Annotated in this window: 49 protein-coding genes, 1 tRNA gene and 1 pseudogene (1 of these 51 running past the window's edge); 25 read left to right on the plus strand and 26 right to left on the minus strand. The window is 71.5% G+C overall.

Annotated elements, in window-relative coordinates:
• Nucleotides 1–370 precede the first annotated feature (370 nt).
• The 4 genes from ABZV77_RS16145 (at nt 371) to fxsT (ending at nt 6170) form a co-directional block, all read left to right on the plus strand.
• Complete coding sequence (locus ABZV77_RS16145; RefSeq protein WP_356256346.1) at nt 371–1771, plus strand: hypothetical protein; 1401 nt, start codon at nt 371–373, stop codon at nt 1769–1771.
• Nucleotides 1768–1962: a hypothetical protein gene (locus ABZV77_RS16150; protein ID WP_356256348.1), complete on the plus strand. Its 195-nt coding sequence runs from the start codon at nt 1768–1770 to the stop codon at nt 1960–1962. Before ABZV77_RS16145 ends, ABZV77_RS16150 begins: the two co-directional genes overlap by 4 nt.
• 86 nt (nt 1963–2048) lie before the next feature.
• The gene (locus ABZV77_RS16155) at nt 2049–3212 is read left to right on the plus strand and encodes an FxsB family cyclophane-forming radical SAM/SPASM peptide maturase (RefSeq protein WP_356257600.1); all 1164 of its coding nucleotides are present in this window, start codon (nt 2049–2051) and stop codon (nt 3210–3212) included.
• A gap of 81 nt (nt 3213–3293) precedes the next feature.
• Nucleotides 3294–6170 carry an FxSxx-COOH system tetratricopeptide repeat protein gene (gene fxsT / locus ABZV77_RS16160; RefSeq protein WP_356256351.1) on the plus strand — a complete coding sequence of 959 codons (2877 nt, stop codon included), beginning with the start codon at nt 3294–3296 and terminating at the stop codon, nt 6168–6170.
• A gap of 81 nt (nt 6171–6251) precedes the next feature.
• On the opposite strand, the gene ABZV77_RS16165 is transcribed toward fxsT, so the two are convergent.
• The 4 genes from ABZV77_RS16165 to ABZV77_RS16180 form a co-directional block, all read right to left on the minus strand.
• Nucleotides 6252–10058: a multifunctional oxoglutarate decarboxylase/oxoglutarate dehydrogenase thiamine pyrophosphate-binding subunit/dihydrolipoyllysine-residue succinyltransferase subunit gene (locus ABZV77_RS16165; protein WP_356256354.1), complete on the minus strand. Its 3807-nt coding sequence runs from the start codon at nt 10056–10058 to the stop codon at nt 6252–6254.
• 275 nt (nt 10059–10333) lie between these two features.
• Nucleotides 10334–11413, minus strand: coding sequence for a HAMP domain-containing sensor histidine kinase (locus ABZV77_RS16170; RefSeq protein WP_356257602.1), 1080 nt, complete (start codon nt 11411–11413; stop codon nt 10334–10336).
• Between the two features lie 19 nt (nt 11414–11432).
• Nucleotides 11433–12170 (minus strand): response regulator transcription factor, encoded by a 738-nt coding sequence (locus ABZV77_RS16175; RefSeq protein ID WP_055568825.1) that lies wholly within the window; start codon nt 12168–12170, stop codon nt 11433–11435.
• A gap of 65 nt (nt 12171–12235) precedes the next feature.
• Nucleotides 12236–12913 carry a spermidine synthase gene (locus ABZV77_RS16180; protein ID WP_356256357.1) on the minus strand — a complete coding sequence of 226 codons (678 nt, stop codon included), beginning with the start codon at nt 12911–12913 and terminating at the stop codon, nt 12236–12238.
• A 324-nt stretch (nt 12914–13237) separates the two neighbouring features.
• Here ABZV77_RS16180 and ABZV77_RS16185 point away from each other — a divergent pair, with 324 nt between their 5' ends.
• Nucleotides 13238–13885 (plus strand): rhomboid-like protein, encoded by a 648-nt coding sequence (locus tag ABZV77_RS16185; RefSeq protein ID WP_356257604.1) that lies wholly within the window; start codon nt 13238–13240, stop codon nt 13883–13885.
• Nucleotides 13886–14026: 141 nt separating this feature from the next.
• Entirely contained in the window at nt 14027–16447 is a 2421-nt protein-coding gene (gene lon / locus ABZV77_RS16190; protein WP_356256359.1) for an endopeptidase La, read from the plus strand.
• Nucleotides 16448–16503: 56 nt separating this feature from the next.
• Here lon and ABZV77_RS16195 read toward each other — a convergent pair whose 3' ends face one another.
• A complete protein-coding gene (locus ABZV77_RS16195) occupies nt 16504–17337 on the minus strand; it encodes a lysozyme (protein ID WP_356256361.1) in 834 nt (277 codons plus the stop codon).
• Nucleotides 17338–17595: 258 nt separating this feature from the next.
• Between ABZV77_RS16195 and ABZV77_RS16200 the strand changes: the two genes are divergently transcribed.
• A complete protein-coding gene (locus ABZV77_RS16200) occupies nt 17596–18135 on the plus strand; it encodes a MarR family transcriptional regulator (protein WP_356256363.1) in 540 nt (179 codons plus the stop codon).
• Between the two features lie 43 nt (nt 18136–18178).
• On the opposite strand, the gene ABZV77_RS16205 is transcribed toward ABZV77_RS16200, so the two are convergent.
• Nucleotides 18179–19546, minus strand: a complete 1368-nt coding sequence (locus ABZV77_RS16205) for a hypothetical protein (protein ID WP_356256365.1) — start codon at nt 19544–19546, stop codon at nt 18179–18181.
• 151 nt (nt 19547–19697) lie between these two features.
• The gene (locus tag ABZV77_RS16210; protein ID WP_356256367.1) at nt 19698–20543 is read right to left on the minus strand and encodes a protein phosphatase 2C domain-containing protein; all 846 of its coding nucleotides are present in this window, start codon (nt 20541–20543) and stop codon (nt 19698–19700) included.
• Between the two features lie 588 nt (nt 20544–21131).
• On the opposite strand from ABZV77_RS16210, the gene ABZV77_RS16215 reads away from it, so the two are divergent.
• From ABZV77_RS16215 to ABZV77_RS16235, 5 genes are read left to right on the plus strand one after another with little or no spacing between them, the layout of a single operon-like run.
• Nucleotides 21132–23768, plus strand: coding sequence for a nitrate- and nitrite sensing domain-containing protein (locus tag ABZV77_RS16215; protein ID WP_356256369.1), 2637 nt, complete (start codon nt 21132–21134; stop codon nt 23766–23768).
• 8 nt (nt 23769–23776) lie between these two features.
• Complete coding sequence (locus ABZV77_RS16220) at nt 23777–24274, plus strand: roadblock/LC7 domain-containing protein (RefSeq protein WP_356256371.1); 498 nt, start codon at nt 23777–23779, stop codon at nt 24272–24274.
• On the plus strand, nt 24271–24687 hold the full coding sequence (locus tag ABZV77_RS16225; protein ID WP_356256374.1) for a DUF742 domain-containing protein: 417 nt from the start codon (nt 24271–24273) through the stop codon (nt 24685–24687). Before ABZV77_RS16220 ends, ABZV77_RS16225 begins: the two co-directional genes overlap by 4 nt.
• Entirely contained in the window at nt 24668–25285 is a 618-nt protein-coding gene (locus tag ABZV77_RS16230; protein ID WP_356256376.1) for an ATP/GTP-binding protein, read from the plus strand. The genes ABZV77_RS16225 and ABZV77_RS16230 overlap by 20 nt, the downstream gene beginning before the upstream one ends.
• A 27-nt stretch (nt 25286–25312) precedes the next feature.
• Nucleotides 25313–26551, plus strand: coding sequence for a styrene monooxygenase/indole monooxygenase family protein (locus tag ABZV77_RS16235; protein WP_356256379.1), 1239 nt, complete (start codon nt 25313–25315; stop codon nt 26549–26551).
• Here ABZV77_RS16235 and ABZV77_RS16240 read toward each other — a convergent pair.
• The 4 genes from ABZV77_RS16240 to ABZV77_RS16255 all read right to left on the minus strand — a co-directional run bounded on the left by ABZV77_RS16240 (nt 26521) and on the right by ABZV77_RS16255 (nt 30085).
• The gene (locus ABZV77_RS16240; protein ID WP_356257607.1) at nt 26521–27627 is read right to left on the minus strand and encodes a C40 family peptidase; all 1107 of its coding nucleotides are present in this window, start codon (nt 27625–27627) and stop codon (nt 26521–26523) included. The two genes, ABZV77_RS16235 and ABZV77_RS16240, sit on opposite strands and share 31 nt — an antisense overlap.
• A gap of 374 nt (nt 27628–28001) precedes the next feature.
• Nucleotides 28002–28274 (minus strand): hypothetical protein, encoded by a 273-nt coding sequence (locus tag ABZV77_RS16245; RefSeq protein ID WP_356256382.1) that lies wholly within the window; start codon nt 28272–28274, stop codon nt 28002–28004.
• A gap of 38 nt (nt 28275–28312) precedes the next feature.
• Entirely contained in the window at nt 28313–29041 is a 729-nt protein-coding gene (locus ABZV77_RS16250; protein WP_356256385.1) for a TetR/AcrR family transcriptional regulator, read from the minus strand.
• Between the two features lie 105 nt (nt 29042–29146).
• Nucleotides 29147–30085: a diiron oxygenase gene (locus tag ABZV77_RS16255; protein WP_356256388.1), complete on the minus strand. Its 939-nt coding sequence runs from the start codon at nt 30083–30085 to the stop codon at nt 29147–29149.
• A 126-nt stretch (nt 30086–30211) separates the two neighbouring features.
• On the opposite strand from ABZV77_RS16255, the gene ABZV77_RS16260 reads away from it, so the two are divergent.
• Nucleotides 30212–31318, plus strand: a complete 1107-nt coding sequence (locus ABZV77_RS16260; protein WP_356256391.1) for a ferritin-like domain-containing protein — start codon at nt 30212–30214, stop codon at nt 31316–31318.
• Nucleotides 31319–31327: 9 nt separating this feature from the next.
• Here the strand turns inward: ABZV77_RS16260 and ABZV77_RS16265 are convergent, their stop codons facing one another.
• The 7 genes from ABZV77_RS16265 to ABZV77_RS16295 form a co-directional block, all read right to left on the minus strand.
• Nucleotides 31328–32788 carry a penicillin-binding transpeptidase domain-containing protein gene (locus tag ABZV77_RS16265; RefSeq protein WP_356256394.1) on the minus strand — a complete coding sequence of 487 codons (1461 nt, stop codon included), beginning with the start codon at nt 32786–32788 and terminating at the stop codon, nt 31328–31330.
• Nucleotides 32785–34149 (minus strand): FtsW/RodA/SpoVE family cell cycle protein, encoded by a 1365-nt coding sequence (locus ABZV77_RS16270; protein WP_356256397.1) that lies wholly within the window; start codon nt 34147–34149, stop codon nt 32785–32787. The genes ABZV77_RS16265 and ABZV77_RS16270 overlap by 4 nt, the downstream gene beginning before the upstream one ends.
• Before the next feature lie 75 nt (nt 34150–34224).
• Nucleotides 34225–34575: an SH3 domain-containing protein gene (locus ABZV77_RS16275; RefSeq protein WP_356256400.1), complete on the minus strand. Its 351-nt coding sequence runs from the start codon at nt 34573–34575 to the stop codon at nt 34225–34227.
• A 95-nt stretch (nt 34576–34670) separates the two neighbouring features.
• Complete coding sequence (locus tag ABZV77_RS16280) at nt 34671–35999, minus strand: HAMP domain-containing sensor histidine kinase (protein ID WP_356256403.1); 1329 nt, start codon at nt 35997–35999, stop codon at nt 34671–34673.
• Nucleotides 35996–36748: a hypothetical protein gene (locus ABZV77_RS16285; protein WP_356256406.1), complete on the minus strand. Its 753-nt coding sequence runs from the start codon at nt 36746–36748 to the stop codon at nt 35996–35998. Before ABZV77_RS16285 ends, ABZV77_RS16280 begins: the two co-directional genes overlap by 4 nt.
• Nucleotides 36749–36800: 52 nt before the next feature.
• Nucleotides 36801–37493, minus strand: coding sequence for a class F sortase (locus ABZV77_RS16290; RefSeq protein ID WP_356256409.1), 693 nt, complete (start codon nt 37491–37493; stop codon nt 36801–36803).
• Between the two features lie 51 nt (nt 37494–37544).
• Nucleotides 37545–38153: a hypothetical protein gene (locus tag ABZV77_RS16295; protein ID WP_356256412.1), complete on the minus strand. Its 609-nt coding sequence runs from the start codon at nt 38151–38153 to the stop codon at nt 37545–37547.
• A 264-nt stretch (nt 38154–38417) separates the two neighbouring features.
• Between ABZV77_RS16295 and ABZV77_RS16300 the strand changes: the two genes are divergently transcribed.
• The gene (locus tag ABZV77_RS16300; protein ID WP_356256415.1) at nt 38418–39227 is read left to right on the plus strand and encodes a nuclease-related domain-containing protein; all 810 of its coding nucleotides are present in this window, start codon (nt 38418–38420) and stop codon (nt 39225–39227) included.
• A 32-nt stretch (nt 39228–39259) separates the two neighbouring features.
• On the opposite strand, the gene ABZV77_RS16305 is transcribed toward ABZV77_RS16300, so the two are convergent.
• A complete protein-coding gene (locus tag ABZV77_RS16305) occupies nt 39260–39688 on the minus strand; it encodes a nuclear transport factor 2 family protein (RefSeq protein WP_356256418.1) in 429 nt (142 codons plus the stop codon).
• Between the two features lie 292 nt (nt 39689–39980).
• Between ABZV77_RS16305 and ABZV77_RS16310 the strand changes: the two genes are divergently transcribed.
• Nucleotides 39981–40715, plus strand: coding sequence for an alpha/beta hydrolase (locus ABZV77_RS16310; RefSeq protein WP_356256421.1), 735 nt, complete (start codon nt 39981–39983; stop codon nt 40713–40715).
• 85 nt (nt 40716–40800) lie between these two features.
• On the opposite strand, the gene ligD is transcribed toward ABZV77_RS16310, so the two are convergent.
• A complete protein-coding gene (gene ligD / locus ABZV77_RS16315) occupies nt 40801–41694 on the minus strand; it encodes a non-homologous end-joining DNA ligase (protein WP_356256424.1) in 894 nt (297 codons plus the stop codon).
• Nucleotides 41695–41843: 149 nt separating this feature from the next.
• On the opposite strand from ligD, the gene ABZV77_RS16320 reads away from it, so the two are divergent.
• Nucleotides 41844–42986 carry a Ku protein gene (locus tag ABZV77_RS16320; protein WP_356256427.1) on the plus strand — a complete coding sequence of 381 codons (1143 nt, stop codon included), beginning with the start codon at nt 41844–41846 and terminating at the stop codon, nt 42984–42986.
• Nucleotides 42987–42997: 11 nt separating this feature from the next.
• Here the strand turns inward: ABZV77_RS16320 and ABZV77_RS16325 are convergent, their stop codons facing one another.
• Nucleotides 42998–43777 carry an alpha/beta fold hydrolase gene (locus ABZV77_RS16325; RefSeq protein ID WP_356256430.1) on the minus strand — a complete coding sequence of 260 codons (780 nt, stop codon included), beginning with the start codon at nt 43775–43777 and terminating at the stop codon, nt 42998–43000.
• A gap of 290 nt (nt 43778–44067) precedes the next feature.
• On the opposite strand from ABZV77_RS16325, the gene ABZV77_RS16330 reads away from it, so the two are divergent.
• From ABZV77_RS16330 to tatA, 3 genes are all read left to right on the plus strand, one after another.
• Nucleotides 44068–44418, plus strand: coding sequence for a metalloregulator ArsR/SmtB family transcription factor (locus tag ABZV77_RS16330; RefSeq protein ID WP_356257610.1), 351 nt, complete (start codon nt 44068–44070; stop codon nt 44416–44418).
• Entirely contained in the window at nt 44411–47158 is a 2748-nt protein-coding gene (locus ABZV77_RS16335; RefSeq protein ID WP_356256433.1) for a cation-transporting P-type ATPase, read from the plus strand. Before ABZV77_RS16330 ends, ABZV77_RS16335 begins: the two co-directional genes overlap by 8 nt.
• Before the next feature lie 67 nt (nt 47159–47225).
• Nucleotides 47226–47408, plus strand: coding sequence for a Sec-independent protein translocase subunit TatA (tatA, locus tag ABZV77_RS16340; RefSeq protein WP_356256436.1), 183 nt, complete (start codon nt 47226–47228; stop codon nt 47406–47408).
• Here the strand turns inward: tatA and ABZV77_RS16345 are convergent.
• The 3 genes and pseudogenes from ABZV77_RS16345 to ABZV77_RS16355 form a co-directional block, all read right to left on the minus strand.
• The gene (locus tag ABZV77_RS16345; RefSeq protein ID WP_356256439.1) at nt 47405–48061 is read right to left on the minus strand and encodes a YceI family protein; all 657 of its coding nucleotides are present in this window, start codon (nt 48059–48061) and stop codon (nt 47405–47407) included. The two genes, tatA and ABZV77_RS16345, sit on opposite strands and share 4 nt — an antisense overlap.
• A 411-nt stretch (nt 48062–48472) precedes the next feature.
• Nucleotides 48473–49483 carry a helix-turn-helix domain-containing protein gene (locus tag ABZV77_RS16350; RefSeq protein ID WP_356256442.1) on the minus strand — a complete coding sequence of 337 codons (1011 nt, stop codon included), beginning with the start codon at nt 49481–49483 and terminating at the stop codon, nt 48473–48475.
• Between the two features lie 132 nt (nt 49484–49615).
• Nucleotides 49616–49921, minus strand: a pseudogene (locus tag ABZV77_RS16355) (DUF4232 domain-containing protein); the annotation flags it as partial.
• 288 nt (nt 49922–50209) lie between these two features.
• On the opposite strand from ABZV77_RS16355, the gene ABZV77_RS16360 reads away from it, so the two are divergent.
• Entirely contained in the window at nt 50210–50683 is a 474-nt protein-coding gene (locus ABZV77_RS16360; RefSeq protein WP_356256445.1) for an NUDIX domain-containing protein, read from the plus strand.
• 16 nt (nt 50684–50699) lie between these two features.
• Here ABZV77_RS16360 and ABZV77_RS16365 read toward each other — a convergent pair whose 3' ends face one another.
• Together ABZV77_RS16365 and ABZV77_RS16370 are read right to left on the minus strand one after the other, a co-directional pair.
• Nucleotides 50700–51176 (minus strand): hypothetical protein, encoded by a 477-nt coding sequence (locus ABZV77_RS16365; RefSeq protein WP_356256448.1) that lies wholly within the window; start codon nt 51174–51176, stop codon nt 50700–50702.
• A gap of 879 nt (nt 51177–52055) precedes the next feature.
• Nucleotides 52056–52127, minus strand: a tRNA-Arg gene (locus ABZV77_RS16370).
• A gap of 201 nt (nt 52128–52328) precedes the next feature.
• Between ABZV77_RS16370 and ABZV77_RS16375 the strand changes: the two genes are divergently transcribed.
• The 5 genes from ABZV77_RS16375 to thrC form a co-directional block, all read left to right on the plus strand.
• The gene (locus ABZV77_RS16375) at nt 52329–52853 is read left to right on the plus strand and encodes a response regulator (RefSeq protein WP_356256451.1); all 525 of its coding nucleotides are present in this window, start codon (nt 52329–52331) and stop codon (nt 52851–52853) included.
• A gap of 162 nt (nt 52854–53015) precedes the next feature.
• On the plus strand, nt 53016–54170 hold the full coding sequence (gene nrtL, locus ABZV77_RS16380; protein WP_356256454.1) for an ArgS-related anticodon-binding protein NrtL: 1155 nt from the start codon (nt 53016–53018) through the stop codon (nt 54168–54170).
• A gap of 45 nt (nt 54171–54215) precedes the next feature.
• Nucleotides 54216–55607 carry a diaminopimelate decarboxylase gene (gene lysA, locus ABZV77_RS16385; protein WP_356256457.1) on the plus strand — a complete coding sequence of 464 codons (1392 nt, stop codon included), beginning with the start codon at nt 54216–54218 and terminating at the stop codon, nt 55605–55607.
• Nucleotides 55608–55710: 103 nt separating this feature from the next.
• Nucleotides 55711–57003 (plus strand): homoserine dehydrogenase, encoded by a 1293-nt coding sequence (locus ABZV77_RS16390; protein WP_356256460.1) that lies wholly within the window; start codon nt 55711–55713, stop codon nt 57001–57003.
• A 6-nt stretch (nt 57004–57009) separates the two neighbouring features.
• A protein-coding gene (gene thrC / locus ABZV77_RS16395; RefSeq protein WP_356256463.1) for a threonine synthase crosses the window boundary here: on the plus strand, nt 57010–57671 show its 5' portion. Its footprint extends 397 nt past the window's final position; the window shows 662 of its 1059 coding nt (coding positions 1–662); it begins with the start codon at nt 57010–57012; its stop codon lies beyond the right edge, outside the window.

Here is a 57671-nt window from a genome sequence, read left to right on the forward strand (position 1 = left end):
GGATTCGGGTGGGCAGTCGGGGCCCGGTGCCGGTCAGGGCCGGAATCGTGGTTCGGGGTATGGGAGTGGTGCGGGGGCGGACTCGGGTGGGGAGTCGGGAGTCGGGCAGGGGGCGGATGCGGGGGCGGGCGGCTACCCGGGTTCGGAAACTGCTGCGGGCCGAAGCCCGGTCCGGGGGACGAGTCCGGGCGGCGGCACGGGCGGCGGTATGGGTGGCGGTACGGGTGGGGGCGTACCCGCACTGCCGCCGGGATCCGGGCTGCCACCCGAACCGGCACCGGAGCCTGCACCACCGCCCGAAGCAACGGGAGAGCCCGAGCAGCCCTCGGCCGGACCCCTGCCGAGGCCCGGGAGTGCGGGTTCCGGGGCCGTGCCCCGGTCCCGGCGCGGCTCGTCCGGCGGGCAGAGCGGCGGGGCCTTCGGGGGGCGCGTCGTGCAGGGCGGGCCCGGGCGGGGTGGGCTCGCGGACACCTTCGGGGGCGCGTCAGGCGGCGCGCCGCGCGTCGACTTCAGCGGCGGGGTGTTCCTCGGCCCGGTCACGAGCGGCGCCACGGGCACCCCGGCCCGCGCGGACCACCTCGACCTCGGCGACGCCGCCTTCTACGGCAGCACGCTGGGCGGGCCCCGCCACGGCGCGGGCGGCCCCCGCCCCCAGGACGTCTATGTCGACTTCATGCGCCGCGCCGTCGACACCACCGGCGTACTGACGATGGGCCCGGACCCGGCCGACGGACTCCTGCTCCGGGGGCGGCTGCGCAAGCGGCTCGCCCGGCACTGCACGGGGCGCGGCGAGATCGCCAGGGACGGCGTCGACCGGAGCGCGCCGGACGGCACCGCCATCGCCGCCGACGCCTGCGACGACCTCCAGGAGGCCCTCGCGCGGGGCATGTTCGCCGCCGACGAGCGCAGCCTCGCCTGGCTCGACCTCGCGGAGGCGCTGCAGCTCGCCTGGTGCCACGACGCCGACGAGGGCGGGCAGCTGCTGATCCGCACCGCCCTGGAGGAGGCGCTCGAAGCGGCCGACGGGGACCACGACCTGACCCTCGCCTGCCATGTGCGCGGCGCCGACGTGCACTGGGCGCGCCATCTGGCCACCGGCCTGCCCGACCACCGCCAACTGGCCATCGAGGGCTGGGAGAACGCGCTGCCCCTGACCTCGCGGGACGACCCGAGCCAGGTCGTGCTGATGTCGCGGCTCGGCGCCGCCCTGGCCCAGCGCGGTGTCACCACCGGATCCGCCGAGGACACCGACGCCGCCGTGCGTCATCTGCGCGAGGCGGTCGAGGCGACGCCCTCGCTCGACCCGGGCCGGGACGAGCGCCGGATGCACCTCGCCGCCGCGTACATCGCGCGGTTCCAGGTGCAGCAGGTGCTCGCCGACCTCCACGAGGCCGAGTGGCTCCTCGGCGCCGTCGCCCGCAGCGTCACCGACGGCGTGCTCGCCGCGTACTGCTGGCTGCGGCGCGGCGAGGTGGCCGCGCAGATCTACGCCCGCACCGACCTCCTGGTCCAGCTCCACTGGGCGGCCGAGTACTACCGCAGGTCGGCCGAGGCGGCCGTGGCCGCGGGCGAACCGTCGCTCGCCGCCGAGGCGTACCAGTCGCATGCCGAGGCGCTGGAGGAACTCGACGACCCCGAGCGGGCGTTGGCGGAGTACCGCAAGGCAGGGCAGCTGCTGCCCGAGTACGGCCCGGACGCGGCGGCGTACGTCAGGGCCGACGAGATCCGCGACGCCATCACCCGCCTAGAGACCCTGCTGGGCGGAGCGTGACCGCCCCCGCCGCGGACAGCGGCATACCCCTGTCCGACCGGCAGCCCCTGCCCGACCTCCCCCCGCTCGCCGCCCTCACGCCCCACGCGGACCACACCGGCCACCCCGTCTACGCCGCCCTGCTCGCCGACCTCGCGGAGCGCGCCGCCGCCGAAGGACCGGTCGTCGCCCGGTACGAGGACGCCCCGTGAACCGCCCGCCCGTACCCGCCCCCGCCGAGCCGCACCCCGCCCCCGCCTGGCCCCACGCCACCCTCGACACATCCGCCCACCACCCCGTGCCCTTCCACCAGTTCGTCCTGAAGGTCCACGGCCGCTGCAACCTGGACTGCGCGTACTGCTACATCTACCGCTCCCCGGACACCAGCTGGCGCGACCGCCCGGCCCGCGCGAGCGCCACCGTCATGCGCAGGACCGCCGCCCGCATCGCCGAGCACGTCACCCGGCACCGGCTGCCGCGGATCAGGGTGGAACTGCACGGCGGCGAACCGCTCCTGACGGGTCCGGACGCCGTCGTCTCGTACGTCCGGGAGGTACGTGACGCAGTCCCCGCCGCCTGCGAGGTGACCGCCACCGTCCAGACCAACGGCACCCTCCTCACCCGCCACACCCTCGACCGTCTGACTGCCGCCGGGGTCCGCGTCGGCCTCAGCCTCGACGGCGGGCGGGCCGACCTCAACGCCCGCAGGACCGACCACGCGGGCCGCCCCTCCTGGCCCGCGGCAGAGGCGGCTGCACGGCTCCTCGCCGCGCACCCGGCCCCGTACGCCGGAATCCTGTGCACCATCGACGTCACCGCCGACCCCCTGGACGTCTATGAGTCGCTGCTCGAACTGTGCCCGCCGGGCATCGACTTCCTGCTGCCGCACGCCCACTGGGGCGCGCCGCCGCCCGGCACCGCACGCGAGGAGCGGCCCGGCAGGCACCGGCCGCGCCCCACCCCCTACGGCGACTGGCTCGCCGCCGTCTTCGACGCCTGGTGGGACGCGGGACGGCTGCGCACCCGCGTCCGGCTCTTCCGGGAGATCGCGGCCCTGCTGCTCGGCCTGCCGAGCACCGCGGAGGCCGTCGGCCTCTCACCGCTCGCGGCGGTCGTCGTCGACACGGACGGCGCGATCGAACAGGTCGACTCGTTGAAGTCCGCCTACCCCGGCGCCCCCGCCACCGGCCTCGACGTCTTCCGGCACGGCTTCGACGAAGCCCTGCGCCACCCCGGCATCGCCGCCCGCCAACTCGGCCTGGAGGGACGGGCCGCGGAGTGCCGGAGCTGCCCCGTCGTCCGGGTCTGCGGCGGCGGCAACTACGTCCACCGCTACGCACCGGGCAGCGGATTCCTGCACCCCAGCGTCTACTGCGCCGACCTGGAACGCCTCGTCCGGCACATGGCGGACCGCCTTGCCACCGTCACATCCGGATCAGAGGCGTCAACTCGGCTACTCTGACGCCTCTTTGACGCACAATTGACTTCCCTGTGCACGCACGTGCCAGCTCCGCCACCATTCCACCGGTCAAGGAGGCCGCGCATGACCGGACCGCAGGACGCCGAGCGCCCCCACGTCACCGTGGTCTTCGCGGGCCAGAGCGAGTCCTGGGCCAAGTGGATCGAGCACCAGATCCGCGCCGCGGGCCGCGGCACCACCCTGGTGCGCTGGAACCCGCTGCAGCGCCCGCCCACCGCCGACGCCCTCACCGACCTCCTCGAAGCGCCCGGCCGCATCCTGCTGCTCATCGACGACTGGTACGAGAAGCTCGGCACCGGACGCTTCGAGGCCTGGGCCGCCGCCCTGCGCCAGGTGCTGCCCGCGCACCGCGAGCGGATCGCCGCCGTCAGCATCACCGCCAAGGCGCTGCCCGACGCGGTCATTGCGCTGGCCCCCGTCGAACTGCGCGGCCTGCGCCCCGAGGCCGCCCGCAGCCGCGTCCTGGAGTGCGCGGGCATCGCCGCCCCGATGACCCTCGTCGCCCTCGCGCCGGGCCCCCGCTTCCCCGACGACCTGCCCGAGGTGTGGAACGCCCAGCGCCGCAACCGCCGCTTCACGGGCCGCACCCGGCTCCTGGAGACGGTCCACGACACGTTCGCGGCGGCCGGCACCGACGGCTGCTCGCTCGCCCTGCACGGGCCCGGCGGCATGGGCAAGACCCAGCTCGCCCTGGAGTACGTCCACCGGTTCGCGGGCGACTACGACATCGTGTGGTGGGTCACCGCGGCGGGCCGCATCACCCCCCGTGAGCAGTTCGCGGCCCTCGCGCCCCGGCTCGGCATCGAGGTGTCCGGGCAGCTCGACACGGTCATCGACGCCGTGCGGCGCGAGCTGACCCGCACGGCTCGCCCCTGGCTGCTCGTCCTGGACGGCGCGGAGGCACCCGACAAGGTGCGCGACCTCATCCCGGAGGGGCGCGGCCACGTCCTGGTCACCACGCTCAGCGCCGACTGGGCCGCGCACACCGAGGCGGCCGTGCCGATCCCGCCCTTCGAGCGCACCGAGAGCGTCGCCTTCGTCGGCCGCAGGGCCGCCCGGCTCGCCGAGGAGGACGCCGAGCGCCTCGCCGAGGCCGTCGAGGACATGCCGCTGCTCCTCGACCAGATGGCCGCCTGGCTCGACGTCACCCCGACCGCCGACGTGCCCGGCTACATCAAGGACATCCGCGGCGGCAGGCCCGACCGCTTCGGCGTCGTGGAGTCCCGCGACTACCCCGAGTCCTTCCAGGTCGCCTGGGCCAAGACCCTCAACACCCTGCGCGAGGGCGCCGCGACGGCCTGGCAGCTCCTGAACCTCCTCGCCTGCTTCTCCCCGGACGTCGTGCCGGTCCGGCTCCTGCAGACCGCGCGCCGCGGCGACCTGCCGCGCCCCCTCGCCGAGCTGGTGTCGGAGCCGAGCAGCTGGAACACCGCCCTGCGCAGGCTCTCCGAGATCACCTCCATGCGCGTCGAGTACGAGCCGGGGCGGATGGACATCCAGCGCGTCAGCACCCTGCGCATGCACCGCCTCTTCCACCGCTACGTCGTGGGCATCCAGTCCCCGCACGACCGCAAGCGCTACTCCGAGGCCGCCCGCAAGATCCTGGTCACCGCCGACCCGCGCGACCCCGGCTCCCGCGCCAACTGGGCGCGGTACGCCGACCTGATCCCGCACCTGGAGCCCTCCGGCGCCCTCGCCTCCACCGACGACGACGTACGCGAACTGGTCCTCAACTGCATCGAGTACCTGCGCATGCGCGGCGAGGAGAACGACGGCTGGTGGTTCAGCAAGGAGGCCGTGCGGCACTGGCGCGCCGCCTCAGGACCCACCGACCGCGCCGTCCTCGTCGCCGTCCACCAGCAGGCCAACATGTTGCGCAGCCTCGGCCGCAGCGCCGAGGCCGAGGCCGTGGGCCGCGACATCCTGGACCGCCTCACCGCCACCGGGAGCGCCCGCCCCATCGAGGTGATCCGCGCCAAGGACGGCCTCGCGGGCACCCTCATGGCGATGGGCCGCTACGACGAGGCGCGCGGGCTCTTCGAGGAGGCCGCAAGCCAGGCGTCGGCCGAGCTGGGCGGCGAGAGCGTGCCCCGCACCCTCAGCCTGCGCAGCAACCTCGCCGTCGCCCTCGGCCTCCAGGGGCACTACGGCGGCGCCCTCGCCCTGCACCGCAGGATCCTGGAGGACCGCGTCCAGCTCCTCGGCGGCAAGAACCCGCTGACGCTGCACTCCGCGCTGCGCACCGCCTGGATGCTGCGCCTCCTCGGCAACTACGCGGAGGCGCGGCAGATCCAGGGCCACAACTCCCGGCTGCACGCGCAGGTCCTCGACCACCGCCACAGCCAGACGCTGTACGCCGAGCACAACCTCGCCCTGTGCGACCGGCGGCTCGGGGACCTGGCGGCCGCGCAGGACGGGATGGGCCAGGTGCACGAGAAGGTGCTGCGCAGGCGCGGCGAGCTGCACCCCGATTCGCTCATGGTCGCCTGCGACTACGCCATGCTCCTGCGCCAGGTGGGCCGCCCCGACCAGGCACGCGAGCTGGCCGAGCGCACCGCCGACCTGTACCGGCGCCAGCTGGGGGCGGCCCATCCGTACGCCATCGGGGCCCGGGACAACGTGGCCGGGCTGCTGCGGGACGCGGGCGACGTGGACGCCGCACTGGTCCTCTCCGGGCGGGTGCGCGCGGACATGGAGCGGGCGGTGGGGCCCGGGCACCCGTGGGCGCTCGGCTGCGCGCTCAACGGCGCCATCACCCTGATCCTGGCCGGTGACACCGAAAGCGCCGCGGCCGTCGCCGGGCCCGCCGCCGAGTGGTCCGTCCGCGTCGTCGGCGAGTCCCACGTCCTGACCCGCGACCTCAGGTCGATCGTCACCCTCGGCCCGGAACTGCTCGTGGGCGGCGTCCCGCACTGGGACTTCGAGCCCCAGCCGATCTGACGGACCCGGAAACGCCGGTGGGCCCGGCCCCCGAGTCCTGAGACTCGGGGGCCGGGCCCACCGCGTACGACCGTCGAGTGCTTACGCCTCGAAGACCTCGCTGATCAGCTGCTCCTGCTCGGCCTGGTGACGCTTGGCCGAACCGACCGCCGGGGACGAGCCGTGCGGCCGCGAGATGCGGCGCAGGCGCTCGCCGTGCGGGATGTCCGCGCCGACGGCCAGGTCCAGGTGGTCGATGAGGTTGAGGGCGATGAAGGGCCATGCGCCCTGGTTCGCCGGCTCCTCCTGCGCCCACAGGTACTTCTCGGCGTTGGGGTACTTGGCGATCTCGGCCTGGAGCTCCGCACCCGGCAGCGGGTACAGGCGCTCGATGCGGATGATCGCCGTGTCCGTGGCGCCGCGCTTCTGACGCTCGGCCTCCAGGTCGTAGTACAGCTTGCCCGCGCAGAAGACGACCTTGCGGACCGCCGACGCCTCGACGTGGCTGTCACCGATGACCGGGCGGAAGCCGCCCGTCGTGAACTCCTCCGTCTTCGAGGCCGCCGCCTTGAGGCGCAGCATCGACTTCGGGGTGAAGACCACCAGCGGCTTGTGGTGCGGGTTGTGCACCTGCCACCGCAGGAGGTGGAAGTAGTTCGACGGGAGGGTCGGCATGGCGACCGTCATGTTCTTCTGCGCACAGAGCTGCAGGAACCGCTCGATGCGGGCCGAGGAGTGGTCCGGGCCCTGGCCCTCGTAACCGTGCGGCAGGAGCAGCGTGACACCGGAGTGCTGGTTCCACTTCTGCTCGGCGGCGGAGATGTACTCGTCCACCACCGTCTGCGCGCCGTTGACGAAGTCGCCGAACTGCGCCTCCCACATCACCAGCGACTCGGAGCGGGCCAGCGAGTAGCCGTACTCGAAGCCCATCACCGCGTACTCGGAGAGCAGCGAGTCATAGACGTTGTAGCGCGCCTGGTCCTCGGAGAGGTACATCAGCGGCGTGAAGTCCTCGCCCGTCGCGCGGTCGATGAGGACCGCGTGGCGCTGGCCGAACGTGCCGCGGCGGGAGTCCTGGCCCGACAGGCGGACCGGGGTGCCCTCCAGGAGCAGCGAGCCGATGGCGAGGGTCTCGCCCATGCCCCAGTCGATCGTGCCCTCTTCGACCATCGTCGCGCGGCGCTGCAGCTGCGGCAGCAGACGCGGGTGGACGGTGACCCGGTCGGGGATGTTGACCTGGGACTCGGCGATCCGCTTGACGACCTCCTGGGAGATCGCGGTCTCGACGTGCACGGGGAACTCGGCCTGCGGCGAGGGCACCTCGGCCTGCGCGGGCTGCGCGACGGCCTCGCGGACCTCGGTGAAGACCTTCTCCAGCTGGCCCTGGAAGTCCTGCAGCGCCTGCTCGGCCTCTTCCAGGGTGATGTCGCCGCGACCGATGAGGGACTCGGTGTAGAGCTTGCGCACCGAGCGCTTCTTGTCGATCAGGTCGTACATCAGCGGCTGCGTGAACGCCGGGTTGTCCGACTCGTTGTGACCACGGCGGCGGTAGCAGATGAGGTCGATGACCACGTCCTTGTTGAACGCCTGGCGGAACTCGAAGGCGAGCCGCGCGATGCGCACGACGGCCTCGGGGTCGTCACCGTTCACGTGGAAGATCGGCGCCTCGATCATGCGGGCCACGTCGGTGGCGTACATGGAGGAGCGCGACGACTCCGGGGCGGCGGTGAAGCCGACCTGGTTGTTGATGACGATGTGGACCGTGCCGCCCGTGCGGTAGCCGCGCAGCTGCGACATGTTCAGGGTCTCGGCCACGACACCCTGGCCCGCGAAGGCCGCGTCACCGTGCAGGGCGACGGGCAGGACCGTGAAGTCCGTGCCGCCCTTGTTGATGATGTCCTGCTTGGCGCGGACGATGCCCTCGATGATCGGGTCGACCGTCTCCAGGTGGGACGGGTTGGCGGCCAGCGAGACCTTGATCTGCTCGCCGTCCAGGCCGGTGAAGGTGCCCTCGGCGCCCAGGTGGTACTTCACGTCGCCGGAGCCGTGCATGGACTTGGGGTCCATGTTGCCCTCGAACTCGCGGAAGATCTGGGCGTACGACTTGCCGACGATGTTGGCGAGGACGTTCAGGCGGCCGCGGTGGGCCATGCCGATGACGACCTCGTCCAGACGCGACTCGGCGGCGCTGTCGAGCACGGCGTCGAGCAGCGGGATGACGGACTCGCCGCCCTCCAGGGAGAAGCGCTTCTGGCCGACGTACTTCGTCTGCAGGAAGGTCTCGAAGGCCTCCGCGGAGTTCAGCCTGCGCAGGATGCGCAGCTGCTCCTCGCGCTCGGGCTTGGTGGCGTGGGTCCGCTCGATGCGGTCCTGCAGCCACCTGCGCTGCTTCGGGTCCTGGATGTGCATGAACTCGACGCCGGTGGTGCGGCAGTACGAGTCGCGCAGCACGCCGAGGACGTCGCGCAGCTTCATCATCGACTTGCCGGCGAAGCCGCCGACCGCGAACTCCCGCTCCAGGTCCCACAGGGTGAGGCCGTGCTCGGTGATGTCCAGGTCGGGGTGCTTGCGCTGCTTGTACTCCAGCGGGTCCGTGTCGGCCATGACGTGGCCGCGGACGCGGTAGGAGTGGATCAGCTCGAAGACGCGGGCGGCCTTCGTGACGTCGTCGTCGTGCGAGGCGTCGATGTCCTTGAGCCAGCGGACCGGCTCGTAGGGGATGCGCAGCGCCTTGAAGATCTCGTCGTAGAACTCGGTCTCGCCGAGGAGGAGGTTCGCGACGATCCGCAGGAACTCGCCGGAGGCGGCGCCCTGGATGACCCGGTGGTCGTAGGTCGACGTGAGCGTCATGACCTTCGAGATGCCGAGCTTGTTCAGGGTGTCCTGGGAGGTGCCCTGGAACTCCGCGGGGTAGTCCATGGAGCCGACGCCCATGATGACCGACTGGCCGGGCATCAGACGCGGGACCGAGTGGACGGTGCCGAGGCCGCCGGGGTTGGTCAGGGAGACCGTCACGCCGGTGAAGTCGTCCATGCCCAGCTTGCCGTCGCGGGCGCGCCGGACGATGTCCTCGTAGGCCTGCCAGAACTCGAAGAAGTTCAGGGTCTCGGCCTTCTTGATGCCCGCGACGACCAGCTGGCGGTCGCCGTTGGGCTTCACCAGGTCGATGGCGAGGCCGAAGTTGATGTGCTCCGGCTTGACCAGGGTGGGCTTGCCGTCCTTCTCCACGAAGGAGTAGTTCATCGACGGCATGGCCTTGATGGCCTGCACCATCGCGTACCCGATGAGGTGCGTGAAGGAGATCTTCCCGCCGCGGGCGCGCTTGAGGTGGTTGTTGATGACGATGCGGTTGTCGAAGAGCAGCTTCACCGGGACCGCGCGGACCGACGTCGCCGTCGGGACCTCGATCGAGGCGTTCATGTTCTTCGCGACGGCGGCCGAGGGGCCGCGCAGCGTCACGTACTCGGGACCGGCCGGGGCCTCCTTCGCGGGCTCCGCCTTGGCGGCGGGCTTCGCGGCGGCGGGCTTGGCCGCGGGGGCCGGAGCGGCGGCCGCGGGCTTCGCGGCGGGCGCGGCCGGTGCCTGGGGAGCGGCGGGGGCGGCCTGGGCCGCGGGCTTCGCCGGGGAGGCGGGCGCGGCAGGTGCGGCGGGAGCACTGGTGGCCGCGGCCCCCGCGGCCGCGTCACCCGCCGGCTTCGCCGGGGCGGCGGCTACGGAGGCGGCCACGCCTGGCTTGTAGTCGGCGAAGAAGTCCCACCAGGCTCGGTCGACCGAATTCGGGTCCTGGAGGTACTGCTGATAGATCTCGTCGACGAGCCACTCATTGGGACCGAAGGCAGCAGCAGGGTCCTTGCCCTGACCGTCTTGGTCGGTCGAGATGCTCGAGCTACTGGGGGACTGTGACGACACGGCGGTAACCGCCCTCTTCCGCTTCACAAGGTGATGGACAGCGGGAATTAAGGCTACGCCTCCAACGGCGCGAGGTGCAGACCGGGCCCGGCATCCGTCGCGTAAGTCACACTGGATCGGTGGTTTCGGCGCTGTAAATGGCGGGAAACAAGCGAGGTTCTGCAACGCCAGATGGCCGCGCGGGTACGTCGGTACGACGTCTACGCGCGGCGGCGGCCCCCGGGTGCCCGGAACTGGCCCCCGTTAATCGCTTGCACTCGAACCCTACGTCAACTTCACGCTTCGGGCAGGCCCGGGAGAGTGACCTGGATCCGGCAGCCGCGAGGGGATTCGGCCACCCCGATGTGTCCTCCGTGCAGATCGACCGCCCAGCGCGCGATGGCCAGGCCGAGGCCCGTGCCGCCGTCGTTGCCTGAGCCCTGCAGGGGGGCGCCCGCGTGGCTGCCGCGGTTGAAGCGCTCGAAGACGCGGTGCCACTCGGACTCCGGGATGCCGGGGCCCTCGTCGAGCACCTCCAGGTCCAGGGACTCGGGGTAGAGGCCGCGCCGGGCCCGCACGGTCACGCGTCCGTGCGGCGGGCTGTGCTTGACCGCGTTGTCGATGAGGTTCGCCACGACCTGGTGGAGCCGCTCCGCGTCCGCGTGGGCCGTCAGTTCGGGGGGCGAGACGTCGAGGTGCAGGTGGACGTCCGTCCGCGTGTGGCTGCCGGATCCGGACGCGATGCCCGCGCGTGCGGAGGCCACCATGTTGGCCTCCTTCAGGACGCCCGACAGATAGGGCCACACCTCGAAGCGGCGGGCCTTGAGGGGCACGACGCCGTTGTCCAGGCGGGAGAGGTCCAGGAGCGTCTCGACGAGGCGTCCCAGGCGCTCGGTCTGCTTCAGGGCCGTGCGCATCGTCTCGGGATCCGCGGCGGACACGCCGTCCACGACGTTCTCCAGGACGGCGCGGAGCGCCGCGATGGGGGTGCGCAGCTCGTGCGAAACGTTGGCGACGAGCTCCTTGCGCTGGGTGTCCTGGGCCTCCAGGTCGTCCGCCATGGCGTTGATCGTCGAGGCCACGTCGCCCAGCTCGTCGCGCCGGTCGGCGCCGTGCGCCCGGCGCGTGTAGTCGCCGTGCGAGACGGCGCGGGCCACCGCGTTCATCTCGTCCAGCGGGGCGGTGAGGCTGTGCGCCACGAACTGCGTGATGAGGAGCGTGGCGATCACCGAGAAGACCGTGATGAAGCGCAGCTCGGTCTCGGTCTTCATGGCCACGAGGAGCAGGCCCGTGGTGATGAACACCGAGACGACCACGAGAGCGCCGAGCTTGGTCTTGATGGAGAACGGCCGCAGTCCTCCGAAGGGCCCGTGCATCACGACACCCGCCTCCGCCTCACGGGGTGGGGGTCTCCAGCGCGTATCCCACGCCGTGCACGGTGCGGATCCGCTCGGCCCCGATCTTCCGGCGCAGGGCCTTGATGTGGCTGTCGACGGTGCGGGTGCCGGACGCGTCGGCCCAGTCCCACACCTCGGCGAGCAGCTGCTCGCGCGAGAGGACGGCGCGCGGGGTGTTGGCCAGGCAGACCAGCAGGTCGAACTCGGTGGGCGTCAGATGGACGTCCTCGCTGCGCACCCGCACCCGCCGCTGGGCGTGGTCGATCTCCAGCTCGCCCAGGCGCAGGATGCCGCTGCGCGGCGTCGTCGCGGCGAGGGCGGCCCGCTCGACCCGCCGCAGCAGGACGTGCACGCGGGCGGCGAGCTCGCGCATCGAGAACGGCTTGGTCATGTAGTCGTCCGCGCCGACGCCGAGCCCGACCAGCATGTCCGTCTCGTCGTCACGCGCGGTGAGCATGAGGACCGGGACGGGCCGCTGGGCCTGCACCCGGCGGCACACCTCCAAGCCGTCGAAGCCCGGCAGCATGATGTCGAGAATCAGCAGGTCGGGCTGCCACGCCTGGGCGGTGTCGACCGCCGAAGGGCCGTCTCCGGCCGTTTGCACGACGAAACCCTCGGCACGCAGCCGGGCCGCGATGGCGTCGACGATCGTCGGGTCGTCCTCGACCACCAGCACCCGGCGCTGGGCGCCCGGCATCGCCGTGGCGCCGTTGTGGGAGGTGTGTGTCTGCTCCATCGCCCGCCCCTGACACTGATCGCTTGTGTTCGGTCAGCAGAGTACGGGTCGCGAAGGCACCTCGGCTACGCAGCCCGGACGCCGAGGTGGACCACGTCAGGGACGCCTCGGGCAACGGGGATCTCTTCGGTTCGTACCCGCTGGAATCCGGCATTCCGTAGAGCGTCGTCGAAAGCGGACGAGGGTTGGGCGGACCACACGGCGAGCACTCCGCCGGGGTTCAGGCGCGCTTTGCAGGCGGCCAGACCGGCAGGCGAGTAAAGGGAGTTGTTGCCCTCCGTCACCGTCCAGTCGGGGCCGTTGTCGATGTCGAGACAGAGCGCGTCGTACGTCTCCGTGGCGCCCGATACGTAGGCGACGAGGTCCGTGTGAAGAATCTGCGCACGTGTGTCGCCGAGTGCGGATCCGGAGAGCTCGGCGAGCGGTCCCCCGCGGTGCCAGTCGATGATCGCCTGCTCGCGCTCGACGACGGCGATGCGCCCCCACCTGGGGTCCTGGGCCGCGTGTGCCAGGGAGAAGCCGACGCCGAGGCCGCCGATGAGGAGCGCGGGGTCCTCGCGGTCGTCGAGGGCGTCGCGGGCCGCGTCGACGAGGAGGCGCTCGGAGCGGCCGTCGGAGGTGTCCATCAGGAAGCAGCCGTTGGCGATGATCTGCAGCAGCTCACCGTGGCGCCGCAGGACGACCTCGCCGTAAGGGCCCTCGCGCCGGTCGAGCACGACGGGGGCGGTGGTGTGGGTGTGCATGGCCCCCAGCGTATTTCCGGGCGCCGGTCCGCGGGAGGAAATAAAAAGCGCCCTCCGACGCGTCCCCGGCCGCCCGCGGACCTGCGACGCAGGAGCCGTACCGCGGGTTGCCGTGTGAGACGCACCTCACGTGGCGCCCGTCATAGACAACGCCGGAAAAAAGGGCAAAGGGTGGGGTGGGACGGAAGGAGCGCCTCACCCGTGAACCAGAGCGTGCAGCCCGCCGAGGCCGCGCCCGACGCCGAGACGCCGGGCACCCTGAACGGAATACCGCGGCAGTCGACGCGCAGGCCACCCCGAACGGGGGAGTGCGGCAGACCGGCCATGGCGGAGAGCGCCGCCGGTGCGTCCGCCCGGCGGCTCCGCCCCTGGCGGATCCTGCCGACGCCCACCGGCACGCCCTTCACCTTCGGGTACGCCGTGGTGCTCGCCGCCACCTCGCTCCTGACGCAGTACGCGGACCCGGACCTCGTCGACTCGCTCCTCCACGGGTCGAGCACCGACGTGGCGCACCTGACCCAGAGCCCCGTCCTCGTCCTGGTCGCCAGCGCCCTGTGGATCGCGGGCGGCATCACGTCCCCGTACGCGATCGTCTTCCTGCTGGTGCTCACCGCGCTGGAGCGCCGCATCGGCGGCCTGCGCACCGCCGGGGTCTTCCTCCTCGGGCACGTCGTCGCCACGCTCGCGACGGAGGTCCCGGTCGGCTTCTCGGTCCTCGCGGGCCATCTGCCCGACAGCTCGCTGCACCGGCTCGACTACGGCATCAGCTTCGGGGTCGCCGCGAGCGTCGGGGCACTGGCGGGACTCCTCACGCCCTGGCTGCGCTGGACCGTCCTCGTCTGTTTCGGCGGAATGCTGGTCGACGACCTGATCGCGTTCACCGACCCGATGACGAACTGGGGCCACCTGCTCGCCCTGGGCATCGGCGTCCTCACCTGGCCCCTGCTCAGGCGCTGCCGCCCGGCAGCCTGACCGGCCCGACCGGCCGCATCCCTCCTTCGGCAGCGCGTGGTCCTCCCTGCGATCGCTCACAGCGAACACACCCCGGGGAACATCTCGTGGCTCACAAGCATTGAGTCGGTACAGCTCAACTTGAATGCCGAAAGGGAGATCATGGCTACTGAGTCCACCTCGTACACTTCGCTCACTCTGCCTGTGCTGCCGCTCGACGACGAGGTGGTCCTGCCCGGCATGGTGGTCCCGTTCGACCTGTCCGACGCCGACGTGCGAGCGGCGGTGGAGGCCGCACAGGCCGCCGCCCGCTCCACCGGGGACAGCAAGCCGAAGGTGCTGCTTGTTCCGCGCATCGACGGGACGTACGCGGCGACCGGCGTCCTCGGCACCGTCGAGCAGGTCGGACGCCTCTCCGACGGCGACCCGGGCGCCCTCATCCGCGGCCGGAGCCGCGTGCGGATCGGTGCCGGGACGACCGGCCCCGGTGCCGCGCTCTGGGTGGAGGGCCTGAAGGTCGACGAGACCGTGCCCGAGCCGCTGCCCGGCGCCGTCACCGACCTCGTCAAGGAGTACAAGGCACTCGCCACCAGCTGGCTGAAGAAGCGCGGCGCCTGGCAGGTCGTCGACCGCGTCACCCAGATCGACGACGTCTCCGCGCTCGCCGACAACTCCGGGTACTCCCCGTTCCTGACCACCCAGCAGAAGATCGAGCTCCTGGAGACCGAGGACGCGGTCGCCCGCCTCAAGCTCGCCACCGAGCAGCTGCGCGAGCACCTCGCCGAGCAGGACGTCGCCGAGTCCATCGCCAAGGACGTGCAGGAGGGCGTGGACAAGCAGCAGCGCGAGTTCCTGCTGCGGCGCCAGCTCGACGCCGTCCGCAAGGAGCTGCGCGAGATCAATGGCGACAGCAAGGACGCAGCGGAGGAGTCCGACGACTACCGCGCCCGCGTCGAGGCCGCCGACCTCCCCGAGAAGGTCCGCGAGGCCGCCCTCAAGGAGGTCGACAAGCTGGAGCGCTCCAGCGACCAGTCGCCCGAGGGCTCCTGGATCAGGACCTGGCTGGACACCGTCCTGGAACTGCCGTGGAGCGAGCGCACCGAGGATGAGTACGATATCAAGGGCGCCCAGGAGATCCTCGACGCCGAGCACTCCGGCCTTCAGGACGTGAAGGAGCGCATCACCGAGTACCTCGCGGTGCGCAAGCGCCGCAGCGATCGCGGCCTGGGAGTCGTCGGAGGACGCCGCGGAGGCGCGGTGCTGGCCCTCGTCGGCCCGCCCGGCGTCGGCAAGACCTCGCTCGGCGAGTCCGTCGCGCACGCCATGGGCCGCAAGTTCGTGCGGGTCGCGCTCGGCGGTGTACGCGACGAGGCGGAGATCCGCGGCCACCGTCGTACGTACGTGGGGGCGCTGCCCGGACGGATCGTGCGGGCCATCAAGGAGGCCGGGTCGATGAACCCGGTGGTGCTCCTCGACGAGATCGACAAGGTGGGCTCGGACTTCCGGGGTGACCCGGCCGCCGCCCTCCTCGAAGTCCTCGACCCGGCACAGAACCACACCTTCCGGGACCACTACCTGGAGGTGGAGCTGGACCTCAGCGACGTCGTCTTCCTCGCCACCGCCAACGTCCTCGAAGCCATCCCCGAGGCCCTGCTCGACCGCATGGAGCTCGTCAGGCTCGACGGGTACACCGAGGACGAGAAGGTCGTCATCGCCCGCGACCACCTGCTCCCGCGCCAGCTGGAGCGGGCGGGCCTGGACAAGGACGAGGTGGTCCTGGACGAGAGCGCGCTGCGCAAGCTCGCCGGTGAGTACACGCGCGAGGCGGGCGTACGCAACCTGGAGCGGTCCGTCGCGCGGCTGCTGCGCAAGGTGGCGGCCCAGCACGAACTGGGCGACCGGGAGCTGCCGTTCACGGTCACGGACGAGGAGCTGCGGGGCCTGATCGGGCGGCCGCACCACGTGCCCGAGTCCGCCCAGGACCCGGCGGAGCGGCGCACGGCGGTGCCGGGCGTGGCGACCGGGCTCGCGGTGACCGGAGCGGGCGGTGACGTGCTGTTCGTGGAGGCGTCGCTCGCCGATCCGGAGACCGGCGCGTCGGGGCTCACGCTCACCGGTCAGCTCGGCGACGTGATGAAGGAGTCGGCGCAGATCGCGCTGAGCTTCCTGCGCTCGCACGGCGCCGAACTGGAGCTGCCCGTCGGCGACCTGAAGGAGCGGGGCGTGCACATCCACTTCCCCGCGGGCGCCGTGCCGAAGGACGGACCGAGCGCGGGCGTCACCCTGACGACCGCCCTCGCGTCGCTGCTCAGCGGCCGCCTGGTCCGCACGGACGTGGCGATGACCGGTGAGATCTCGCTGACCGGCCGCGTCCTGCCGATCGGCGGCGTCAAGCAGAAGCTGCTCGCCGCGCACCGCGCCGGGATCACCACGGTGATCATCCCGAAGCGGAACGAGGCGGACCTCGACGATGTCCCCGCCGAGGTCCTGGCCAAGCTCGACGTGCACCCGGTCACGGACGTGCGCCAGGTGCTCGAACTGGCCCTCACGGAGGCCGAGGTGAGGATCCCGGCCGCCGCGTAGCACCGCACACGGGAACGGCGGCCACCCCCACGCAGGGGTGGCCGCCGTCCGTGCGCTCAGCCGTTGGCGAGCGCCACCACCCGGTCGAGGGCGCCGTTGAACTTGTTGTGGTCACCGACCGTCGGACCCGACGAGGTGTACTGCCACATCGTCTGGAAGCCCCATCCGGCCGGGAGTTCGCCCGGACCCGTGTTGTAACGGGCGATCCAGAGCGGGTTGCTGGCGCCGAAGCCGCTGTAGTTGCCGGTGCACTGCTTCCACCAGCTGGTCGCGGTGTAGATGACGGCGTCACGGCCGGTGCGGGACTTGTAGGTGTTCAGGAAGTCACGGATCCAGCTGACCATCGCTGACTGCGACTTGCCGAAGCAGGCCGCGCCGTACGGGTTCCACTCGATGTCCAGGGCGCCCGGCAGCGTCCTGCCGTCGCGCGACCAGCCGCCGCCCCCGCTCGCGAAGTAGTTGGCCTGGGTGGCGCCGCTCGAGGTGTCGGGCGTCGCGAAGTGGTACGCGCCGCGGATCATGCCGACGTTGTACGAGCCGTTGTACTGCTGGGTGAAGTAGGGGTTCTTGTACGACGTGCTCTCGGTGGCCTTGACGTAGGCCCACTTCACGCCGCTGTTCCAGAGCGTCTGCCAGGCGACGTTGCCCTGGTGGCCGCTGACGTCGACGCCCTCGGTCTGGGCGGCGTCACCGCCGGTGGGCTGCCCGCCCTGGCCGTCGTGTTCGATGACGCCCTGGCCGAGGCGGGCGGTCCCGCGGTCGGGGACGTCGTCCGCCTGGGCCGCCGTGGGGAGCGTCAGGAGGAGGGAGAGAGCGGACAGTGCTGCGAGGAGAACCCCCGTCTGCGACAAGCGCGAGCGGCGGGCCGGTCCGGGTCTGTGCACGGGCATGTGCGTGCCTCCGAAGGCCTCGGTGGTGCTCGGTGGGGACCTGTCGACATGCAGTGGTGTGAACATGTCACTTGAAAAGCTACGCACGTAGACCGCCGCTAGGGAAGAGGGCCAGAGTTCTGCCGTTGGTCCACTCCTGTGGCGGCCGCACCGGAGCGGCACCGCCCGGACCTTGCGAAATACTGGTCAGGCCGCTGCCACGACGGCCGCGGTGCGAGGGCCTTCCGGCGATAACTTTCAGAATCGGGAAAGCGGGACATGGGTGCTGCAGAAGAGGGCGTGGAGCCCGGCGCGCAGGACGACGTGGGGCACGATGTCGAGGACACGCGGGACGATCCGGGGCAAGGCGATCAGGAGGCGCAGGGGGCGGACCGCGAGTTCCTCTCCCTGGAGCGGGAGTTGTCCCTCCTGATGCGCCGCGCCCGGGCCTCGTCGGGCGAGATGGCACGGCAGGTCCACCCCGACCTGGAGCCCGCGGCGTACGGACTGCTCGTCTGTCTGGACGACTCGGGCCCGCAGCGGGCCACCGACCTCGCGGCCTTCATCGGCGTCGGCAAGGCCACCATGAGCCGCCAGTTGCGGGCGCTCGAAGAGCTCGGCCTGGTCGCGCGCGAGCCCGATCCCGCCGACGGGCGCGCCTGGCTCATCCGGCTCACGCCCGACGGCCGCACCCGCTTCCGCACGGTGCGCGCCGCCCGCCGCGCCCAGTACGTGCGACGGCTCGCCAGCTGGGAGCGGACGGAGGTCTCCGAACTGGCCCGGCTCCTTGGGCGGCTGAACGCGAGCGCGGACACCTGAGCCCATCGGACCCGGGTGCCCGCACGCGCATCGGGAGCGGCGGCTACTTCGCGCCGAAGACGACCGCCAGCGGCTGCTTCTCCTTGTAGACGTCGGAGGGTTCGCTGACGTGGTCGGCGCCGAGGTAGAGCCGCTCACCGGCGAACAGCAGCCGCCGGTCCGTCTCGAACCGCGCCTCCATCTCGTAACTCCTGCCCGGGTTCTGCAGGACCTTCGTCTTCTCGAAGGTGGCCGGGTCGATCCGCCAGACCGCACCGCCGGCCTCGCCGACGATGTTCGCCTCCTGGTACGCGACGACCTTGCCGCCCTCGTCCACGCCCATGGGGATCAGCGCACCCTCGTCGGTCCCCTGGGTGGTGCCCTTCTTCTTCCCGGTCTTCAGGTCGAGGGCGACGACGTCGTTGTCGCCCTCGGAGCCGGGGCCCGCGTCCCGGGTGCCGAGGAAGAGCGTGCCGGTCTTCTTGTCGACGGCCAGCTGCGAGCAGTTCGTGACGTTCGTACTGGCGCACTCGGCGTCGTACTTGCCGTACTTGCCGCCCGTCGTGCCGATCGTGGCGAGCAGCTTGCCCCGTGCCGCGGAGTCGTCGAGCGACAGGAACTCGGTGATGCCCGAGCCGCCGGGGGAGTCGCCGTCGTCCACGGCGACCACCAGCGGGTCGGCGGAGACCACGTGCGCGTCCTCGATGCCCGGCGCGAATCCGTAGGAGGACTTCACCGCGCGCGTCGCGGGGTCGACGGTCTGCAGGGTGAGCTTCGGGTGGTCGGTGTCGCCGCAGTCGCGCACCACGACCAGCTTCTCGCCCTCGCCCGCGAAGCCCTTCGCCGGGCACTTCTCGTCCTCGGTGGCGGCGGGCGACCACAGCGGCTTGCCGCCGGTCGTCCAGCCCGCGCTGGCACTGGTGCCCGCCGCGGCCACGGTGCCGCCGCCGATGGTCACCTCGTCGAACATCTGACGGCTCCCGTAACTGTCCAGGCCCTGCTTCTGCCACAGCAGTTTGCCCTTGTCGATGTCGACGAGGCCGACTTCGGTGCAGACCGCGGGGTCGTCCTTGTCGTTCTGGAAGAGGACGGCGACGAGCCCGTCCTCCGTGGCCTGCTGAGAGGACCAGCAGACCTCGCCGCCGAGCGGTATCTCCCACTCTGCTTTTCCGCCTGCCAGTGGATATCCGGATATCTTCTTCAATCCGGCCTTCACGAAATTCTTTTCCGTGGTCCACATCCCCATCGCGCCCGCCATCTCGCTCACCTCTGGGGTGGGCACCTTGCCGAGTAATGCCGCGTCGACGGCCGACGATTCCGAACCGCCACCGCCCTCGCCGCCGTTACCGCTGTCCTTCTCGTCCGCACCGCAGCCGGTGACGACCAGTGCGGCCGCGAGCGCGGCGCCGAAGATGGCCGCTCTGCGCGACATCCCGTTCTCCTCTTGTGCGTGGGCGCACGGCCGGGCATGGCCGTGCGATCTCCTCGCATTCGATCCTTCCCTTTCCGGGAGCGGAATTTCAACTCCGAATTCCTGATCTCTACTTCAGTTGAAATGTTCCGGAGGTGTATTTGTATTTCTCTCACCATTCCGCGTAGACGACCGCCGCGTCGTCGTGCCGCTTCCCGCGCGGGAAGGCGAGGCGGTCCGGATCCGCGAGCTCCAACTCCCGGACCCGGTCCACCAGATGCTGCGGCCCCTGCTTGCGCAGCAGCGTGAGGCAGTCGGCCCAGTCGCCCTCGCGGAACGTCTCGACCCACCGCCCGGCCCCGTCGGTGAGCGCCGCCACTGCCGTGACGTCCGCCCGCGGCAGCTCTCCGGTGACGGCGCGCAGGGCGGCGGCGGGGTCGGAGGCGGCCGTGAAGAAGCCGTCCTCCGCGTTGCGCAGCGCTTCGACCGCCGCTCCGTAGGCACGGGCCGCCACGTCCCGCTCGGCGGAGCCGCGCGGCAGGGCACGCACCTGGTCGCGCAGGGCGTGCACGGCGGGCGGCAGCTCGGCGAGGCGGCGGTCGAGGACGGCGGTCACCTCGCCCTCGTGGCCCGCGATGAGCAGCGCCGAGTCGGACAGGACCAGGTGCTCGACGCGCTCCTCGTCCCACCGCACGAGCACCACGGTTGCCTGCGGAGTGCGCGGGTGAGAAAGGTCACAGGTTGAACTATGGGCGTCGGCGGTACGGGTGATGGCCGCCGCCAGAATCTCAGTGAGCGTCATATCCCGCCGTGAAACGGACAGTTCCCCCAGCGCGCCGCCGAGTCGCGCGGTGAACCAGGGGACGGAATGCGGACAGCCCACCGACCCCTCCGGTGGTGTCACGCCGTCCAGGAGGACGAGCGATCCGCCCTGTCCGGACGCGGGAAGCGCGACCGACGCGTAGTCCTCGTTGGGGCGTGCGGGGTCACCGGGCTCGGTGGCGAGTTCGATACGCATCCGGCCAGTCTGCACGAGCTCTTCACAGGGTCCACCGGATGCCGAAAAGAGGGGGCGAACCGGCACCCGCGGGCAGGCCCGACGCCGGAAATCGACCGGAATGATCAACTCCGTCAGGGGTGTGGCGGCGCATCCTGCCAAAGCCGGTGGGAGACGTCCAACCGGCGTGCCGCAGGGGGCCCATGGCGGCCGTACCGGGACTTGCCCCCCAACTCCCCGCCGATGTTCACTCCTTCGGGTGGCCAGGCAGGCGATGCGCGACCGCCACCAACCGGCACTGGAAGTGTCAGGAGCCGTACCGGGGGGAGCGCTCGCGTTGACAGGTCGTCACCCGGGCCAAGGGCAGACGAAAAACCAAGAATGCGAGCACCGGTGCAGAAGATGCGGCCTCGGCGCAAAGGCAAGCAGACGGCCCCGGAAGGGGCCACGCCGGGCGCGACGACTCCTACCGAGCATGCGCCGGAGCGCACGGCCACGGACGCCTCCCCGGGCGCAGGTTCCCCGGGTGCGGGCTCGCCGGGTGCTGCCTCCGCGAGTGCGGACGCCCCTGTCCCGGCGCCCCCGGTCAACAAGGCGCCCACCGCACGCGTGCGCAATCGGCTGATCGTCGCGGTCGCCGTCGTGGCTGCCGCCGTCGCGGGTGCGGGTGCGCCCGCCGTCGTCGCCGCGTCCGGCAGCCTGAACGACAAGCAGAGCCTGGTCACCCTCGCCGGACAGACCCAGCAGGCGGTCTCCCTCGGTCACTCGCTCGCCGACGAGCGGGACGAGGTCACCACGTTCATCGCCTCCGGGCGGCCGCAGGGCAAGGGCCTCTCCGAGAGCCGCAGCGCCCGCGTGGACCGGCAGATCGACGAGCTCCGCGGCGCCGAGGCGCCCGCCGGACTGCGCGACGACCTCGCCGACATCGCCGCCGTGCGCAGAGCGGCGCTCACCGGCAAGAGCACCGCTCTCGAAGCCCATGAGGCGTACACCAAGGTCATCACCGAACTGCACGGCCTCACCCGCGACCTGGCCGAGCAGCTGCCCCCCGAGGCCAACCGGGGCGCCCTCGCCCTCTCCGACCTCGACCACGCCGTCGAGCAGGCCGCCGCGGCCCGTGGACTCCTCCTCGCCGCCCTCGCCCTGCCCAGCCCCACCGGCACCCCCTCCGTCGACCCGGTCACCGGCCTGCCGACCACGGTCACCGAGGAGTCCCCGGCCGACGCCCGGCGCCGCGACGAGCTCACCACCGCCGCCCAGCAGGCCCGCGTCCGCGAGCTTGCCGCCCTCGCCGACTTCCGCGACGCGGCGGGCGACTCCGCCCGCGCCGCGTACGAATCGACCGTCACCGGCTCCGAGGTCGGCACCGCCGAGAAGTACCTGGAGCGCCTCACCGACGAGCCCAAGCTCTCCGCCGCCGAGCGGCGCTACGACCGCAAGAAGGTCGACGCCGCGCTCTCCGCCCGCATCGAAACGATGCGCGGCGCCGAGTCGGCGCTCGGCGTCGCGCGCGCCAAGCACCTCGCCCAGCTGCGCGACGACGACGTCACGGCGCTGGAGATCCGGATCGCGCTCGTCGGCGTCTGTCTGCTCGTCGCCGTCGGCTTCGCGATGGGCACGGCCCGTTCGCTGACCCGCCCGCTCGCCGTCCTGCGCCTCGGCTCGGCCCGCCTCGCGACCGAACCCGCGCCCCAGGAGCCGATCAGGTTCACCGGCCGCGACGACGAGTTCGCCCAGGTCGTACGCTCCGTCAACGCGCTGCACGGCCACGCGGCCGCCCTCACCGAGCGCCTGGGCACCCTCGAATCGGACCGCAAGCACCTCATCGGGCAGCGGCAGTCCATGGCCGACGAGCGCGCGGCGCTGCGCGAGGAACTCGCCGAGGCCTCCGCGCACCTGGAGCGGGTGCGCCAGTCCATCCACGGCACCTTCGTCAACCTCGCCCTGCGCACGCTGGGCCTGGTGGAGCGCCAGCTCGCCGTCATCGAGCACCTGGAGGACCGCGAGCAGGACCCGGACCGGCTCGCCACGCTCTTCAAGCTCGACCACCTCGCCACGGTCATGCGGCGGCACAGCGAGAACCTCCTGGTCCTGGCCGGCGCCGACCACGGCCACCAGCACCCCGGCGCCGTCCCGCTCGTCGACGTCGTGCGCGCGGCCGTCTCCGAGATCGAGCGGTACGAGCGCGTCCGCATCTCCACGCTGCCGCCGCACGCGCACGTGGCGGGCTTCGCCGCGGACGACATAAGCCACCTCACCGCCGAACTCCTGGAGAACGCGACCTCGTTCTCGCCGCCGGACTCCTCCGTCGAGGTCTCCGGCTGGCTCCTGGAGAACGGCGAGGTGATGCTCTCCGTCCAGGACGAGGGCATCGGCGTCACCCAGGACCGGATGCGGGAGCTCAACGCCCGCCTCGCCGACTTCGACCCCGACGACGCGTACGACCAGGAGAGCGGGGACGGCCTCGGGCTCGGTCTGTACGTCGTCGCGCGGCTCGCGGCCCGGCACGGGGCGCGGGTGCGGCTGCGGGACCAGAAGCAGGGCGGGGTCGCGGCGGTCGTCGTGCTGCCCGAGGGGATTCTCGCCGAGGCTCCTTCGACGGCCGCGGTGGTCACGCCGCCGCGGTCCGGGGAGCCCCTGACCCATCTGCCGGGATCGGAGGCCGAGGCCAACTCCAACGTGCTTCCGGGGCGTCTGACCAGCGCATCCGGTGAGGACCCGCTGATCGCGGCGGCCGAGCGGACGCTGGAGTCGGCGCTGCCTTCGCCCTCTCCCTCGCCGTCTCCCGCACCTGAACCGTCACCGTCACCTTCGGCGGAGACGACCATGGAGCTCGCGGCGCCCCCGGCGCCGGAGGCGACCGCGCAGGACCTGGACCCGGCCCCGGACCCTGACCCGGCCCCGGAGCCCGACGCGGCCCCTGAGCCGGAGTCCGAGCCCGAGCCGGAGCCGGATTCCGAGTCGGACTCCGCGCCCCCCAAGTGGGAGCGCGTCACCGACAAGGGGCTGCCCAAGCGCACCCCGAAGATCACCGCGCCCGCGGCCGCCGCGCCCAAGCCGCGCACCGGATCCGTGGACGCCGAAGCACTGCGGCGCCGCCTCGGCGGCTTCCACCAGGGCGCGATGAGCGGCCGACGGGACGTGGAGGCCGAGATCGCCGGGGAAGACCCGACGGCCGAGCCGCCGGAGCAGAACGAACGAGCCGCAGACGTAATGGGGGACCCAGTCGAGGAGGCAAGCAGTTGACTGCGCCCATGCGCACGCCCAGTTCTTCCGCCGAACCCACCGCGTACGGCCTGAGCAGGGAAGCCCGTAACCTGCACTGGCTCCTGACGAACCTGGTGGAGGAGGTGCCCGGGATTCTCTCCGTCGCGGTCGTCTCGTCCGACGGGCTGCTGCTGCTCTCCTCCGACCCCGGGCGGAACGCCGAACGGCCCGCGGACAAGCCCACCGGGCCCAAGGGCTCGAGCGCCGACCTCGCGACCATCGTCTCCGGGCTCGGCTCCCTCACCATCGGCGCCGCCAAGCTGATGGACGGCGGAGGGGTCAAGCAGACCGTGGTGGCGATGGAGGAGGGCAGCCTCTTCGTCATGGTGGTCAGCGACGGATCGCTCCTCGGCGTGCACGCCACCCCGGACTGCGACATGAGCGTCGTCGCGTACCACATGGCGCTGTTCGTCGGCCGTGCCGGGCACGTCCTCACCCCCGAACTCCGCAGCGAACTGCGCCAGTCGATGGAGAGTGCCCGATGAGCAGCAGCCGCAAGACACCGAAGCTGCCGCAGCGCGGCGGCGAGCGAAAACCCGCCCGTGTGCGTCCCTACTCGCTGACCGGCGGCCGGACCAGGTTCGGCCACGTCCTGCTCGTCGAGACGTTCGTGGCCAGCAACGCCGCGATCGAGGCGCCCGACGAGCGCCTCGAACTGACCAAGGGCACGCTGTCGAGGGTCATGCCGGAGATGCGGGCGATCGTCGAGATCTGCCGTCGCATGCGCACGGTGGCGGAGATCTCCGCGCTCCTCAAGATGCCGCTCGGTGTGGTCCGCGTGCTGCTCAGCGACCTCGCCGACCAGGGAAAGATCCGCGTGTACGGAACGGGCCACGGCCCGGGACAGCCCGACCGCGCACTGCTGGAAAGGGTGCTGAGTGGACTCCGCCGTCTCTGAACTCCTCGAGAACGAGGGTCAGTTGCAGGCCTGGCAGACGGACAGGTCACGTGCCCCGATCGCCACGAAGATAGTGGTGGCAGGTGGCTTCGGCGTCGGCAAGACGACGCTGGTGACCGCCGTCTCCGAGATCACGCCCCTCCAGACGGAGGCGCTGATGACCCAGGCGAGCGCCGACACCGACGATCTCACCGCGACCCCGGAGAAGACGACCACCACGGTCGCCATGGACTTCGGCCGCATCACGCTCGACGACGACCTGGTGCTCTACCTCTTCGGTACGCCCGGCCAGCAGCGCTTCTGGTTCATGTGGGACGACCTGGTGCGCGGCGCGATCGGCGCCGTCGTGCTCGCCGACACCCGCCGCCTGTCCGACTGCTTCCCGGCCCTCGACTACTTCGAAAGCTGCGGCCTGCCGTACATCGTGGCCGTCAACCACTTCGACGGCAGCGAGGAGTTCGAGGTGGTGGACGTGCGCGAGGCCTTGACAGTACCGCCGCACATACCGGTACTGATCATGGACGCCAGGCAGCGGATCTCGGTCATCGAGTCCCTGCTCGCCCTGGTCGGCCACGCGCTCGACGCGACCCCCGAGTAAGAGCCCCGAGGAAGAAGAAGGACCCGCATGCGGAAGATACTTGTCGTCGGAGCCGGCCAGGCCGGACTCCAGATCGCCCTCGGGCTCCAGGCGCAGGGGTACGAGATCACCCTGATGTCCAACCGCACAGCGGACGAGATCCGGTCCGGCCGTGTCATGTCCACGCAGTGCATGTTCCACACGGCGCTCCAGCACGAGCGCGACATCCAGGCGAACTTCTGGGAGTCGCAGGCCCCGAAGATCGAGGGCGTCGGCATCTCCGTCGCGGGCCCCGACGGCTCCCGACCCATCGACTGGGTCGGCAAGCTCGACGGGTACGCCCAGTCCGTCGACCAGCGCGTGAAGATGGCCGGCTGGATGGACACGTTCGCGCAGCGCGGCGGCCAGCTGGTCATCCACGGCGCCGCGGTCGGCGACCTCGACTACTTCTCGCGCACCTACGACCTGGTGCTCGTCTCCGCGGGCAAGGGCGAGCTCGTCTCGATGTTCGAGCGCGACGCGTCCCGCTCGCCGTTCGACACCCCGCAGCGCGCGCTCGCGGTGGCGTACGTGCACGGCCTCGGCCCGCGCCCCGAGCACCCCGAGTTCGACGCGGTGCGCTGCAACCTGGTGCCCGGCGTCGGCGAGCTCTTCGTCATGCCGACGCTCACCACGTCCGGCCGCGCGGACATCCTCTTCTGGGAGGGCATCCCCGGCGGCCCGCTCGACGTCTTCCAGGGCGTCAAGGACCCTTCGGAGCACCTGGCGCTCACCCTCGAACTCCTGGAGAAGTTCCTGCCCTGGGAGTACGCGCGCGCCACGAAGGTCGAACTGACCGACGCGGGCGGCACGCTGGCCGGGCGGTACGCCCCCACCGTGCGCAAGCCGATCGGACAGCTGCCCAGCGGCGGCCTCGTCCTCGGTGTCGCCGATGTCGTCGTCGCCAACGACCCGATCACCGGGCAGGGCTCCAACTCGGCGTCCAAGTGCGCCGCTTCGTACATCTCCTCGATCGTCGAGCACGGCGACAAGCCCTTCGACGGCGACTGGATGCAGTCGGCCTTCGACCGCTACTGGGAGACGGCGCAGCACGTCACCAAGTGGACGAACGCCATGCTGGGCCCCCCGCCGGAGCACGTCCTCAACCTCCTCGGCGCGGCCGGGCAGTTCCAGCCGGTCGCCGACCGGTTCGTCAACGGCTTCAACGACCCCGCGGACCTCGAGAACTTCTTCTTCGACCCGGACAAGACGGCCGTCTACCTGGAGTCGGTCACGTCCGGCGCCTGAGTCCCGCCGAACCCGAGGTCGCTGCCCGAGGTGGCGCCCGCGGGCAGCTTCGGCGGGGTGTACCCGTGCATGGCCCGGCCCCCGGGGTCGGGCCGCACGGCGCCGAGGACCGGGTTGGCCGCGATCGGCGAGACCTTGACGCGGGAGCCGGGGCGCGGCGCCTGGACGACCTTGCCGTCGCCCAGGTACATCGCCACGTGCGTGGCCTTGGGGAAGTAGACGACCAGGTCTCCCGGCCGGAGCTTCGACAGCGGTACGCGGCGCAGCTCGGCCCACTGTTCCTGGCTGGTCCGCGGGATCGTGCGGCCCGCGTGCGCCCAGGCCTGCTGGGTGAGACCCGAGCAGTCGAACGCCTCGGGGCCCTCGGCACCCCACTCGTAGGGCCGTCCGATCTGGCGCACCGCGTAGTCGAGGGCCGTGCCGCCCTGGCGTGAGGGCGGCCGGTCGGCCGGGCTGCCGCCGAGGGCGCCGGACGCCAGGAACTTCCGCTGGGCCTCGGCCGTGCCCGCCTCCTCCGCCTGCCGCAGCGCGGCCAGCTGGTCGAGGGTCAGCGAGGAGAGCAGCTCCTCGACGTCCCTTAGCTGTCCGTCGACCTCGTCCCGCTGCTTCTTCTGCCGGGCGGCCAGGGCTGACTGGGCGGCAAGCGCCCTCTTCGCGGCGCCCGCGAGTTCGTCGGCCTTCTTCGCGCCGCCCGCCAGCCGCTCCATCGTGGCGGCCCGGTCCGCGGCCACCCGCTGGATGACGTGGCCCTGGTCGAGGGCGCGCTGCGGGTCGCGGGCGAGCAGCAGGCGCAGGTACGGGGAGAGCGTGCTGGTGCCCTGGTACTGCTGGCGGGCGAACCGGCCCGCGTCGCCCCTGCTGTCGCGCACGGAGGCGCGCGCCTTCGCCAGCTTCCGGTCCAGGGCCGCGGCCCTGGCGCGCTGCTTCTTCAGCTTCTCCTCGGTCGCGTTGTACGTCTCCGAGGTCTCCTCGGCCGACCTGTACAGCCGCTGAAGGTCCGTCAGGAGCTCGGTGACGGGGCGTTCTCCCGGCCCTGGCCCCGGGGCCGCGTGGGCGGGGGGAGTGCCGGTGCACAGGGCGCCGAGGGCGGCCCCTGTGCAGACCCACCGCAGCAGTGTGCCTGACACGTCATCACCTCCGTGGCGCGGAGGGCTTTCCTGCGCGCAGGGCGAGCGTCAGGCCCCGGCGCCGGGGCCGCCTCCTGGCGGGGGCGGGTGGCGCAACCTCGGTCACCCTTGCAGGGAGCGTCGGCGTGGTGGGTTGCGTCGCACGGGTCCTGTCTGCGGGCGGGTGGGGGCTGGTCGCGCAGTTCCCCGCGCCCCTGTACCTGCACCTTCGCCCCGCGCCCCTTCTCGCGCCCTCGGCCCCGGCGCCAGGGCGCCCCGCAGGGGCGTTCGAGGGGCGCGGGGAACTGCGCGACAAGCCCCCACGCACCCGCAGGGAAAGACCGTCAGCGGGGCCCCGGTTTCGACCACGGCCACTTCAGGCCGCCCCCCTTGTCGCCCTCCGCATCGAAGTCGTACTGCCAGCGCGCGCCGAGCGAGATCCGGCTGCCGGTCGCCGCGGCCACCCGCCGGTAGACGAGAACGGTCGGCGGGCCGCCCGCGTCGTCGGGGACGGGCACGCGGTAGACCTTCGGCGGATGTCCGGTCGGCCCGAGCAGCACCGGGAGCACCCGGCCGTCCAGGGGGCCGCCCACGAACGGGGTTTCTTCGCTCTTCACGCCCCCAGTGTCACACCCCCTGCGTCACACCGCGGAGGTCAGAGCAGGTGCGCCGCGTCGGCCACCACGGGCAGGACGCCCCGCGCGAGGTCGCCCACCGGCCCCTCGGGCGTCTCCAGGGTCAGCGCCCACCGGACGACCTCCGCGGTCTGCGGGTCGCGTCCCGCGGTCGCCACGAGCACCGCCATGAACTGCTCCACGAGCATGTCCCGCAGATCGCCGAGCGGCGGCTGCTTCTCCTCGTCCAGCCAGATCAGCGAGGCCGCCTCGACCGCAGTGATCCACATCCGCACGGTCATGCGCAGCCGCGGTCCTGGCTCCGGCACGTCGAGGTGGCTGAGGATGTGCTCGGCGGCGGCCCTGCGCACGCCGTCCACTATCGCGGAGGTCCGCGAGGTCTCCACCACGCTGCCGCCCTGCAGCAGCGCGCTGAAGCCCGTGTCGTGCTGGTCGACGAAGGCCAGATAGCGGTCGAGCGCCCGCGACAGCCGCCGGGTGAGCGGTCCCTCGGGCGGCTCGGCGAAGCACTGCTCCAGGTCGTCGGCGGCGGACCGCAGCGCGGCCTCGTACAACTGCTGCTTCCCGCCGGGGAAGTAGCGGTACACGAGCGGCCGCGAGACGCCCGCCGCCTCCGCGACGTCGTCGAGATTGACCTCCTCGGGCGCGCGGTGCGCGAAGAGGGTCAGCGCGGAGTCCAGGAGCTGCCGCCGCCGCGCCTCGACGCTCAGGCGGCGGTACGCGGGCGTGGTGGCGGCGGGCGAGGTCATGCTCCGCAGCGTAACTCGGGGTGGCCGTCAGGGGCGCGAGGCTGTGACATATGCGGCTCCGCCGCGTGGGCGCGACCAGCCACACACGGCCCGCAGCAAAAGAACTCAGGCCAGCAACCCCGAAGACCGCCAAAGCCGTCGCCCGACACCTCGCATCACACCGATGTCGTCCAGGAAGTCCGTCAGCCGCTTCGCCCCGGTCTGCATGACCTCCCTGCGGTGCCCGCTCGCCTTCACCTGCGCGACGGCCTCCCTGCGGTCCAGGCCCACGTTCGTGTAGACCTCGGGGTTCACGAAGGCGATGGAGAAGACGCGGGCGGCCTCGCCGCAGCTGAGGCGGGTCAGCTGCCGCTCCCAGCCGGGCGCCGTCACCATCTGGCGCCGCAGCTCCTCGCGGGCGTACCGGACGTGGCGGGCCTCCTCGACGACGTGGATGCGGGTCACGCCGCGCACCAGCGTCTGGACGCGCTCGTCGGGGAACGTCAGCCGCTGCATCCAGTCGAGGATCTCCTCGCCGAGCAGGGTGCAGGCGAAGGAGCCGGGGGTGGTGGAGACCGTCTTCAGGACGCGTGCCAGGTTGTGGTTGAGGCGCGTGACGGGGTACGTCGGGGCGCCGCCCTTCTCGATCATCCGCGCGAACATCATGGAGTGGCGGCACTCGTCGGCGATCTCGGTGAGCGCGTACCGCACATGGGCGCTGGTCACCGACTTGTCGTAGATGTGCCGGACGAGCAGCTGCATCAGGATGATCTCGAACCAGATGCCGAGCGAGGCGAGGGAGGCCGCCTCGTGCCGGGCGAGGTCGAACCGCTGCTCCTCGGACATCCGCTTCCACATCGGCGTGCCGTAGAGGGAGACGAGCTCCGGCGGCCAGAACCACTTGCCCTCCTCGACCGGGGCCTCCCAGTCGAGCTCCTTGTCGGGGTCGAAGGAGTGCTTTGCGGACGACTCCAGGAGCCGCAGGGCGACCTGTTCGCGGTCCTTGAGCAGTCCGAGCGCGTCCCGCAGGCCCTCTAGCGAAACCTCTTCCGTCACCGTCGTCATGACTGTTCCTGCCTTGTCGCGGGGTTACCGGCGGTCAGGTCTTATGAGACTGCTTGTCAGTAAGGCCGTCAATCCCTTGCGCACGACTTGTTGACCGCTTGTCCAGTAGCGTGTGAGCCTGCCGTCATGGCGACGCACGAGCTTTACACCAGTCCACCGGACGGGCTCAACTGGCGCGTTCCGTCCGCCAGTTCGGCCCGCTTCAGCTGGGAGTACGACGAAGGGCGCGAACGCCTCCTCGCTCTCTACCAAAAGGGCAAGGACAAGCAGTGGGACGGCGCCAAGCGCATCGCGTGGGACCTGGAGGTCGACCCGCTCGACCCCCTCGGCACCCCCGACGAATCGATGACGCTCTACGGCACGCCGCACTGGGCGAAGATGACCGAGCGGGACAAGGGCGAGCTGCGCAAGCACTACGCCTCCTGGCAGTTCAGCCAGTTCCTGCACGGCGAGCAGGGTGCGATGGTGTGCGCGGCCCGCATCGTGGAGTCGGTCCCCGACCTGGACGCGAAGTTCTACTCCGCGACGCAGACCATGGACGAGGCGCGGCACGCGGAGATCTACAGCCGCTTCCTGCACGACAAGATCGGGATGCTCTACCCGATCAACGGCGACCTCCAGGCGCTGCTCGGCGACACGCTCCGCGACTCGCGCTGGGACATGCCCTACCTCGGCATGCAGGTCCTCATCGAGGGCCTCGCGCTCGCCGCGTTCGGCATGATCCGCGACACCACGGACAAGCCGCTGCCCAAGCAGATCCTCGCCTACATCATGCAGGACGAGGCCCGGCACGTGGCCTTCGGCAGGATGGCGCTGCGCGACTACTACAAGCAGCTCACGGACGCCGAGCGGCGCGAGCGCGAGGAATTCGTCATCGAGGGCTGCTACTTGATGCGCGACCGGCTGCGCGGCGTCGAGGTCCTGGAGAACTTCGGCATCCCCAGGGCGCAGGCCCAGGAGTACAGCGAGCAGTCCGAATTCCTGGCCCTGTTCCGGCAGTTGCTGTTCTCCCGGATCGTCCCGTGCGTCAAGGACATCGGCCTGTGGGGCAAGCGCCTCCAGGAGGCCTACGTGGACATGGGCGTCTTCGAGATGGGCAACGCCAACCTCGACCAGCTCATGGCCCAGGACGAGGAGATCGCCGAGAAGCTGGACGCGGAGCGCTTCGCGGCCGAGGAGCACGAGCGGGTGGCGGAGGTGCGGGACGCGATCGCGTCCGGCGGTTTGGACTGACGCCGCCGGTCAACGGGTGCTGATCGCCGCCTCCATCACCGCCTTCGCGATCGGCGCCGCGCTGCCGCCCCCGCTGATGTCCCCGCGGTCCGCCGCCGCGTCCTCGACGACGACGGCGACCGCCACCGAGGGCTCCGGGTCGTCGGCCGCCTGCGCCCAGGAGATGAACCAGGCGTACGGCGTACCGGAGTTGTCGATGCCGTGCTGCGCGGTGCCCGTCTTGCCGCCGACCGTCACATCGGGGATCGCGGCGTTCGTGCCCGTGCCCTCGTCGACGACCTGCGTCATCATCTCGCGCAGCTGCGCCGCCGTGCCCGGATTCATCGCCTGGTGCAGGGACTTGGTGCCCTCGGTGTCGACCACGTCGCCGTCGTCCGTGGTCGTGCGGTCCACCAGGTGCGGCGACTTCACCGAGCCGCCGTTCGCCACGGCCGCCGACACCATCGCCATCTGCAGCGGCGTCGTCCGGGTGTCGTACTGCCCGATGGCGGAGAGCCCGAGCTGCGCCTTGTCCATCGAGGTGTCGAAGTTGCTGGCGGCGACGGACGAGGGGATCTTCAGGCCGCCGTCGTTGAACCCGAAGTTCCGGGCCGTGCCGAGCATCGGGCCGAGGCCCGTGTCGACGCCGAGCTTCGCGAAGACCGTGTTGCAGGACCACTGGAAGGCGTAGCGCAGGCTGGCGTTCGTGCAGCCGTCGACCTCGTTGGTCAGCTGGGTGCTGGTGCCGGGCAGCGTGTACGGGTTCGGGGACTTGGTCGGCGCGTCCGGATCCGTCACCGCGCCGGAGTCCAGCGCCGCCGCGGCCGTCACCACCTTGAACGTCGAACCGGGCGGATAGGTCTGCCGGATCGCCCGGTTCAGCATCGGCTTGGCGGAGCTGCCGTTCAGCTCCGCCCAGGTGTCCGTCACCGCCCGATTGGTCCCGGAGAGCCTTTCCGGGTCGTACGAAGGGGCGCTGACCAGCGCGAGGATCTTCCCGGTCGACGGTTCGAGCGCGACGACCGCACCCCGCTTGCCGCCCAGGCCCGCGTACGCCGCCTGCTGCACCGGCGCCTTGATGGTGGTCTCGACCTTGCCGCCGGGGTTCTGCGCGCGCGTGATGTCGTTCCACAGGGGGAGCGGGGCGAGCATCGGATCGGTGCCGGAGAGGATGTCGTCCTCGGCGTTCTCGAGGAACGTCGTGCCGTATACCTGCGAGGCGAAGCCGGTCACGGGGGCGTACAACGGCCCGTTCTTGTACGTCCGTTCGTAGCGGAGCTGCTCGCCGGTGTCCTTGGATCCGGTGACGGGCCGCCCGTCGACCATGATGTCGCCGCGCGGCTGCTCGAAGCGGACGATGGCGTTGCGGCGGTTGGCCTGGTTGGCGTCGAGGGAGTCGGCCTGGAAGACCTGGACGCGGGTGGCGTTGACGAGCAGCGCGATGAGCAGCAAGGCGCAGAAGGCGGCGGCGTGCCGGATGTACCTCGTCACAGGGGCCCCTCGTCCACGGGCTGGCTGCGTGCCGAGTCGCTGACCCGGATCAGCAGCGCCACGATGATCCAGTTGGTGACGACGGACGAGCCGCCCTGCGCGAGGAACGGCATCGCCATGCCGGTCAGCGGGATCAGCCCCATGACGCCGCCCGCGATCACGAACACCTGGAGCGCCAGGATCGAGGAGAGTCCGATCGCGAGCAGCCGCCCGAAGGAGTCGCGCAGGGCGAGCCCGGCCCGGAAGCCGCGCTCCACGAGCAGCGCGTAGAGCAGGAAGATCGCGCAGAGCCCCGAGAGGCCGAGCTCCTCGCCCGCCGTCGCCAGGATGAAGTCGGACTTCGCGGCGAAGCCGATGAGGATGGAGTGCCCAAGCCCGAGGCCGGTGCCGAGCATCCCGCCCGCCGCGAACGCGAAGAGGGACTGGGCGAGTTGGTTCGGCCCCCGCCCCGCCTCGATGGAGGCGAAGGGGTGCAGCCAGTCCTCCACCCGGCTGTGGACGTGCGGCTCCAGCGAGCCGACCGCGAACGCGCCGAGCGCGGCGAGGAGCAGGCCGACCGCGATCCAGCCGATGCGGCCGGTGGTGACGTACAGCATGATCACGAAGAGCCCGAAGAAGAGCAGCGAGGTGCCGAGGTCGCGCTCCAGGACGAGGACGCCGACGCTGAGCAGCCAGATCGCGACGATGGGTCCGAGGACGCGCCCGGTGGGCAGCTGGAGGCGCTTGAACCGCCACAGCGTGCGGCCGGTGTAGGCCAGCGCGTTGCGGTTGGCCGCGAGGTAGCTGGCGAAGAAGACGGCGAGCAGGATCTTGGCGAACTCGCCGGGCTGGATGGAGAAGCCGCCGACCCTGATCCAGATCCGGGCGCCGTTCACGGCGGGGAAGAAGATCGGCACGATCATCAGGAGCAGCGCGGTGACGACGGAGAGGTAGGCGTAGCGCTGCAGGACGCGGTGGTCGCGCAGGAAGAGGACGGCGGCGATGAACAGGCCCACGCCCGCGGTCGACCAGATCAGCTGGGCGGGCGCCGCCTCGTCGTGCGGGGTCTCCAGGTCGAGCCGGTAGATGAGCACCAGGCCGAGGCCGTTGAGGAGCACCGCGATGGGCAGCAGCAGCGGATCGGCGTACGGGGCGCGGAAGCGGACGGCGAGGTGGGCGACGAGCGCGAGCACGCCGAGCCCGGCGCCGTAACCGGCGGCGCCGGGCGGGACGGTGTCGTTCTTGGCGAGGCCGACCGCGCAGTAGCCGTACACGGAGAGCAGGACGGCCACGACGAGCAGGGTGAGTTCGGTGCCACGGCGTCGGGGGACACGGACAGCGGGGACCGCTGGGGGTGCGGTGCCCGCGCTGGTTCCTGCCATGCCGGGAACGTAGCAAGCAAATCACCCGGAAGTCCGCTTATGTCGACTATGTCGGCCATGCGGGGCGAGGGTGCGTCAGCACCAGCGCGGGACCTGCCCGATGTTGGCGATGTAGTGCGCGGAGCCCCAGGCCCAGGTCCCGTCGGTGAGCAGGTACCAGAGGTTGTTGTTGGCCACGCGGTCGCCCGTGGTCTTGCAGAAGATGGTGACGACCCTGCCGTACGGCTCCGTGCGGATCACCTTGCTGCCGCGGGTCGGTGCGGTGCGGAGCAGGAGTCCGGTCTTGGCGGTGACGCGGCCCTTGTAGACGGGCGGGTGGTTGTTGGCGTCGTCCAGGGCGGCGGCGGGACCGGCGGCGGTGAGCGCGGCGAGGGCGCCGCCGGCGGCGAGTATGCCGAGCCGGATGGCGGTGGTCCGCGGGGACATGGGGCCTCCTCGGGGGAAGGGCGGGTGGGGCGGCCGAGGCGGGTGCCCGTAAGCCGCAATTCACACTAAAAGCGGCACGGTGCACACGCGCAAGCTCACGATCCGCCCTGCGGACCGCCGGACTCCTCGCCGTCCCCCGCCGATTCGAACGGCAGCCGTAGCGTCGCCACCGCCCCGCCGTCGGCCGCATTGGCGAACGTCAGCCGTGCGCCGAGCACCGCCGCCTGGCCCAGCGCGATGGTCAGCCCGAGACCGTGCCCCTTGCTCGACCCCTTGCTCGTGCCCTGGGTGCGGAACCGCTGCGGCCCGTGCTCCACGAGGTAGTCGGGAAAGCCGTCGCCGTGGTCCCGCACGGAGACGACGGGACCGTCGACGGTCACGACGACCGGCGGCCGCCCGTGTTTGAGCGCGTTGGCGACGAGATTGCCGAGCACCCGCTCCAGGCGCCGCCGGTCGGTGTCCACGCAGACATCGCGTACGACGACGAGCTCCGTGCCCTCGCCGGAAGAGCGCACCACCCGCTCCGCCAGTGGAGCGAGGTGATGGGCGTCCAGGTCCACCCGCTCGCTCTTCGCGTCGAGCCGGGAGATCTCCAGGAGGTCCTCGGTCAGCGTGCGCAGCGCGGCGACCCGGTCCTGGACCAGCTCGGTCGGCCGCCCCGGCGGCAGCAGCTCGGCCGCCGCGTGCAGCCCGGTCAGCGGGGTGCGCAGCTCGTGCGCCACGTCCGCGGTGAACCGCTGCTCGCTCAGCAGCTTGCCCTGCAGCGTGGAGGCCATCGTGTCCAGGGCCCCGGCGACCGCGGCCACCTCGTCCTGGCGCCGGGGCTCCCCGGTGAGGTCAGGACCCGCGTGCGGGTCCTTGACGCGCGCGTCAAGGTCGCCCGCGCTGATCCGCCGGGCCACCTGCGCCGTCTGGTGCAGCCGCCGCGTCACCCGGGTCACGGCGAACGCGCCGACCAGCAGCGTCGCACCGATCGCGAGCACCGAGGAGCCGAGGATCGCCCGGTCGAGCCCGTCGATGGTGCGGGCGCCCTGCGCGTAGTCGACCTGGACGGCGATGGCGCGCTGCCCGTCGGCGGGCCCCGCCGCCCACATCGTCGGCCGGGACTCGTGGGCGGCGACCATCGTGCCGCGCTGTCCGCTCGCGGCGAGGTCGCGCAGGCGCGAGGGCAGACCGGGCGGGTCGACGCCCGCGCCGGGACCGAGCCGGTCGCCCGCCTCGTACCGCTCGGTCACCTCGTCGAGGTGGGAGAGGGCGCGCTCACGGGCCTGGCCCACGGTCTGGTTGGTCACCGAGACGTGCACGAGCGCGCCGAGCAGCGCGGCGAGCGCACAGCACATGACGGTGATGAAGACGGCGGCCTTCCAGGTGAGGGTCGCCGTCCAGGCGGGGAGTCGCGGCCCGCGCGGCCGCCGGTCGCTCACTGCCCGCCGCCCGCGGAGGGGGAGGGGCTGGGGCTGGGCGCGGCGGGCCGGGGCGTCTTGGACCGGTGCGCCTTGGGGGACACCTTCGAGGAGCGGACGATCTCGTCGCTCGTGGGCAGCATCGCCTTCTGGTGCGAGTCCCAGGACCAGACCGTGTGGTACTCGTATCCCGCGAGGCTGGAGATGGCGCGGATGATCAGGTCGCGCCCGGCCAGCTCGACGCCGAGCACGGCGTCGCTCATCTCCATGATCTGCGTCAGCTGCCGGTTCTCCTCGGCGTAGACGCGGATGTCGAGGTTGTCGTCGGGCGTCGAGACACCGACGATCAGGTCGTCCTTGCCGTCGCCGGTCAGATCCCGGTAGTACGCCTTGAGGACCGGGCACCGCCCCTGCTCGCCCGAGCCGTCCTCGGCGCAGTCCTTCAGCCGCTCGACGGTCTCCTTGTATGCCCGGTCGGTGGGTTCGTACGTCCCCGGGTTCTCCGTGAAGTCCGCGCGCACGACGTCGACGGGGTCCACCTTGTGCAGGTCGCCCTTGGGCACCTTGACGCCCTTGACCTTGACGGCCTCTATGGCGCCGTAGTCCTCGGCGGGCACCGAAGGGGACGCCAGGTCGGGCCAGAGGTGCGTGGGCCCCTCGGCGGTCGGCGTCGGGCCCGCGCCCCGCAGCCCGCCGGGGTCGCCGCAGCCACCGGCCAGCAGGACGGCGAGGACGGCGAAGGCGGCGGGCGCGAGCCGGCTGCGTTGCACTGCACTCCTGCCTGCCGCGGGGGTGCGGCCTGTCGTGGCACCAGGCCTGTTGTTACGTCACCAGGTCGGCGTAGAGAATGATGTTGTCCGAGCGGTGGCCGCCCACGATCGGCCCGCCGCAGGTCAGCAGGCGCAACTCGGGTCGGTCGGTCGCCCCGTACACCTTATTGGTGGGGAAGTCCTTCTTGTCGACCTGCTGGATCTCCCGCACCTTGAACGTCGCGGTGCTGCCGTCCGCACGGGGCACCTCGACAGTGTCGCCGACCTTCACCTTCGCGACGTTCTTCATCAGCGCGGGACCGTTCGCCGTGTCGTAGTGCGCGACGATCACCGCGGCGCCCTTCTCGCCGGGCGTGACCCCGCCGGTCCACCAGCCGGGCTCGTCCGCCTTGTCCACCGGCGGTACGGCGAGCTGCTGATCCGCGCCCACACCGAGGTCGAGCATCGACTTGGCGTCGACTCCCGCCGAGGGGATCCGCAGCCCGGTCGGCTTCGACGCCTTCAGCGGGGCGACGGCCTGCTTGGCCTGGGCGGTGGCGGCGTTGTTCACCTTCACGTCGGGGGCCGGGTCGCCCTTGCCGCCGCCGCCCTGTCCGCAGGCGATCAGACCGATGCCGAGGGCGGCGGTGAGGGCTGCCGCGGCGGCCATCCGGGCGGTGCCCCGACGGGGGCGGGCGGGCGCCTCGGCTGCGTCGGGTGTGCCGGGTGTGCCGGGCTCGAAGTCGGTGGGGGTGCGGGGGGTCATGGGTGGGGCTCCTGTGGTGGAGGGGGAGAGGGAGGACCGGCTCGGTGGGGGTCAGCCGTCCGTGCGGCCGCGGCGCAGCATCGCGAAGCCGAGGCCCGCCGCACCGGCGGCCGCCATGCCGCCACCGGCCACCAGGAACGCAGGGTCCCCGGCGTCGCGCACACCCTCGGCGCCTGCCTTGACCCCACCCTTGGGGGCGACGGTCTTGTTGCCGGTGCCGGTGCCGGTGCCGTGCCGCTGCTTCTGGCCGTTGTCGTCGCCCTTCAGGTACGTGATGCCGATGTGCCCGTTGGACGGGTGCAGCTCGTACTTCACGCCGCCCTGGGTGACCGTCGGATGCGTGGCGGAGAGGGTCGCTATCTCCTTGCCCTTGAGCGAGATCGTCGCGACGTACGCGCCGCCGCGGTTCTGGATCTTCGCCTTCGCGCCGTTGCCGAGGGTCACCTCGAAGACCTCGCCCTTGGGATGGGGCTTGCGCGCCGGGTCCTCGGTCGGCTTCTGGTCCGGCTTCTGCTGGTCCGGCTTCTCGCTCTGCGTGGCCGTCGGCTCCGGGGCGGGCGAGTCCGCGAAGGCGCCCGCGGCCGGGAGGAGCAGCGCTCCGCCGACGAGGGCGGAGACGGCGGCGGTGCGGAGGAGGGTGTGGCGGCGACTGGTGCTCACGGGACGTTCCTTACGGTCGGTCGGCTGATCGCTCCGGCGTGATCGGGGGGACTCCTAAGAAGTTAGATGTCCGCTATTGCGGCAATTCGGCGACTATGTAACAACGGCCCATAACTGTGTGGGCAGTGCCGTTACGGGACCGGTGGGACTTCACACCCGGACCGGGCGCACTCGGCGCAAAGACGCCCCAACTTCCGTCGGCCGCGACCGGGTTCTTGCCGGGGAGCGTGTGGGCTGTTCCCATGGTCGAGGGGGTGATGGCGCATGACCGGACTGCGCGTCGTACCGGCCTGGAGGCACGGTCAGGAGCGTTTGTACGTGTATCGCGCGGACGGCAGGAACGTGGCCTGGTACGACCGCGACTCGGCCCGCGTCAACCTGCTCAGCGAGGAGAGCGAGCGCGCCGTCCTGGAGGTCCTCGCCCCCTTCCTCACGGGCCAGGTCACCGTGGGCCCGCCGCCCGTCCCCACCCCCGTCGAGCTGGCCCGGCTCGCCCTCCACCCGGACGACGACCTCGCGCCCAACCGCCCCGGCGAGGCCCTGCAGATCTCCCTGGACCGCGACCCGGCGCCCGCCCGCAGGCTGCGTGCCGACGCCCGGCACCGCGCGCTCGCCGCCGAGCGGTCCGTCGGCGAAACCCTCGACGGGCTCGAAGGCGCGGGCTGGCGGGTGCTGCACTCCCTGCCGCTGCCCGGCGACGCCCGCATCCACCATCTGCTGATCGGGCCCGGTGGCCTGTTCTGCGTGGGCACCCTCGCCGTCCGCAAGCAGCGGGTGCGCATCGCCGACCCGATGGTGACGGTCGGCCGCGCCGAGCCGATCCCCCTGCTGCGCTCGCTCCGCTCGGACGCGGGCCGGGCCTCCTTCGCGCTGACGGCGGAGGTCCGCCCCGTCCTGGTGCTGGCCGGGACCGGCGCCGCCGACCTGGACGTGGCGGCGCCGCCGCGCGACGTGCGGGTGCTGCGCGAGGCGGACCTGCCTGCGCTGGCGCGCCTCGGCGGGGTGCTGAAACCGGCCGATGTGGAGGCCCTGCACGCGCTGGCCCGGGACCGCCGCACCTGGGTGCGGGTCTGACGCCTCGGGGCGGAGGCCGGGGTGCCGGGTTGCTACAGGTTGTCCCCCCAGCCGCCCTGGATCATGGTCTGGAAGGCCCAGGACCCGCCGCGCCTGATCAGGATGTCGGCGTAGCGCAGGTGCTGCGTCTCGCCGTTCGCCGTCATCACCGAGTCGGTGAAGACGACGGCCATCGCGGGGGAGAGGAAGACGGGCGTGCGCGTGGACTCGAAGCTGATGTCCTCGCTTCCGTCCCCCATGACGTGCGTCATGGTCCCCACGAACTGCTCCCGGTCCCACTGCGCCGCCCGCCCGTCGCCCGCGGAGTCGTCGCTGACCAGGTTGAGCGGGAAGACGGCCAGGTCGGCCATCCGCTCGACATCGCGCTTCGCGCTGTGCGCGTCGTACTCGGCGAACCAGGCGTCCAGGCTCGCGCGGTCCTCGTCGGTCGGGACGTATCCGGTCTCGGGAAGAAGGGTCACGCGGTCTCCTCTGCGGTGTACGGGATTACTCAAGTTTGACTACGACAGGGAAGGTATGCCACGAGAGGCCTGTAGTCAAACTTGATTAGCTGTGACGCCGGTCACGGGGCGAGGCTTCCGCAAAACCTGTTGGCGGCCCGCGGCGGCCGCTGCTACGTTCCTGACGGCCGTGCGAGAGATGGAGGAGGTGGTACCCGTGAACGTATCGACGTGGGTGCTCTCCTCCGGGGTCACGGTCGGGCGATAGGTCGTCCGGGAGTGCCGCTCAAGCGCATTCCCGAAAGGCACGACCATGCATTTTGCTTTCACTTCCGAGCAGCGCCTCGACGACGGCGTCCTCGAACGCGAGTTCACCCTCGGCGAGATCCCCGGCACCCTGTGGACGCCGCCTGAAACTGCGTCCGCATCGGCCCCGCTGGTCCTGATGGCCCACAACAACGGCCTGCCCAAGGCGCAGCCCCGGCTGGTGGCCCGGGCCCGGCACACCGCGGCGTGCGGCTACGCGGTGGCGACCATCGACGCCGCCGGATGCGGTGACCGCCCCCGTTCCGCCGCCGAAGAGCAGGCCCGCGCCGACCTCCGCCGGGCGATGCGGGCGGGCGAGCCGGTCGACGAGATCTTCGAGTCCGTGGTCGGCCCGATGGTCGAGAAGGCGGCTCCGGAGTGGCTGACCACCCTGGACGCCCTCCTCGCGCTGCCCGGCATCGGCGGCCCGGTCGGGTACTCGGGGTGGACCGCCCTCGGCATCCGCCTCGCGGCGGTCGAGCCGCGCATCGCGGCCGCCGGGTTCTTCGCCGGGGGATACGTGCCCCGCGCCCAGCGCGAGGAGGCCCGGCAGGTCACCGTTCCGCTGCTGCTCCTGCTGCAGTGGGACGACGAGGGGAACCCGCGGCAGCGGGCCCTGGACTTGTTCGACGCGTTCGGCAGCAAGCAGAAGACGCTGCACGCCAATCTGGGCGGACACACCGGCACCCCGTGGTTCGAGGTGGAGGACGGGGGACGGTTCTACGACCGGCACTTGAAGTAGGCCGGGACGCCTGAAGCAGGCCGGGGCGCCTGAAGCAGGCCGGGGTACCTGAAGCAGGCCGGGGTACCTGAAGCAGGCCGGGCCGTCAGTCCGGCGGCAGCGGGCGCGCCAGGTCGGGGTCGTCGAGCGGTTCGAACAGATCCCCGTACCGCGCCAGCCGCGAGGCGATGTCGTCCGCGGCGAAGACCAGTCGGCCCGGCTCGTCGCACTCCTCGACCTCGTCCCAGGTCACGGGGGTGGAGACGGTCGGCTCCTGGCGCGCCCGCAGGGTGTAGGGGGCGGCGGTGGTCTTCGCGGCGGCGTTCTGGCTGAAGTCGACGAAGACCTTGCCGGGGCGCAGGCTCCGCGTCATGCGGTGCACGACGAGGCCGGGCAGCGCACGCTCGGCCTCGACGGCCAGCGCCTTGGCGTACGCCGTGACCCGTTCGGAGGAGGCGGGCTCCAGCGGTACGAGCAGATGCAGCCCCTTGCTCCCTGACGTCTTCGCGTACGCGTGGAAGCCGTCGGCGGCCAGCCGCTCCCGCAGCCAGAGCGCCGCCCGGCAGCACTCCACGACCGTGGCGGGCGGCCCCGGATCCAGGTCGAGGACCATCCGGTCGGCCAGGGCCGGGGCGTCGGCCCGCCACTGCGGCACGTGGAACTCAGTGACCAGGTTGGCCGCCCACATCAGGGTGGCCAGGTCCTGGACGACGACCTGCCGGGCGGTCCCCTCGGAGCGGGAGCGGGGCACCTCGGCGGTGTGCACCCAGTCGGGCGTGCCCGGCGGCACGTTCTTGGAGAAGAACTGCTGGCCGTCGGGCCCGTCCGGGTAGCGCAGGAAGGAGACGGGCCGGTCGCGGAGGTGAGGGAGGAGGGCGTCGGCCGTGGCGGCGTAGTAGTGCAGGACCTCGCCCTTGGTGAAGCCGCTCGCGGGATACAGGACCTTGTCCAGATTGCTGAGCGCGAGCCGCCGCCCCTCCACCTCCGTGATCGGCGTCATAGGATGAGAGTCCCATAAAACGCCTGTAGCGCCATAGACGTAACAAAGGCGATATCTACGAGAAACAAGACAACCACGACAAGCGCTGCAAGAGAACGCCAGAACTCGTCGAGCTCTTTCCCCGCTCCCGTCCCGGTGAGGTGTCGGACGTGCGATCCATATGGAACGGTGCGATCTCCTTCGGGCTGGTCAGCATCCCGATCAAGCTCGTGAACGCGACCGAGAGCCACGCGGTCTCCTTCCGCCAGATCCACACGGAGGACGGCGGCCGCATCCGCTACCGCAAGGTGTGCGAGCTGGAGGAGCGCGAGGTCCCGACGGCGGAGATCGGCAAGGGGTACGAGGACGCGGACGGCTCGATCATCCCGATCACGGACGACGACCTGGCCACGCTGCCCATCCCCACCGCCAAGACGATCGAGATCGTCGCCTTCGTCCCCGCGGACCGCATCGACCCGCTCCAGATGGGCGCCGCGTACTACCTCGCGGCGAGCGGCACCCCGGCAGCCAAGCCGTACACGCTGCTGCGCGAGGCGCTCAAGCGGAGCAAGAAGGTGGCCATCGCGAAGTTCGCGCTCCGGGGCCGGGAGCGGCTCGGCATGCTGCGCGTGGTCGACGACGTGATCGCCATGCACGGGCTGCTGTGGCCGGACGAGATCCGCGCGCCGGAAGGGGTGGCCCCGGACACGGAGGTCACCGTGCGCGACGCCGAACTCGACCTGGCGGACGCGCTGATGGACACCCTCGGCGAGGTCGACATCGACACCCTCCACGACGACTACCGCGAGGCGGTCGAGGAACTCATCGCGGCGAAGGCCGACGGCGCGGCCCCGGCGGAACGGGCCCCGGCAGGGGAGGGCGGCGGCAAGGTCATCGACCTGCTCGCCGCCCTGGAGAACAGCGTCCGCGAGGCCCGCACGGCGCGGGGCGAGAACCCGGAGGGCGCCTCGCGGAAGGTGGCCGACGTGACCCCGCTCGCCCGCAAGTCGTCCCGCGCGACCCCCAAGCAGGTGGGCGGCAAGAAGTCGACGGCGGCCTCGGCGAAGAAGAAGGCCGCCCCCGCGGGCAAGAAGGCGACGAAGACGTCGTCGGCGGCCAAGACGTCGGCGGCCAGGACGTCAGGGGCGAAGGCGTCGGGGTCGAAGCAGGCGGAGGCGAAGGCAACGGCCGGGACGACCGCGCGCAAGACGTCGGCCAAGAAGACGACCGCGACGACCACGACGACGGCCGGGGCCAAGAAGACGGCCGCGGCGAAGAAGACGACGTCGGGGAGGCGCAGGGCTTCCGCCTGAGCGGGGCGCCGTCAGGGCGTGGCCGCGCTCCGGCCCGTCAGTGCGGAGGCGATGACCTCCGTGACGTACGGCAGATGGTCGTCGAGGAAGAAGTGGCCTCCGGTCAGCACATGGCAGGAGAAGTCGCCGCTCGTCTCGCTCTCCCAGGCCCGCACGCTCTCGACCGGGACCCGAGGGTCCGCATCCCCGGTCAGCGCGACGACCGGGCAGCCGAGTGGTGGTCCGGCGCGGTGGACGTGGTGGTCCAGGAGCCGGTAGTCGGCGCGTACCGGCGGCAGGATGAGCGGCAGCAGGTCGGGGGAGGACAGGAGCTCGTTGGCGGTGCCGGACAGCTTCCGCATCTCGTCCACGAGTTCGGGGTCGGACATCTCGTGCACCGGCCGGTCCGCCGCGGGGCGCCAGGGCAGCGAGGGGGCCTGCCGTCCGGAGACGAACAGGGCCACGGGCGGCCGTCCCTCGGCCGTCATGCGCCGCGCGGTCTCGAACGCGAGGACCGCGCCCATGCTGTGCCCGAACAGGGCGGTCGACGTGGTCGGGGTGGTCGGGGCGACCGCTCCCCGGCCGGGGAGCGCGGCGAGCACGGCGTCGACGACCTCGTCCGTCCGCTCGGCAAACGGCTCGCCGTACCGCTCCTGGCGGCCCGGGTACTGCACGACCAGTGGGTCGACGGTGCCCGATACGGCGGCCGACAGCGGGTGGTAGGCGCTGGCGGAGCCGCCCGCGTGCGGGAAGCAGAGCAGTCGGGTCCCGGCGGCGGGTGCGGGGTGGAAGCTGCGTATCCAGTCGCCCACGAGCGGGACCGTCCTTTCACATGCCGCGCACGGCGGCGGTGTTCTTCGTACGACGTCCGCCAGCATGCCCGAAGGGGGGCGCGGGGGCGAAGGTCGGGGGAGGGCTCCGACCTAGACTGACGGCTGACGGCTGACGCCTGGGGCGCGAAGGACGAGCAGGTACGAGCAGTGCGAGCAGTACGAGAAGGGCGACGGTGGTGAGAGCGGGAGGCCGGTGGACGGCGTCGGCGGCGACGGATGCGACGCCGCACGGGACGCCGCACGGGACGACGGACGGGACGACGGACGGCCTGGGCGGCCACGACGATCCGCCCGCCGAGCTCCTCACGGAGGCGGCCGCCGCCTTCGGCCTGCTCGCGTCGTCCGCGCGGCTGCACATCGTGTGGGCCCTGGCGCAGGGCGAGAGCGATGTGAGCGGCCTCGCCGACCGGGTGGGCGGCGCGCTGCCCGCCGTAAGCCAGCACCTCACCAAGCTGAAACTGGCCGGGCTCGTCGGGTCGCGCCGTGAGGGCCGCCGCGTGGTGTACTTCGTCGCCGACCCCGACGTGGTGACGGTCGTACGCCTGATGGTCACCCAACTCGCGGCGCGCGCCGAGGCGTCCGCCGCCCCGGCCCGCCGACTCCGCGGAACCGGTGCCTGAGGGTCCGGTGTCCGGGCCGACCACGCTCCAGGTCCTGCGCTCGCTGGAGACCGGACCGCGAGGCCTCACGGAGGAGGAGGCCGACGCCCGCCTGGCCCGCCACGGCCCGAACGTGCTGCCGACCCGGCGAAGGGTGTCCTGGCCGCTCCGCTTCGTACGCGGACTGCGCGACCCGTTCACCGCGGTCCTGTTCTGCTTGGGCCTGGTCTCCGCGGGCATGGGGGCGTGGGGCACGACCTCTGTGATCACCGTCCTGGTGGCGGTGAGCTGTGCGCTGCGTGCGACGGGCGAACACCGCGCCGACCGCGCGATGACGGCCCTGCGCGACCTGGTGCCCACGACGGCGACGGTCCTGCGCCGTCCGTCCGCCACCGACGAGCGGCCCTCGCCCCGCGAACTCCCCGTCGACGAACTCGTCCCCGGCGACGTCATCCGGCTGGCCCCCGGAGACGTGATCCCGGCGGATGCGCAGGTGCTCGGTGCGACGGCCCTGTCGGTGACGGAGGCCCCGCTGACGGGCGAGTCGTCCCCGACCGGCAAACACCCCTGGACGACGCCGAAGGGGCGGGACCCCGCCCCGGCCGACTCCCCTCGCCCTCACCTCTGCTACCAGGGCAGCAGCGTCACCGCGGGCAGTGGCACCGCCGTCGTGACGGCGACGGGACGGCACACGCGCTTCGCCGCGACGCACACCCCCCGCAGGCGGCCCGCCCGCGCCTTCGACCGTTCCGTGCACGGCATTTCCTGGATCCTCATCCGCTTCATGCTGCTCACGCCTCCGCTGGTGCTCATGGCGGACGCCGCGCTGCGCGGCCGCGGCCTGGAGACGCTGCCGTTCGCCGTCGCAGTGGCGGTCGGACTCACCCCGGAGATGCTGCCGGTAGTCGTCACGACATGCCTGGCCCGGGGCGCCGCGCACCTCTCCCGCACCCACGGCGTGATCGTCAGACGGCTGCCCGCCCTGCATGACCTCGGCGCCATGGACGTCCTGTGCGTCGACAAGACCGGCACGCTCACACAGGACCGCCCGCGGGTCGACCGCGGCCTCGACGCGGCGGGCCGCGACGCCCCCGAGGTCCTGCACTGGGCGGCGGTGAACGCCTGGTGGACCCTGCAACTGGCCGACCTGCCCGCCCCGGACGCCCTCGACGAGGCGATCCTGGCCGCGGCCGCGCCCGACGAGGACGCCCTCACCCGCTACGACGGCGTCGCGGCACTGCCCTTCGATCCGGTACGCCGCCTCGCGACGGCCGTCGTCACGCGCCCCGGCGCGGGCCTCGGCGTCCACACGCTGGTGGTCAAGGGCGCCGTCGAGAACGTACTGGAGCTCTGCGCCCTGCCCGACGAGGAGCGCGCACGCCTGCACGCGCGGGCGGCCCGGCACGCGGCGGAGGGCCTGCGCCTGCTGGCCGTGGCCACGGCGGACCGCCCCGCACGCCTCACCCGGCACGCCCTGCGCACCTCGCACACCCCGCACACCGGGCACGCCCGCCACGCGGCCTGGACCCCGGCCGACGTGCACACCCTGACCTTCCGCGGCTTCGTCACCTTCAGCGACGCCCTGGCACCGGCAGCCGGACCCGCCCTGCGCGCGCTCGCCGACCGCGGCGTCACGGTCAAGATCCTCACCGGCGACCACCCCGGCACCGCCGCACGCGCCTGCCGCGACCTGGGCCTGCCCGTCGCCCCGGACGCCGTCCGCACGGCCGCCGACATAGACGCCCTGCCACCCGCCGAACTCGCGGGACTGGCGGAACTGGCGGAACTGGCCCACCGCACCACGGTCTTCGCCGACTGCACCCCCGACCACAAGGCCCGCGTCGTCGCGGCCCTGCGCGCCCACGGCCACACCACGGGTTTCCTGGGCGACGGCGTCAACGACCTGCCTGCCCTGCACACGGCCGACGTGGCCCTGGCCCCGCACGACGCGGTGCCGGTGGCGAGGGAGGCGGCGGACGTGGTGCTGCCGTCCCCCACGAACCACGCCCCCGACCCAGCGGACACCCCGGCCCCCCGAGCCGCCGCGAACGGCCTGGCAGCCATCGACCACGCCGTCACCGCGGGCCGGGGCAGCGGCGCGAACATCGCGACGTATCTGCGCATCACGCTCTCCTCGAACCTCGGCAACGTCATGGCGATGCTCACCGCGGGCCTCCTCCTGCCCTTCCTGCCGATGCTCCCGGCACAGGTGCTCGCCCAGAACCTCTGCTTCGACGCGGCCCAGCTCGCCTTCGCCTACGAACGCCCGGCGGCCACCGCGCTGCGCCGCCCCACCACACTGCGTCCCCGTGCCTTCCTCCGTCTGATCACGGGTTTCGGCGTGCTCAACGCGGTGGCGGACCTGGCGACCTTCGCGGTCCTCGCGCTCGCGGCGCCGGGCCCGACGGGGACGGAGGACGAGTCGCTGTTCCACTCGGGCTGGTTCACCGAGAACCTGCTCACGCAGGCCCTGGCGATGCTGCTCCTGCGCACGACGTACGCCACGGCGACCCGCCCCAAAGCCACTCGCGCCAAAGCCAGCCGCCCCAAAGCCACCCGCGCCCGGACCGCCGCGACCCCGGTCACCCGTGGGGCCATGGCCCTGGCGGCTGCCGGGATCCTCATCCCCCTCACCCCCCTGGGCCCGCCCCTCGGCATGACGGCCCTGCCGCTCCTCTACTACGCACTCCTGGCCCTGGTCCTGATCCTCTACGCAACGGCACTGCTGACCCTGAGAGCCCGCTTCGCCGATCAGCCGTGACGGTTGTACAGTTGCGCAATATGGCAAGTGTTGCGAGTGTGGCAACTGTGAGAGACGAGGGCCAACGATGATCCGCAACGCCCTGCAGCCCTGGCACCTACTGATCCTGGTGCTGGCGATCGTGGTGCTGTTCGGCTCCAAGAAGCTCCCGGACGCCGCCCGCTCGGTGGGCAAGTCCCTGCGCATCCTCAAGAGCGAGACGAGGGCGCTGAGGGACGAGGACGCGAAGCGGGAGCAGGAAGACCGCTAGGACGCGGTGGCCCGCACCGCGGAGATGTCGAACTGCAGCCGGACCTTCTCGCTGACCATGGTGCCGCCCGCCGCGAGGCGCTGGTTGTAGACCAGTCCCCACTCGGTGCGGTCGATGGTGGTGGTGCCGTCGAACCCGACCCGCTCGAAACCGAAGGGGTCCACGACCGAACCCAGATAGTCGAGTTGCAGCTCGACGGGGCGGGTGACGTCGCGGATGGTCAGGTCCCCGGTCATGCGGAAGCTCTCCCCGCCCTCGTGGACGGTGGAGGTGCTGCGGAACGTCATCTCCGGGAAGCGGCGCGCGTCGAAGAAGTCGGTGCCGACGAGATGCGCGTCCCGCTGCTCCACGCCGGTGTCGACGCTGGCGACCCGGATGACGATCTCGGCCCGCGACTCGGCGGGCCGGGCGCCGTCGAAGTACAAGGTGCTGTCGTACTCCGCGAAGGCGCCCCGGACGGTCGTGACCATCGCGTGCCGCACGGAGAATCCGACGCGGCTGTGCGGGCGGTCGATGGTCCACTGCCCCGTCAGACCGCGCAGCGCGGAGTCGAGCTCGACACCGCCGGTCGAGGCCTGCGCGCCGGGCGCGCCGGGGCCACCGGCCGGTATTGGCTCCATGGTGGCGGTCTGGCGACGGCTGAAGATGCCCACGAGGTCGTACCCTCCTTCGACAATGATCACTCCGTGTTATCACGCCGACCGCTCGGGCCACCCGGCAAGATGGGCGGCCTCGTCCGGGTTCCATGGCCTTGACTGCAAAGATGCACAGGATCGACATGATGTGGAGGCGCGGGCGGGCGGCCGGGGGTTACGTACGGTGACGGCGCACGCGACCGGTGACGGGCCGCGGGAGGTCAGCGAGGGAGATGAGCAGGGGGATGAGCGAGGGAGATGAGGTCCGGTACCCCGGGCGGCGTGCCGGAGCCGGGCGCACCGGCACACCGACACACCGCCTCATCAGGTGTACGCGCCCCTACGCCCTCCCCCGTTGACATGGGCGCAGTGGCGGACACTGGCGGCGGGCCCCCGTTCTCGCCGCCGCACCCGAGTCTTCCCGACCGTTCAATCCGCGTCTTTGACCAAGGGCGCACTGTTGTTGACCGCCAGCGCACTCCCGTTGCTCAGCAGCGTACGAGCGCGTACTTCGCTGGGCGTGACTCCGTACGCGGCGCGGAACGCGCGGGTGAAGACGGCGGGCTGGGCGAAGCCCCAGCGGGCCGCGATGGCGCCGACGGGCATGGTGGCGAGCGTCGGATTGGCCAGCGCCCGGCGGCAGCGCTCCAGGCGCAGCTGCCGGATCCAGGAGGAGACCGTCAGCCCTTGGTCCTGGAAGAGCCGGTGCAGATAGCGGGTGGAGATGTGGTGGGCGGCGGCGATGCTGTCCGGATTGAGCCCGGGGTCGCGCAGATGCCGTCGGATGTGGCTCTGCACCTGCAGCAGCAGGGTGCGCGTACGGCTCTCGGGCGGTAACTCGCGCTCGTTGTCCAGGTGTTGGGCGGCGAGATGCCCCACCAGGTCGACGAGGGTATGGGTGAGCCGGTCCGCCGCCGCGGTGGTGTCCCCGAACTGCCCGGCGTCATCGACGACTTGGCACATGAAGTGGGCGAGCAGCGAGCCGAAGCCTTCCCGGCCGGACAGCGGCCGGGAGACGACGTCGGAGAGGCGGTCGGCCGGGAAGGGGAGCAGGTGCATGGGCAGTGTCGCGACGATGCTCCGGGTCGGGTCGCCGCTCTCGTCCCCGCGCCGCATCCACCCCTCGAAGGGCGACGAGGACTCGTACAGAAGGAAGTTGCCCGGCCCGAACCGCACGTTGCGCCCGGCCTGTTCGAAGCCGCTGAGCCCCTCCAGGGTGAGGGATACCTGGAGGCTGCCGGGATCGCCTCTGCGGATGTGCCGGGCCGTCCGGCGCACTTCGGCCGACGGATACGCCATGGTGGTCAGCGTCGCCGCGCCTAGGTCCACGTGGTCGACCGCCACGGGGAAGTCGTCGGTGAAGTCACTGTGCAACGTCGTCGCGATCGGTGACGCGGACTTCAGCCCGAACCACCAGTCGAACCGCTCCTCCGGGGGCACGGCCTCACTGTTCAGGCACGCTCGGATCATCCTCAGCCCTCTCGCTCGTACGCTCGTCCCCCCTGCCCCCGATTGCCCCCTGTCACCAACTCCCCAAGCGTGCAGCCGACTCCCTCCGAGCGGAAGGTTCCGTTACTGCTTTCCGGTGCCGACGGGGTCCACCGTGACGGTCGAGACGTCCTTGTCGGTGACGGGGAGATTGAGGGAGACGGGCAGGGTCTTGGAGTGGGTCTCGTCGGGCGGGGTGATGACGAGGCTGGTGATGTCCAGACCGGAGCCGCCGGAGTCGTTGCTCGGGTAGTGGAGGGTGAAGCGGGTCGTCTCACCGGACTTGAGGGCGACGGCCGGAGCCGCGAGCTTGCTGCGCTCTGCGCCGATGGCACCGGGACCGCTGTCGGCCTTGAGGTCGACCCCGGGGAACCCCTTGAGCGAACAGGCCTCCCCGTGCCCGCTCCCGTCTTCTGCGGAAGCGGACGCCCCCCGGAACGGGTGAGGGTCTTGGAGCGCATTGGTTGTTCCCTGCGGTAGTCGCCGTTCGCCCGCGACGGGCGGGCGATCGGCAGGTGCGTGTGGTACTGGTGGCAGGGACTTGCGGGGCCCATGACAAGGTTCCACGCAACGGCCGTCTACCGCATGTCCCTTACATGCGCTTACAAAGCCCACACAACGAGCCCCGGCCGCACCTGCCGCCGCACCTCGGCGCTTCCACCGCTTAGTGTCGGCAAGGTGGAAACAACGAACCGGCCGGCTGCCCGGGTCATCTGTATGGATGCCGCCCACCGTCTGCTTCTCCTGCGCTGGCAGGATCCGTCCGACGGGGCATGGCTCTGGGAGCCGCCGGGTGGCGGCATCGAGCCCGGCGAGACGCCATTGCTGGCGGCACGACGTGAGTTGGCCGAGGAGACCGGACTCGACCCGTCTGCGGTCCTCGAAGGGTCGGTGCCCGTCGACCGTGATGTGTACTGGAACGGAGAGCAGTACACGGGGACGGAACACTTCTTCGTCGCCCGCTTCCCGGTGGACGAACCACCCCTGAGCCGCACCGGCTTGCTCCCCGACGAGCAGGCCAGCCTGGACACGCACACCTGGATCGCATGGTCGGACCTGCCCTCGCTCCAGGACCCGGTCGAGCCACCGCAGTTGCTGGAGGTACTGGACGCGTTGGCACCGGACGGCCCGTGGCGCGACCGAGCGCGGTGAGGTCCCTCCCTCGCGATCATCTGCGGCTCTGGCCCCTGGCGATGTCGACAAGGTCCGTGGGCAGGAACCTCGCCCCATAGAGGAGCCCCACCGCGACCAGCGCAACTACGCCGACGAGCACGCTCGTTGCAGGGTCGGGCAACCCGAGCAGTGACGCTCCCGCGGCCGTCCCGACCACCGTGACGCCCAGCCCGGCCAGACGCACCCACTCACGATTCACTGCTTTGGTGGAATCAGCCAGATCTTCGGGATCCAGCAAGGCGCCGGTGCGTCCCTCCGCATATCGCTCGGCAATCTTCAGCAACATCTTGGCCAGGTCTTCAAATGCCTCGGCGGTGTCGGCGTCAATGTCCTGCCGCGCCTCGGCAACCCTTAGCGCGCCGATTACCTCCGCCGCATGCTCTTTGAGCTGCCGCCGGTGTACTCGCCGAACGTGGCCGTGCCGAAACCGCCAAGCGGACCAGATCACCCGTTCCGCATCGGAGATATCCACTCGGGGAGAGTGCAAAGGGGCGCTGGTCACCCACGCTCTGCATTTGGCACGCGCGAGGCCGACGCGTCCGGCCCGAGAAGTGAGGACCACTGCGGGTCGGTACACAGAAGCCTCCGCGAAACGCCCCCCAATAAGACTCATGAGAATTTCAAACCTGGGGGGTAGTCCCGCATTGGGATCCGGCGGAATGGACCCGGGGTCCTGCACTCTGCGGAAGACCGGCGCCGTCGCACGGAGCACCCGCAGGAGCATCAGGGACAGCACGAGCACGAGCGCGATGACTACTGCCACCCCGGCGCTCGGCACATACCTGTACCTCCCCGTCCGCCCCCAAGCCTCTCTCAGAGCGTCGACGAACGGGCCGACACTGAGCAGAGCCCACGTCAAGATCATCAATTTGAGGACGGCAGCCACAGCCGCGAACGGGGAAGCCGAATACCACTTCTCGACCGCCTGGCGGAGGGGTTTTGCGCTACCCAGCTCAACGAGCCCAAAAGAAGACAGGTCTCGACAGGTATTACTCAAATGCCGACCTGCTCGCCCCCTCGCCCACGCCAGATGCCGAGCGTCGAACGATTCGAGTCTGCGCAAGATCCATTGGCTTAACGGTCCTGAACCGGCTGTATTGGCTCCGGCCACGGAAAGCCACACCAGCGCGACGAAGCCGAGGGCGGAGAGCCCACCCAGAACGGACTTCAAGGTTACGAGCACCAGGGCAGTCTGGCCCCAACTCCCCTTCAGAGGGGCCAATTCACCGATTTGCCCAGCGGCCGCGACGAGGACCTTCCGAGCGAGGACGACCGACCCGCCCGCAGATACGCGAAGACCCCGGCCTCAGCGTTTCCGCTGGTGACGGGGTCTTGGGCACCCAATACAAGGTGCCCCCGGCAGGATTCGAACCTGCGCACACGGCTCCGGAGGCCGTTGCTCTATCCCCTGAGCTACGGGGGCGTATCAGCGCTGCTTGCGCGGTGACGGGTAGAACCCTACCAGCTCTCCGGGGCTCGCCATGAACAGGTATTTCTCCGCTCCCGAGGCGGCCCCGTGAGGGGGGCAGGTCGATGGGGGCGGGGGTGGTGGCCGGGCGGGCCGCACGGGGCGGAAGTAGGGAAAACCGGGACGCGGTGGTGGGCGCGGACCTACTCTCGAGTTGTGCCAGGCGTGCCCGGCCGCGTGCTTGTTGTGGACGACAACAAGGTCATCCGGCAACTGATCAGGGTCAACCTCGAGCTGGAGGGCTACGAGGTCGTGACCGCGGCCGATGGTGTCGAATGCCTGGACGTCGTGCAGGAGGTCCAGCCCGATGTGGTCACCCTCGACGTCGTGATGCCCCGGCTCGACGGGCTGCGGACCGCGGCGCGGTTGCGTTCCGACGCGCGGACGCGGAATCTCCCCATCGTCGTCATCAGTGCCTGCACGCAGTACGAGGTCGAGAGCGGCCTCGAGGTCGGTGTCGACGCCTTTCTGGCCAAGCCCTTCGAGCCGAACGAACTGGTGGGCATCGTCCGCCAGTTGATGGCGGTCGAGGGGGAGGGGCAGGGGGAGGACGAGCCCGAGGGGGTTGCGGTCGGGCGGGAGCTCGGGCGCGGCGCCTCGGGGAGCGAGTGCCGGACCAGTGGCGGGTGCGGAGGCGGCGGCGCCGGTGAGGCCGAGCGCGCCGCGCAGCACGGTGGCTGAGTCGGCCCCATAGCCCCAGCGGTTCCGCAGCCTCGTGACTCAGCTGCTCCGCTGGCCGAGGTGGGCTACCCGTACGTAAGGACGGGGCCACCCCGTCCACATCCCGGACCATCGGCCAAACCGACTCGCATACCCACCCCCCTCCTCCCATACGCTGGACCTGTGACCCCCGTCGAGCTCTCCCGCACCGTGCTGCGCGCCATGCGCCATGCCGTTGATGCCGGGGAGCTCAGCGTGGCCGTGCCCGTGGAGGCGGGGAGTGTGCGGGTCGAGCGGCCGCGGCCCGGGGGGTGCGGGGACTTCGCCACCAACGTCGCCCTCCAGATCGCCGGTGCCGCCGGGCGTTCGCCGCGGTACGTGGCCGAGGTGCTGTCCCCGCGGCTCGCCGCCGAGCCCGGTATCGCCGGTGTCGACATCACGGGGCCCGGGTTCCTCAACATCACCCTTGCGGGCGCACGCGCCGACGCCGTCGTGCGCGAGATCCGCGAGCGTGGGGGTTGCTACGGCCACGTACACCCCGACACCGGCGCCGTCGCCCAGATCCACGTGCCCCGTGAGATCAGGGCCGCGGTCCTCGCCGACAGCGCCCGCCGCATCCTGCGTTCGCAGGGCGTCCTCGTCCGGGTGACCTGCGAAGACGCCCCCGACCCTGCCTGGTCGGACGCCCTCGACGCGCTCGGCGTACGCATCGACGCGTACGGACGGCCGCCCGAGCCGCTCCCCACCCTCCGCCCCGTTCCGGCCGCCGCCACAAGCCCCACGGGCCCCACAAGCCTCACCGGCCCCGCCCCCCTCCGCCTCGGCCGCGACGCCACCCGTTGGGCGCTGCTCCACCCCGCCCCGCACGACCACCCCCGCATCACCCCGGAGCAGGGCGGCGACGAGCACCTCGTGCAGCGGGAGAGCAACCCCCTCTTCCGCGTCCGGTACGCCCACGCCCGCTCCCGCGCCCTCACGCGCAACGCCGCCGAGCTGGGTTTCGACGCCCGGCCGGGCGACACCACGGACACCACAAGCCCCGCAGGTCCCGCAGGCCAGACAGGCCCCGTCGCCCTCCTCGACGCCCTCGGCGACTACCCCGCCACCCTCGCCTCCGCAGGGCGCCACCGCGCCCCGGACCGCCTCGCCCGGCAGCTCGTCGTCATCGCCGACGCCTTCCTGGCCTTCCAGAGCGCCCCGCAGGGAGCCGTCCTGCCGCTCGGTGACGAGAAACCCTCGGCCGCCCACCGTGCCCGGCTCGCCCTCGCCGAAGCCGCCGGGACGGTGCTCGCCGGTGGCCTGTCCCTGCTCGGCATCAGCGCACCCGAATTCCTGTGACACCCGCGAGAGACGTGTGTCATTCATGAGAGAGACGACCGAGTCATGAGCCGTTCCGCACACCCCGCAGGCCCCCGCCACGCCGACGTGCTTCCCGAGGGGCACTACAGCGCGCCGCCCGCCGACCTCAACGCCCTGGACCCCAAGGTCTGGTCCCGCACCGTCACCCGTGGCGCCGAAGGCGTGGTCAGTACGGGTGGGATCGAAGTGACACGGCTCGCCGAGGAGTTCGGTACCCCGGCCTACTTCATCGACGAGGCGGACTTCCGCGCCCGGTGCCAGGCCTGGCGTGACGCCTTCGGCAGCGATGCCGACGTCTTCTACGCGGGCAAGGCGTTCCTGTCCCGTGCCGTCGTGCGGTGGCTGAACGAGGAGGGGCTGAACCTCGACGTGTGCAGCGGTGGTGAGCTCGCCACCGCCCTCGACGCCGGTATGCCCGCCGAGCGCATCGCCTTCCACGGCAACAACAAGACCCCCGAGGAGATCACGCGCGCCGTCGAGGCGGGCGTCGGACGCATCGTGCTCGACTCCTTCCAGGAGATCGTGCGCGTCGCGCACATCGCGGAGGGGCTCGGCAAGCGCCAGCGCGTGCAGATCCGCGTGACCGTGGGCGTCGAGGCGCACACCCACGAGTTCATCGCCACCGCGCACGAGGACCAGAAGTTCGGGATCGCGCTGGCCGGCGGACAGGCCGCCGAGGCCGTCCGGCGCGCCCTCAAGCTGGACGGGCTCGAGCTCATCGGGATCCATTCCCACATCGGGTCGCAGATCTTCGACATGGCCGGGTTCGAGGTCTCCGCCCGCCGCGTCGTGCAGCTGCTCGCCGAGGTGCGGGACGAGCACGGCGTCGAGCTGCCCGAGATCGACCTCGGCGGCGGGCTCGGCATCGCGTACACGTCGGACGACGACCCCCGCGAGCCGCACGAGATCGCCGCGGCGCTGAACGAGATCGTCACGCGCGAGTGCGCGGCGGCGAAGCTGCGTACGCCCCGGATCTCCGTGGAGCCCGGCCGTGCCATCGTCGGGCCGACCGCCTTCACGCTCTACGAGGTCGGCACGATCAAGCCGCTCGAAGGGCTGCGTACGTACGTGTCGGTGGACGGCGGCATGTCCGACAACATCCGCACCGCGCTGTACGACGCCGAGTACACCGTCGCCCTCGTCTCCCGCTCCTCCGACGCCGACCCCGTCCTTGTGCGCGTGGTGGGCAAGCACTGCGAGAGTGGTGACATCGTCGTACGAGATGCTTTCCTCCCGGCCGACCTGGCGCCCGGTGACCTGATCGCCGTGCCCGCGACCGGTGCGTACTGCCGCTCGATGGCGAGCAACTACAACCACGCTCTTCGCCCGCCCGTCGTCGCCGTGCGCGACGGCGAGGCACGGGTGATCGTCCGGCGTGAGACGGAGGAAGATCTCCTGCGTCTCGACGTCGGATGACGCAAAACATGAAATAGATGTCTCAGGATCCGGACGATGGACAGAAAGTCCGTTCCGGTGGGTGAGACTGGTCCCACCGTAGATGTATGAGAAGTGAGGTCGGATGATGCGTACGCGTCCGCTGAAGGTGGCGCTGCTGGGCTGTGGGGTCGTCGGCTCAGAGGTGGCGCGCATCATGACGACGCACGCCGACGACCTCACAGCCAGGATCGGCGCCCCGGTGGAGCTCGCCGGGGTCGCCGTCCGCCGCCCCTCCAAGGTGCGCGAGGGAATCGATCCTTCGCTCATCACCACGGATGCGACCGCCCTGGTCAAGCGGGGGGACATCGACGTCATCGTCGAGGTGATCGGCGGCATCGAGCCCGCCCGCACCCTCATCACCACCGCCTTCGAGCACGGCGCGTCCGTGGTCTCCGCGAACAAGGCGCTCATCGCCCAGGACGGCGCCGCGCTGCACGCCGCCGCCGTCGAGCACGGCCGCGACCTGTACTACGAGGCCGCCGTCGCCGGGGCGATCCCGCTGATCAGGCCGCTGCGCGAGTCGCTCGCCGGCGACAAGGTCAACCGCGTTCTCGGGATCGTGAACGGGACCACGAACTTCATCCTCGATGCCATGGACACCACCGGTGCGGGCTATCAGGAGGCCCTCGACGAGGCCACCGCGCTCGGGTACGCGGAAGCCGACCCGACGGCAGACGTCGAAGGCTTCGATGCCGCCGCCAAGGCCGCCATCCTCGCCGGGATCGCGTTCCACACGCGCGTGCGCCTCGACGACGTGTACCGCGAGGGCATGACCGAGGTGACCGCCGCCGACTTCGCTTCCGCGAAACGGATGGGCTGCACCATCAAGCTGCTCGCCATCTGCGAGCGGGCCGCCGACGGCGGGTCCGTCACCGCGCGCGTGCATCCCGCGATGATTCCGCTCAGCCACCCCCTCGCCTCGGTGCGGGGCGCCTACAACGCCGTCTTCGTCGAGGCGGAGGCCGCGGGCCAGCTCATGTTCTACGGGCCCGGCGCCGGTGGCTCGCCCACCGCGTCCGCCGTCCTCGGCGACCTCGTCGCCGTCTGCCGCAACAAGCTCGCCGAGGCCACCGGGCCCGGCGACTCCGCGTACACCCAGCTGCCCGTGAGCTCCATGGGCGAGGTCGTCACGCGCTACCACATCAGCCTCGACGTTGCCGACAAGCCGGGCGTGCTCGCCCAGGTCGCGACGGTCTTCGCCGAGCACGGCGTATCGATCGATACGGTCCGTCAGACGGGCAAGGACGGCGAGGCCTCCCTCGTCGTCGTCACCCACCGCGCGCCCGACGCCGCCCTCACCGGCACCGTCGAGGCGCTGCGGAATCTCGACACCGTGCGTGGTGTCGCCAGCATCATGCGGGTTGAAGGGGAGTAGTCAGTAATGACCCACCAGTGGCGCGGAATCATCGAGGAGTACCGGGACCGTCTTCCCGTCTCCGACACGACGCCGGTCGTGACGCTCCGCGAGGGCGGCACACCGCTCGTCCCCGCGCAGGTGCTCTCCGAGCGCACGGGCTGCGAGGTCCACCTCAAGGTAGAGGGCGCCAACCCCACGGGTTCCTTCAAGGACCGTGGCATGACCATGGCTATCACCAAGGCCAAGGAGGAGGGCGCGAAGGCCGTCATCTGCGCCTCCACCGGCAACACGTCGGCGTCCGCGGCCGCCTATGCCGTACGGGCCGGAATGGTCTGTGCGGTCCTCGTGCCGCAGGGCAAGATCGCGCTCGGCAAGATGGGCCAGGCGCTCGTCTACGGCTCGAAGATCCTCCAGGTCGACGGCAACTTCGACGACTGCTTGAACCTGGCTCGAGCCCTGTCGGAGAACTACCCGGTGGCGCTCGTCAATTCGGTCAACCCGTTCCGCATCGAGGGCCAGAAGACCGCGTCGTTCGAGATCGTCGACGCGCTCGGCGACGCCCCGGACATCCACGTCCTTCCCGTCGGCAACGCAGGCAACATCACCGCCTACTGGAAGGGCTACAAGGAGTACGCGGCCGACTCGGTGTCGACCCGTACCCCCCGGATGTGGGGCTTCCAGGCCTC

It is taken from the genome of Streptomyces sp. NPDC004732 (assembly GCF_040609235.1).
In the GTDB taxonomy this organism is placed as follows: domain Bacteria; phylum Actinomycetota; class Actinomycetes; order Streptomycetales; family Streptomycetaceae; genus Streptomyces.

What these genes read in the sequence shown, in the direction of transcription:
- ABZV77_RS16185 (WP_356257604.1), top strand. Translation starts at nt 13,238, where the DNA reads ATGGCGGAGAGCGCCGCCGGTGCGTCCGCCCGGCGGCTCCGCCCCTGG.
- tatA (WP_356256436.1), top strand. Translation starts at nt 47,226, where the DNA reads ATGATCCGCAACGCCCTGCAGCCCTGGCACCTACTGATCCTGGTGCTG.
- ABZV77_RS16270 (WP_356256397.1), bottom strand. Translation starts at nt 34,149, where the DNA reads ATGGCAGGAACCAGCGCGGGCACCGCACCCCCAGCGGTCCCCGCTGTC.
- ABZV77_RS16310 (WP_356256421.1), top strand. Translation starts at nt 39,981, where the DNA reads ATGCATTTTGCTTTCACTTCCGAGCAGCGCCTCGACGACGGCGTCCTC.
- ABZV77_RS16390 (WP_356256460.1), top strand. Translation starts at nt 55,711, where the DNA reads ATGATGCGTACGCGTCCGCTGAAGGTGGCGCTGCTGGGCTGTGGGGTC.
- ABZV77_RS16225 (WP_356256374.1), top strand. Translation starts at nt 24,271, where the DNA reads ATGAGCAGCAGCCGCAAGACACCGAAGCTGCCGCAGCGCGGCGGCGAG.
- ABZV77_RS16250 (WP_356256385.1), bottom strand. Translation starts at nt 29,041, where the DNA reads ATGACCTCGCCCGCCGCCACCACGCCCGCGTACCGCCGCCTGAGCGTC.
- ABZV77_RS16290 (WP_356256409.1), bottom strand. Translation starts at nt 37,493, where the DNA reads ATGACCCCCCGCACCCCCACCGACTTCGAGCCCGGCACACCCGGCACA.
- ABZV77_RS16200 (WP_356256363.1), top strand. Translation starts at nt 17,596, where the DNA reads ATGGGTGCTGCAGAAGAGGGCGTGGAGCCCGGCGCGCAGGACGACGTG.
- ABZV77_RS16195 (WP_356256361.1), bottom strand. Translation starts at nt 17,337, where the DNA reads ATGCCCGTGCACAGACCCGGACCGGCCCGCCGCTCGCGCTTGTCGCAG.
- ligD (WP_356256424.1), bottom strand. Translation starts at nt 41,694, where the DNA reads ATGACGCCGATCACGGAGGTGGAGGGGCGGCGGCTCGCGCTCAGCAAT.
- ABZV77_RS16255 (WP_356256388.1), bottom strand. Translation starts at nt 30,085, where the DNA reads ATGACGACGGTGACGGAAGAGGTTTCGCTAGAGGGCCTGCGGGACGCG.
- ABZV77_RS16180 (WP_356256357.1), bottom strand. Translation starts at nt 12,913, where the DNA reads ATGCACACCCACACCACCGCCCCCGTCGTGCTCGACCGGCGCGAGGGC.
- ABZV77_RS16275 (WP_356256400.1), bottom strand. Translation starts at nt 34,575, where the DNA reads ATGTCCCCGCGGACCACCGCCATCCGGCTCGGCATACTCGCCGCCGGC.
- ABZV77_RS16210 (WP_356256367.1), bottom strand. Translation starts at nt 20,543, where the DNA reads ATGCGTATCGAACTCGCCACCGAGCCCGGTGACCCCGCACGCCCCAAC.
- ABZV77_RS16220 (WP_356256371.1), top strand. Translation starts at nt 23,777, where the DNA reads ATGCGCACGCCCAGTTCTTCCGCCGAACCCACCGCGTACGGCCTGAGC.
- ABZV77_RS16170 (WP_356257602.1), bottom strand. Translation starts at nt 11,413, where the DNA reads ATGCACGGGCCCTTCGGAGGACTGCGGCCGTTCTCCATCAAGACCAAG.
- lon (WP_356256359.1), top strand. Translation starts at nt 14,027, where the DNA reads ATGGCTACTGAGTCCACCTCGTACACTTCGCTCACTCTGCCTGTGCTG.
- ABZV77_RS16235 (WP_356256379.1), top strand. Translation starts at nt 25,313, where the DNA reads ATGCGGAAGATACTTGTCGTCGGAGCCGGCCAGGCCGGACTCCAGATC.
- fxsT (WP_356256351.1), top strand. Translation starts at nt 3,294, where the DNA reads ATGACCGGACCGCAGGACGCCGAGCGCCCCCACGTCACCGTGGTCTTC.
- ABZV77_RS16205 (WP_356256365.1), bottom strand. Translation starts at nt 19,546, where the DNA reads ATGTCGCGCAGAGCGGCCATCTTCGGCGCCGCGCTCGCGGCCGCACTG.
- lysA (WP_356256457.1), top strand. Translation starts at nt 54,216, where the DNA reads ATGAGCCGTTCCGCACACCCCGCAGGCCCCCGCCACGCCGACGTGCTT.
- ABZV77_RS16175 (WP_055568825.1), bottom strand. Translation starts at nt 12,170, where the DNA reads ATGGAGCAGACACACACCTCCCACAACGGCGCCACGGCGATGCCGGGC.
- ABZV77_RS16260 (WP_356256391.1), top strand. Translation starts at nt 30,212, where the DNA reads ATGGCGACGCACGAGCTTTACACCAGTCCACCGGACGGGCTCAACTGG.
- ABZV77_RS16300 (WP_356256415.1), top strand. Translation starts at nt 38,418, where the DNA reads ATGACCGGACTGCGCGTCGTACCGGCCTGGAGGCACGGTCAGGAGCGT.